The organism is Streptomyces sp. NPDC088124 (assembly GCF_040685895.1).
In the GTDB taxonomy this organism is placed as follows: Bacteria; Actinomycetota; Actinomycetes; order Streptomycetales; family Streptomycetaceae; genus Streptomyces.
On the sequence record NZ_JBFBJB010000034.1, the window covers coordinates 55,687 to 103,618 of the forward strand.

The following is a 47,932-nucleotide window of genomic DNA, read 5'->3' on the forward strand; positions in this document are numbered from 1 at the left end:
CCCTGCCGCTGAGCATGGTCCCGCTGGACGTCGCCGGTGTCTGAGCCGATCACCGTGGTCGTCGTGGACGACGAGCCAATCATCCGCGACGGCCTCGCCGCCATCCTGGGCAGCCAGGAAAGCATCGCCATCGTCGGCACCGCCCAGGACGGCGAGGAAGCCGTCGAGGTGTGCGGCCGGCTCAAGCCCGACGTCATCGTGCTGGACATCCGCATGCCGCGCCGCGACGGCCTGTGGGCGCTGGCCGAACTCGGCCGACGCGCCCTGCTCGGCCCCGGCCGCACCCAGGCGCTCATGCTGACCACCTTCGACCTCGACGAATACGTCGACCAGGCGCTCGCCTCCGGTGCCGCCGGCTTCCTGCTGAAGAACAGTTCCTACGAGGAGCTGACCGCCGCCGTGCGGGCCACCGCCGCCGGGCACAGCGCGCTGAGCCCCGCAGTCACCCAGCGGATCATCGCAAGCCACCTCGCCGCCGCCAGGCAGCAGCCCGACAACGGGGACCTGACCCGGCTCGCCGAACTCACACCGCGAGAGCGCGACGTTCTCCGCCTGGTCGGCGACGGGCTCAGCAACGCCGAGATCGCCGACCATCTCGTGGTCAGCCTGCACACGGTGAAGACCCACGTCAGCCGCATGCTGGCGAAAACCGGCTGCCACAGCCGCGCACAGGCCGCCGTGCTGGCCCGCCGCACCCTGAACTGACCGCCCGCCCAAGCCCCGGGGCCGACGCAGTCGGGATTCGCCGGGCAGTTGTTGATCTTGCTCGGGCAAAGGGGTCGTTTATGAGAATCTTTGAGGTGTGGGGTGGCTGCGGGCCGGACAGAGGCCGGGGTGACGCCGCCCACCCGGCCGCCCCATGCGGGGTTCCTCGTGGACGGCGGGTGGGTGCGCGGTAGCCGACCGTACGTCAGAAGGTGATGTCCACCAGAACTTTGCCGACCACGTGGCTCTCGACCGCCCGGTGCGCGTCGGCGGTGCGGTCGAGGGGAAAGCGGATCAGCGGCAGGCCGTGTTCGTGGCCGACCGACAGGGCGCCGTCGCGGAGTGCGGCGGCGACGTCCTGGGAGGCCGCGGCGCGTGCCTCCGGGCCGGCCGTGTAGAGCACCAGGAATTGAAAGCGTGTGTTCAGCACCATGTTCTGCAGCACGTTCAGTTCGACCGGCTTGCCACCGTCGTTGGCATAGGTAGCGATCGTGCCGCGGGTTCGCAGCACAGCCAGGTCCAGTGCGAGGTTCGCGCCCAGCGCAACCTCGGCGACGATGTCGACGCCGTCCGGGGCGATCTTGCGGATCTCGGCGGCCGGGTCGCCCTCGCGATAGTTGATCACATGGTGGGCCCCGGCAGCGGTGGCCAGCCGGGCCTTCTCCGGGCTGCTGACCGTGCTGATCACGGTGGCACCGGCCCATCGGGCGAGCTGGATCACCGCGTGCCCGACCGCTCCGGCCCCGCCCGCGGCGAGCACCACCCTGCCGTCGAGCACGCCGGGCCGCAGTCGGCGCGGACCGTCCTCGGCGACGCTGAGCGCGCGGTGCGCGGTCAGCGCGGGGACGCCGAGTGAGGCGCCGACGTCGAAGCCGGCCTCGTCGGGCAGCTGCACGGCCTGTTCGGCGGGCACGACGGTGAACTCGGCGGCGGTGCCGGTGGGCCGCCCGGCGGCGGCCATGAACAGCCAGACCCGCTGACCGACCCGGCTCTGGTCGACTCCCTCACCGACAGCGTCGACCGTGCCGGCGCCGTCGAGGTGCGGGGTGACCTCCGAGAAGTGCTTGGGGTGGCCGACGCCGGAGCGTGCCTGCCAGTCGGTCGGGTTGACCCCGGACACGGCGACCCGGACGCGAACCTCGCCGGGGCCGGGCGCCGGCAGGTCACGGTCGACGAACTGCAGAACGTCGGGGGCGCCGTTGTCGCGGTAGATGATGGCCTTCATGATCCGTCCTTGGAGCCTGGTAGCGCGGGGTTTCCCGGCGTGGCCTGGCGGTGCGTCAGGGTGTCCGGCGTGTGGTGCGGTCGCGAGCCCGGGTCGCGTTGGTTCCGGTCAGCCGATAGGGCCGTCGTTGGAGCGGGACTCGACGGCATCGAGGGTGGCGAGGGTCGCGGCGTCGAGGGTGATCTCGCTGACCGCGATGTTGGCCTCCAAGTGGGCGGAGTTGGCGGTGCCGGGGATGAGCAGCACGTTCGGGGCGTGGTGCAGCAGCCAGGCAAGGCCGACCTGGGAGGGCGTGGCGCCCAGGGACTCGGCCACGGCGTGCACCGCCGGCTCGTCCGTCGCTTTGGGCAGGCCGGGGAAGACCCCGCCGAGGGGGAAGAACGGCACCCAGGCGATGCCCTCGGCCACGCACAACCCCAGCATGTCCTCGTCGTCGCGGGAGACGAGACTGTACGCGTTCTGCACGCAGACGATGCCGGCCGGCAGGGCGCGGCGCAGGCCGTCGAGGGTGACGCTGCTCAGGCCGATCGCACCGATCTTGCCCTCGTCGCGCAGGGCAGTCATCACCGCGACCTGGTCGTCGAGGTCGACGACCTGATCGCCCTCGGGACGCAGCCCGGGGCCGGTGTCCAGACGGCGGAGGTTGACGACCGCGAGCCGGTCGACGCCGAGGCTGCGCAGGTTGTCCTCGACGCTGGCGCGCAGCTGCTCGGGCCGCTGCGCCAGACGCAACGGCACGCGCCCGCCCGGGTTGGGGTCAGCCCCCACCTTAGTGACCACCAGGACGTTGTCCTCGGGGCGCAGTGCCTCGCGGATCACGGCGTTGGCGAAACCGAAGCCATAGAACTCGGCGGTGTCCACGTGGTCGACGCCCAACTCGACCGCGCGGCGCAGCAGCGCGACGGCCTCGCCGCGGCGGTCGTGCAGCCGCTCAAGCTGCAAGGCACCGTAGCCGACGCGCAAAACGATGCGGCCGGCGAACGAAGCGGTCGCGGTGGTGGTCATGACGCCGTCTCCTCAGTCGGTGATTGCAAGGCGGTGTACAGCAGTTCGGCCTGGTAGAGCGCCATGACCCGGTGGGCGATCGGAGTGGCGCGCTCCCGGGCTCGGGTCGGCTCATGGTGCTCGACCTTGACGAGCCAGGCTGTGACGCAGTCGTGCAGCATCGCGCGCATCCGGTCGGTCATGTCGACGACGATGTCGCGGATGGCCGGGTTGGTGGTCGACTCTCCCCAGGTCTGCACGCCGACCCGAGCCTCGGCCGGGTCGATCGCGGCGATCAAGAGGGAGAGCAGTTCGTCGGGGCCGGGTGGGGCGTCGGCCGCGGCGTACTCGCCGAGGACATCGGCGCGCTTGGCGAGCACCTCGCGGGCGGCGACCCGGACCAGGTCGGCCTTGTTGCGGTAGTGCGCATAGATCGAGCCGGCCGAGAGGCCGGACTCGGCGGTGATGTCGGCGATCGAGGTCCGCTCCAGGCCGTTGCGGCTGAAGCAGCGGACGGCGGCCTCGGCGATCTGAGTACGCCGAAGTTCCTTGCGCGCGTCGGTGAGCCGAGGCACAACACCCCCCACAAAAAGAATTCCTATTCTGCTTATGAGGGACACTAGCAGAACCGCGGTTCTGTTTGCGATGCGTGAGTGTCATACGAGTAGGCCCGGTCATGACGACCGGGCCTCCTCGCGATGGGTTCGTCGGACGGACCGCAGCCGGTCGGTGCGCCGGTTCCGACGTCGAACTTTCCGGATCCCGTTCCGCGGCGGCGCCCCGCTCCGCCCCCTGCGTCGACTCAGCCCAGGGCAGCGCGTGGGCGAGCGCGTCGCCCAGCCCGGTCGGCTTGCCGTCCCGGGAGAGCATGCGGATCAGGTCGTGGCCGCGGACCTCGCCCAGGGTGAGCGACCCGGCCGCGCGGAGCATGTCGCCCCAGTGGGCGCGTATCCGGTCCAGGCGGATGGTGTGGTTCGAGACCGGCTGGAACTGGTGAGGGCCGGCTGGCGCGTCTCGGTGAACACCGTGGCCAGGCCGATGGCCGAACTCGGCCTGGTGGCACGGGTGGTACGGCGCCGGGCCGGGCTGACGCGGCCGGGCAAGCGGCCGGCGGCTCCGGACCGGCTGCGGCGCGACTTCGCCGCTCCCGCACCCGACACGATCCGGGCCGGGGACATGACGGGGATCGAGACCGGTGAGGGCAAGCTCTACCTCGCCACCGTCATCGACCTGTACTCGCGCAGACCGCTCGGCTTCGCGATGAGCGCCCACCACGATGCGGAACTGGTGGTGGCGGCACTGAACATGGCGGCAGCAACGCGCGGCGGGGACGTGTCCGGGGTGACCTTCCATTCGGACAGGGGCAGCGAATACACCTCGAAGCGGTTCGGTGACGTCTGCCGCCACTGCACCGGCACCCGGTTCGCCACCCGCAGCGAGGCCGGCTGAATCGTCTCCACGCTGCGAGGGGATTGACAGTTTCGCACGCAGATCAACGCCGTTGCCGACGCAGGACTCTCACCGACGCATCTGGACTTCCACTGCCTGGCCGTGCGGGAAAGAATTCCAGCGGCATGCGGCGGACGGTAGCCACGCCGCGGCAGCGACCAAGGATCTTCCCGCGAACCCTCGCACCAGGCCGATCCCGTGTGCCGGCCGACCATGATCGTTCTCACCGGGATTTCCTGCACCGCGACTACTCACACCCGGATCTGCGCCCGGTCGGCGACGCCGTCCGCGAGCTGATCACCAGCCGACCGCGCCAGAGGATCCGACGCCCCTCCGCGTTCAGGGCCCGGTCGCGGCGCGCGGTGCCGGAGATGCCGGGACGGCGTAAGCCTGGCCCGCCGGGGCGCGCCGCGGGAGCGATCAGGCGCGGCGGTGCACCAGGCGCCCCGCGCAGACCGTCGCGAGGCACCGCCCGTCCGTGTCGAACACGGCCAGATCCGCGCGCCCCGTCCCGGTGAGCACCGGGCGCCGGGCGGCGGGCGCGGCCGGCAGTACGGTCACGCCCACCCGCGCGGCGGCCGCGCGGAGCGCCGGGTCCTCCGTGACGTACGCGTCGAGCACCGCGACCGCGCCCAGCTTCAGCACGGCGTGGATCCGCTCGCGCGGGCTCGGGGCGTCGGGCAGGGGCCCTTCGTGGACGCGGCCGGGGCCGAGCACACCGGGCCAGGTCCGTACCCGCGCGCCGGGGAACCGTGACCGCAGCTCCTCGTAGCTCCCGACCGCGAGGATCCGGTCCCGGCCGACCACCACCGCGCCGCCCGGGAGCGGCGCGTCGGCGTCGTTCCCGTCGGCCTCGTCGTCCCAGGTGTACCGGAGCACGTCGGCCACGTGCAGGGTCTCCACTCAGCGCCTCACAGAACCCGGTCCGACGACGTCAGTTGGTGGCGATGAGCTTCAGCTCGGGATGGGCCGTGCCGCCCTCGATCGCCGTCGACGAGATGTGCGAGGCGACCCGCTCGTCGACCGGGTCGTTCGCCGGGTCGTCGTGCACCACCAGGTGCTCGTACGTCGTGGCGCGCTGCGCCGGGACGCGGCCCGCCTTGCGGATCAGGTCGATGATCTCCAGCCGGTTCGAGCGGTGCCGGGCACCGGCCGAGGAGACGACGTTCTCCTCCAGCATGATCGACCCGAGGTCGTCCGCACCGTAGTGCAGCGAGAGCTGGCCGACCTCCTTGCCGGTGGTCAGCCACGAACCCTGGATGTGGGCGACGTTGTCGAGGAAGATCCGGGCGATCGCGATCATCCGCAGGTACTCGAAGAGCGTGGCCTGCGTCCGGCCCTTCAGGTGGTTGTTCTCGGGCTGGTAGGTGTACGGGATGAACGCGCGGAAGCCGCCCGTCCGGTCCTGTACGTCGCGGATCATCCGCAGGTGCTCGATGCGCTCGGCGTTGGTCTCGCCCGTGCCCATGAGCATCGTGGACGTGGACTCGACGCCCAGACCGTGCGCCGCCTCCATGATCTCCAGCCAGCGCTCGCCGGACTCCTTGAGCGGCGCGATCGCCTTGCGGGGCCGCGCGGGCAGCAGTTCGGCGCCGGCGCCCGCGAAGGAGTCGAGACCTGCGGCGTGGATGCGCCGGATCGCCTCCTCGACGGAGACCTTGGAGATCCGGGCCATGTGCTCGACCTCGGAGGCACCGAGGGAGTGGATGACGAGCTGCGGGTACGCCTGCTTGATCGCCGCGAAGTGCTTCTCGTAGTACTCGACGCCGTAGTCCGGGTGGTGCCCGCCCTGGAACATGATCTGCGTACCGCCCAGCTCGACGGTCTCCGCGCAGCGGCGCAGGATGTCGTCGAGATCGCGGGTCCACCCCTTGGCGGTGTCCTTGGGCGCGGCATAGAAGGCGCAGAACTTGCACGCCGTCACACAGACGTTGGTGTAGTTGATGTTCCGCTCGATGATGTACGTCGCGATGTGCTCCGTACCCGCGTACCGGCGGCGGCGTACCGCGTCGGCGGCGGCGCCCAGCGCGTGCAGCGGCGCCGAGCGGTAGAGGTCGAGGGCCTCCTCGGGGGTGATGCGCCCACCCGCGGCGGCACGGGCCAGAACGGACGTCAGGTCGGCCTTCTCGGTCACCGGGGCGGGTCCTTCCCAAGGGGTTGTCACGACCGATTCAGCCTACGCCAGTCCCCCTCACTGCTTGGTGAGGGTCCCCGTCGGGGTGCCGGCGGCCTCTTCGGCGGACGCGTAGTCGAGGGTGGTGCCGGAGGCGCGGGTGAAGGTCAGCTCCGCCACGCCGCCCGTGGTGCACAGGTCCTTCGCGCTCCGCTTCGTGGGGTCCGTACGCTCCTCGACGCGCAGTTCGTCGTCGGTGGCGGAGATGAGCTTGCCGACACCGAAGCATTCCACCTTGGCGCCGAGGACCGTGATCCGGCTCGTCGTACGGACGATGTCCTCGCCCGCCGCGCCCTGGACTATCTCCGCGGTGAGCGTGCCGTGCGGCAGTCCGCTGCGCTCGGTGACCGGCCCGCTCCAGGTGCCGACGAAGGTCTTGGGGACCTCGGTGGCGGACCCGCCCTCGCTCCCCTGCTCCGGGCTTCCCTCCGAACTCCCGGGCGTGGTGCCGCTGTCGGAGGGGCTCCGGGGGTCCTTGGTGCCCTCGTTGACTATGTCGTCGCGCATCTGGTCGAAAATCAACGAGCCGAGACCCGAGGCGAGGAGGAGGCCCGTGAGGCCGAGGGCGCCCACCACGACCACGGCGAGGGCGCAGCCCAGTCTGCGGCGGGGGCGGCCGGGCGCGGCGTCGGCGGCGGGCGCGTGCGGGGCGCCCGCGGCCGGGCCGATGCCGCGGACCGGGGCGGTCTGTGTCCGGGCGCCGGCGGTGACCGGAAGGCTCGGCGCGCCGTTCAGGGCCGTCGGCTCGACGGGCGGGCCGAAGGTCCCGAGGGAGGGACCGGCGGGAGAGGCACCGGCCGGTCCGGTGGGCGAGAGGCCGCCGAGGGACGGGTTGCTGAAGGCCACCGGCCCGGTCGGGAGGGAGGCGGACGGCTGTCCGGCGCCCGCCGCCCCGGAGTGGCCGGACGCGGCGGGGCCGTGGACCGATGTCTCCAGGTCCAGCAGCCGCACCACCGACCGGCTGACCTCCTCGACCAGCGGCCCCGGCAGCCAGCCGCCCGCCACCAGCGCCTCCGCGCCGTCGGGGGCGAGGAGCCGGCCGATCTCCGCGGGGGTGGGCCGTCCGGCCGGGTCCTTGTCGAGGCAGCGCACGACGAGATCCCGCAGGTCGCCCCGCAGGTCGTCGAGTTCGGGCTCCTCGTGCACCACCTTGTAGAGCAGCGAGGCCGAGGAGTCGCCGGGGAAGGGGCTGGTGCCCGTCGCGGCGAAGGCGAGGACCGCGCCCAGCGAGAAGACATCGGCCGCGCCGGTGATCTTCCTGCCGAGGATCTGCTCGGGCGACATGTAGCCGGGCGAGCCGACCGAGACGCCCGTCGAGGTGAGCGAGGAGGTGCCGTCGGTGGCCCGCGCGATGCCGAAGTCGATCAGCCGGGGGCCGTCCAGCGCGAGCAGCACGTTCGACGGCTTGACGTCCCGGTGGACCAGGTCCAGGGCGTGGACGGCCGTCAGCGCCTCGGCGAGCCCGGCGCCCAGCGCCCGTACGGAGGACTCCGGCAGCGCTCCGTGGCCGGCGACGGCCTGGGTCAGCGAGGGGCCCGCGACATAGCCCGTGACCACCCAGGGAACGGCCGCCTCCGGGTCCGCGTCCAGCACGGGCGCCGACCAGCGCGGCCCGCCGGGACCGGTGCCGAACAGCCGCGCCGCCTTCACCTCACGGCGGAAGCGGGCCCGGAACTCGTCGTCCGTCGCGAAGTGCGGATGGACGGCCTTGACCGCCACCGTACGGCCGCCGGCCGAGCGCCCGAGAAAGACACGGCCCATCCCGCCGGCGCCCAGGCGCCCGAGCAACCGGTACGGGCCGATCTCCGACGGATCGCCTGTGTCGAGCGGCTGCATGCCCGTCCCCTCTGTCGAAGGCGCGCCCAGTCGAAGGCTCGCCCTTCGTGCTTTTAGGGGGTCAGCCTAGGAGGTCAGGAGTTCGACGTGGACATCGGCGGGGAATCCGGTCGTCGGCCCCGTCCGGCGGGCGAACTCCGAGACACCGGCGAGCTGTTCGGGGCCGAAGCGGAAGTCGAGCGTGGTGAAGTAACGCTCCAGCAGCTCCGCGTCGAAGGCCTCCCAGCGTGCGGCGTGCTTGGCGACCGTGGCCACCTCCGCCAGGGCGAGATCCCGGGACGCCAGGAAGGTCTCGTGGACCTCCCGCACGACCTTCGGCCGGCGCGCCAGGTAGTCCTTGCGCGCCGCCCAGACCGCGAAGACGAACGGCAGCCCGGTCCAGTCCTTCCACATCTGCCCGAGGTCATGGACCTGGAGGCCGAGCCGGGGCGCGTCGTGGAGCGAGGCGCGCAGGGCGGCGTCGCCGATGAGGACGGCCGCCTCGGCCTCCTGCATCATCAGGCCGAGGTCCGGCGGGCACGTGTAGTAGTCGGGCCGTACGCCGTACTGCTCGCTCAGCAGGAGCTCGGCCAGCCGCACCGACGTACGGGACGTGGAGCCGAGGGCGACGCGGGCGCCGTCGAGCTGGTCCAGCGGCACCTGGGAAACGATCACGCAGGACATGACGGGGCCGTCGCAGCCGACCGCGAGATCGGGGAAGGCGACGAGATCGTCGGTGTTGCGGAGGAATTCGACGAGCGTGATGGGGGCGATATCGAGCTCGCCGCGCACCAGCCGTTCACTGAGCTTCTCGGGAGTGTCCTTCGTCAGTTCCAGATCAAGAAGCGTTCCGGTCCTCGCGAGCCCCCAATAGAGGGGCAGGCAGTTCAGGAACTGGATATGGCCGACGCGCGGCCGGGTCCCGTGACCACCGGCGTCGCCCTTTGCTCCGGCGTCACCCTTTGCGCCGTCGCCGCTGTTTGCGCCGCCGTCGCCGTCCGTGTCACCACCGGCCCGGGCTGGCGCTCCCGCCGCCGCCGTCACCGCCGCGGTCGCTTCCCCCGCTGCTTCCGGCGCCGCTTCCGCCGCCGCTTCTGCCGCTGTCTTTTCCTCTGGACTGTCCACAGCGTGAGGCTAGCCCCGGGCCGTCGGGGGAACGGCTCCGGGGGGCGGGAGAGCCGGGCCTGTGTCGTCCCGCCGCGCGGTGCCGGCAGGGGGCCGGCGGGGTGTCGGCGGCCCCTGAATCGTCAGCGCGTCAGGCCCTTATACAAACGTCCGGGTGAAGTGATCTTTCCCTCTACCGCTGCGCACATGCTGCGTGCTAGGCTCGCCGCAAGTTGCAGTTTGGTTTCCCTTGCAGTACAGAGCCTGCGGAGCATGTGACCCGCAGGCTTTTGTAGTTTTCAGACTTCTTTGCAGGTTCTGGAGCAGGGCAACCCTTTGGCCCAAGGAGGGCTTATGGCTACCGGAACCGTCAAGTGGTTCAACGCTGAAAAGGGCTTCGGCTTCATCGCCCAGGACGGCGGCGGCCCGGATGTCTTCGTCCACTATTCCGCGATCAACGCAAGCGGCTTCCGCGCCCTTGAGGAGAACCAGGTAGTGACCTTCGACGTCACGCAGGGTCCGAAGGGCCCGCAGGCGGAGAACGTCACCCCGGCCTAGTTGCCAGGTCCGGCGATCGCGGACGTCTTACACGCAGTAGACGTCTTTACACGCAGTACCCAAGGAGCCCTGCTTCTCCCGCTCAGGCGGGGGAAGGTGGGGCTCCTGCCTTTTCCCGCGCCTACCCGGTCCGCGGCCTGGAATTCCCGAAGATTTAAATAGAACTCCTGTTCACTGACGGTGCCGCTCCTTACAGAACCTTTATGCGTACAGCTCGGCTATCTCCGCCGCGAAGTCCTCGGCGATCGCCGCGCGCCGCAGCTTCAGCGTGGGGGTGAGATGGCCGGCCTCCTCCGTGAAGTCCACGTCGAGGACCCGGAAACGGCGGATGGACTCGGCGCGCGAGACCAGCCGGTTCGCCTCGTCGATCGCCCGCTGGAGCGCGCCGCGCAGCTCCTTGTCGTGGACGAGGGCGGCGAGCGGAGCCCCCTGCTTCCCCCGCATCAGCCGCCAGTGGGCCAGGCCCTCCGGCTCCAGGGTGATCAGGGCGGCGGCGTACGGACGGTTGTCGCCGACCACCAGACACTGGCTGACCAGCGGATGGGCGCGCAGCCAGTCCTCCAGCGGCGCCGGGACGATGTTCTTGCCGCTGGACGTGATGATGACGTCCTTCTTGCGGCCGGTGATCGTCAGATAGCCGCCCTCGTCCAGCGCCCCCAGATCCCCGGTGGCGAACCACCCCTCCGCCGAGCCGGGTCCGGAGCCCGGGCCCGGCTCCGGGACCCGTACGGCCTCACCGCGCTCCGCGTCCCAGTAGCCCGCGAAGACCTGGCCGCCGCGCAGCAGCACCTCCCCGTCGTCCGCGATCCGTACGGACGTCCCCGGCATCGGCAGGCCGACGGTGCCCAGCCGGGGCCGGAGCGGCGGGGTGACGGTCGACGCCGCCGTGGTCTCCGTCAGGCCGTACCCCTCGAAGGTCATGACCCCGGCGCCCGAGTAGAACCCCGCCAGCCTGCGCCCCAGCGGGGAGCCGCCGCAGATCACGTACTTCACCCGCCCGCCCAGGGCCCCGCGGATCCGCCGGTAGACCAGCGGCTCGTAGAGCGTCCGGAGGGCCCGCAGCCCGAGGGACGGGCCGGGGCCCTCGCCGTGGCCGGCCGCCTCGACCGCGGCGCCGTACGCCTCGGCGATCCGCGCCGCGCGGTCGAAGGACGCGCCGCGTCCCATCCGCTCCGCCCGGGCACGGCCGGTGTTGTAGACCTTCTCCAGGACGTACGGGATGGCCAGCAGGAACGTCGGGCGGAACCCCGCGAGGTCCGCGAGCAGGTCCTCGGTCCTGATGGAGGGAGCGTGGCCGAGCCGTACCCGCGCGCGCAGACAGGCGACCGCGACCATCCGGCCGAAGACATGGGAGAGCGGCAGGAAGAGCAGGGTGGAGAGCGTCCCGGACGCGTCCGACGGAGTGTCCGACGGGGTGGAGGAGTCGTGCGGGTCGGATGAGTCGTGCGGGGCTCCGGCGTCGGAGGGGGCGGGCGGCGCGTAACGGGCCTGGCCCGGCGCCTTGAAGACCGGGTGCAGCAGCTCGATCGCGTTGTCCACCTCCGCGAAGAAGTTGCCGTGCGTGAGGACGCAGCCCTTCGGGCGCCCCGTGGTCCCCGAGGTGTAGCCGATGGTCGCGACGGAGTCGGGGCCGAGGGCCGCGCGCCGCGCGGTGACCTCGTCGTCCGGGACCTCCCGCCCCGCCGCGCACAGGGTGTCGACGGCGCCCCTCTCGACGGTCCACAGCCGGGTGAGTCCGGGCAGCCGGTCGCGCTCCTGGCCGATCATGCGCGCCTGGATGCCGTCCTCGACGACGCACGCCACGGCGCCCGAGTCCTGGAGGATCCAGCGCGCCTGGAAGGCCGAGGAGGTCGGGTAGATGGGTACGGTGATCAGCCCGGCGGCCCAGGCGGCGAAGTCGAGGAGCGTCCACTCGTAGGTCGTACGGGACATGATCGCGAGCCGGTCGCCGGGGCGCAGCCCCTCCGCGATCAGCCCCTTGGCGACGGCCAGCACCTCGCCGGCGAAGGCGGCGGCCGTGACGTCCTGCCACGCCGCGCCGCTGCCGGTCCTGCCCCCGCCGGTCCTGCCTCCGCCGGTCCTGCCGCGCGCCGTCGCCGGCTCCGCGTTCCGGGCGGTCGCGGGCCGCTTACGGCTCAGGACGACCGCGTCCGGCGCCTCACGGGCGTTGTCGAAGGGGATACCGGCCAGCGAGCCGCGCCGTACGGGCCGCGCGAGCGGCGGTACGGACACCTCTCTGACGACCCCGTCCTCCCAGGCTTTCACCGGCTCGGGCGACGGATCCGCCGGCGGCGCGGGAAGCGGTGCGGGCGGGGCGGGGCGCATCTCAGCGGGCACGAAGGGGGATCACCTCGACCAGCTCCTGACTCTTCAGTAACCTTACGGATAGTCACCTTACTTAACATTTAAACTATGACCGTCCAGGGAGTCAGGACAATGGCCGATCGCTATCTGCACCTCTCCGGCACAGCACCCGGCCGATTCCTCACCGAAAAACGCGGACTTCCGCTCAGCGCGCCGCCCCGGCTGCTGCCCGCCCTGGTCCGTGGCGTGGTCACCGCGCCGCTCAAGCGCCTGCCGCCGCGCGAGAACGCGTCCCTGCCCGGCACCCGGCTCATCCTCCCGGCCGCCCGGATCGACCCGGGGCGGCTCGCCTCGTACGCGCGGATCTGCGGCTTCCCCCGGGACGGCGCCGTGCCGCTCCCGTATCCGCATGTGCTCGGATTCCCGCTCGCCCTGCGGATCATGACGGAGCACCACTTCCCGCTACCGGTCCTCGGGCTGGTCCACACCTGGATCGAGGTCAGCGGCCGGCGGGCCCTGACGGCCGGCGACCGGCCCGCGCTCACGGTGTACGCGGAGCGGCTGGCGCCGCACCGGCGGGGCACGGAGGTGATCATGGTGACCGAGGCGCGGATCGGTGACGAGCCGGTCTGGATGTCACGCGGCGCCTATCTCGCCCGGCACGGCACCCATACCTCCCACCCCTTCCACGGCGCCCAGCCCTCCCATGGCGCCGCCCCGGCCGACGACGCCCCCGACGCCGCGGCACTGCTGGCCGCGACGGCACGGTGGCGGCTGCCGGCCCGGCTCGGGCGGCGTTACGGTGCCGTGTCGGGCGACCGCAACCCGATCCATCTGCACCCGCTGGCGGCGAAACCGTTCGGCTACCCGCGCGCCGTCGCGCACGGCATGTGGACGTTCGCCCGCTGTGTGGCGGAGGCGGGGACGGGCCGGGGCACGCCCCCGGCGGCCCGCGCGCGGGCCGAGTTCCGGGCGCCGGTGCCGCTGCCGGGCACCGTGACCTACATGTCGAGATCCTCACCCTCGGGTGTCGCCTTCGAACTGCGCGACGGCGCCGGGGCGCGCGTCCATGTCACCGGCGAGCTGTCGCCGGCCAGCGCTCGCCGTCCATGAGCCGGCCGAGGCCCATCCAGGAGAAGTTCATCAGCGTGGCCGCGGCCTCCTTGGCCGAGACGCCGGGCGTCTCGATGGCCCACCCGGCCAGCGACTCCGCGGCCCCCACCAGGGCCTGCGCCAGCCCGGCCAGTTCCCGGTCGGCCGGCGCGCCGCCTCCCGGGCCGGCCCCCCGGCCGGTGTCCGCCTCGCGTGCCGCCGCGCCGATGAGCTGCGTCACGAACGCCACCAGCTCGTCCCGCACCTTCGCCGCCTCCCTCGCGAACGGCTCCCCGTGCGTGCGTGCCTGACGGTGCAGTACGGACCAGCCGTCCGGGTGCTCCGTCGTGTGCGCGAAGAACGCCCCCAGCCCGGAGCGCAGTTGGAGGTCGGCCGACACCCCCGGCTGGACGCCCGCGGTGACCGCTTCGAGCAGCGCGGCGGCCTCGCGGCGGATACAGGCGATGAAGAGCTCCTCCTTGGAGTTCAGATACAGATAGACCAACGGCTTGGACACGCCGGCCACTTCGGCGATGTCGTCCATCGAGGCGGCACGGTACCCACGCCGCCCGAAGGTCCGTACGGCGGCGTCCATCATCATCCGCTCCCGCACCGCGCGCGGCATCCGCCTGCCGGACCGCCCGTTCCCGGCGCCCTCCGCGGCGCCCCTGTCCCCTGCCGCTCCCGTATCCCCTATGACCTCCGCGGTCCCCGCGGTCCCCACCGTCCCCACGGCTTCCGCGACTTCCGTAGCCCCCGCGGCCCCTGCCGCACCACCCGCAGCCACTCCTGACTCCCTCTTCCCGCCCCCACCAGTTCTGCTTGCCGGGCCCACCCTATGGCCCGTCAGGGGCCCGGCAGTCCGGAGCGGCTACTCGTTGTGCAGCACCCGGGCGATCGTGAGGCGGGCCGCCGACCGCGCCGGGACCAGCGCGCCGAGCACGGCGATCGTGACGCCCGCCAGGGCCAGTCCGGTCAACTGCGGTACGTGCCACACGTTCTTCATGGACTCCGGGAACGCGATGATCCCGACGTTGTCCACGACCAGCCGGTGCGCCACGATCCCGAGGGGGATGCCGAGCAGCCCGCCTGCCGCGCCCGGCCCGGCGACCGATGTCACCGTCATCAGTACCGTCTGGCGCGGCGTCATCCCGATCGATTTGAGCATGCCCAGGTCGCGCCGCCGTTCCCGGGTGCTGAGGAGGACGGTGTTGAAGACGCCGAGCGCCGCGACGACGGTCAGCAGCACGGTGAACACCGTCGAGAAGGTGATGACGGCCACGACGGGGCCGGCGCTCGCGGTGAGCGGCGACGGGCGGAGCGCCGGATCGATCGCCCGGACGGCCTTGAGGTACGACCGGGTGTCGGTACCGGGAGCCAGCTGGACCGTGTAGCCGACGACCGGGGTGTCCGGGGCCAGTTCGGCCATGGTGCGCCGGCTCGCCTCCATGGACCGGGCATTGCCGTCGATGAGTTTGCCGACCACGGTCACGGGCAGCTGTCTGCCGTTCAGGTCCAGGATGGTCCGGTCGCCGACCGCGAGCCCGTTCTGCTTCAGGAACGCCGGCCCGGCCGCGATCTCGCGCGGCCCGCCCGGCCAGTGCCCCTGGACGATCCGTTCGGCGAGGGGCCGGGTGTCCCCCCAGTAGAAGTCGAGGAACGGCGTGGCGGTGCTGCTGCCCGTGAGGCGCGCCTTGGTGAGCGCGCGGACGGTGATCCGGTCGGTGCCGGGCAGCGCGCGCAGCCGCGCCTCGATCCGGCGGTCGTCGAGCTTCTGCGCCGCCCCGCCTGCCCCGGGGTCCGCCATCTCCACCCCGACCCGGTCGGCGCCGTCGCCCCGGGCCCCGCCCGCGTACGCGACCATCGTGCTGGTCAGGCCGGTGGTCAGGGTCACGGTGGTGACCCCGAGGACGATCGCCGCCATGGTCAGCAGCGTCCGGCCCGGCCGGGCGAACGGCTGGCCGAGCCCCAGGCTCACCGGGCGCGGCAGCCGCGTACCGCCGAGCCACCGCTGCACCCGCAGACCGCGCCCGGTCCGTGGTGCGCTGCCCGCGCTGATCGCCTGCGCGGCGGGCAGCCGGTGAGCGCGCAGCGCGGGAACCAGCGCGGCGAGTACGACGAGCGCGGGCATGCCGAGCAGACAGCCGGCGGAGAGCCAGGGGCTGACGCCGATGGAAGCGGTGCCGATCTCGATGCCCCTGAAGGCCAGCCCCAGGATGGGCCGCGCCAGCACACTGCCGAGCACGGTGCCGAGGACGCAGCCGGCGACCGCGGGCACGGACACCATCGTCAGGTAGACGGCGACGACCTGGTTCGGCGTGAACCCGAGGGCTTTCAGCACGCCGATGTGCCGGTACCCGGAGACCACCGCTCCGCTGACCACGTTCCCGACGATCAGGAGCGAGACCAGCAGTCCGAGCACCCCGAAGAACGTCATGAACGGGAGGTACGCGTCGGCCTGCGCGGAGAAGGCCTGCTTGAGGGTGAGGTACGACTGCGTCCCGGTCAGCGCGCCGTCGGGCAGCCCAGCGGTCGCGGTGTCCAGAGCGGCCCGCAGCCCCGCCTCCGTCCCCGTCCGCGCATCCGGGAAGCGGTAGAGCATCTGGGCCGAGGCCGGGTGCAGCGCGGCCATCTGCCCGGGCGAGACCCAGCCACCGGCGGACCTGCTCATACTGCTGGCGAAGCCGACGACGGTGAGCGTCGGGGCCCCGGGACTCTTCAGCTCGGTCCCCAGCATGTCCGAGCCGGGCGTGCCCTGGACGGCCCAGTCGACGACGAGTTCCCCGGGCGCGGTGGCCCAGCGTCCGCTCAGCAGCCGGATCCGGTCCACGGGCCCCGCCGGGGCGGCCCGGCCCACCACGGTGAGGGGACCGGACGGCCGCCCCAGCCAGCCGTCCGGCACTTGGAGGGCGGTCTGCCCGAACGGCCCGGCGGCCGCGGCGACCCCGGGCCGCCCGGCGGTCCGCGCGAGCTGCTCGTCGGAGACCTTCGCGGCGTCGAAGCTCGCCACCGCGTGGGCTCCGCGCTGCTCGGCGAAGGCCCGGTCGAAGGGGGCGGAGGCGGCGTCGAGGACGGCCAGCGCCAGCAGCACGGTCACGGTGGAGCACAGGACGACGAGACCGATGACGAAGGTCTGGAGCCCGCGGCGCCGCACGGCGCCGCGCGAAGCCCGCCATACGGCGCTCATACGGTCGGCTCCAGCGCGCTCGTACGGGCCACCCGGCCGTCGGCCATCTCGACCAGGCGACTGGCACAGCGCGTGGCGAGCCGCGGGTCGTGGGTGACGATCAGCAGGGTCTGGCCGATCTGGTTGAGGTCGATCAGCAGGTCCATCACCTGCTCGCCGGAGCGGCTGTCGAGGGCGCCGGTCGGCTCGTCGGCCAGGAGCAGCGCCGGACGGTTCATCAGCGCCCTGGCCACGGAGACGCGCTGGCGCTCGCCGCCGCTGAGGGCGGCCGGATAGCTGTTCCTGCGGTCGGCGACGCCCAGTTCGTCGAGGAGTTCCAGCGCGCGCAGCCGGGCCTGCCGGGCCGGGGTGCCGGTCAGCTGGGCGGCCAGCGCCACGTTGTCGAGCGCCAGCAGGTCGTCGATGAGATTGAAGAACTGGAAGATCATCCCGATGTGCTGCCGCCGGAACAGCGCGAGCCCGGTCTCGTTCAGCTCCCCCAGGTCCTGGCCGTTGACCTCGACCGTGCCCGAGGTGGGGCGGTCGAGGCCGGCGACCAGGTTGAGCAGGGTGGATTTGCCGCAGCCGGAGGGCCCCATCACGGCGACCGCGTCCCCCGCCCGTATCTCCACCGACATCCCGTCCAGGGCCCTGGCCTCGCCGTACTCCTTGCGCACGCCGTCCAGGCGTACGACGATCCGCGGCGGGCTGCCGTCATCAGTTGTCATGGCACGAACCTAGAAGGGCCGTCCGTGCCCGGCGTCACGCGCGGGATGTATCCGTTCCGGGCCGTCATCCGGGCGATGTACGGAGCTGCGTCCGGAGAATGACGCGGAACGCGGCGGGCGCTGTGAAGCTGGGGGCGTCGGGACCGGCGGGGCGGAGGGCAGCGGTGGGGAGTTCAGCGGTGGTGGGATGGCTGACCGCGGCCCTGGTGGCGGCGTGCGCGGCCGCGGGGTGGCTGGCGGTGCTGCTGGCGCGCGCCCGGCGGGCGCACCGGGCGGCGGTGGAGGAGCGGGGCTGGCTGCTGGAGCGGGAACGGGAGAGCGCGGCGCGTACCGCGGTCGACGCGGAGCGGTCCCGGATCGCGGCGGAGCTGCACGACATCGTCAGCCACAACGTGAGCCTGATGGTCGTCCAGGCCGGGGCGGCCCGCGAGGTGCTGGCCACGCTGCCCGACGAGGCCGCGACCGCGATGGCCGCTGTCGAGACCGCCGGGCGGGACGCGATGACCGAACTGCGCCATCTGCTCGGCCTGCTGGCCCCCGCGCAGAACGGCGAGGACGCGCCGTACAGCACGTCTTACGCCGCGGGTCCGGGCGCCGTGGATCCGTACGGTACGGTCCTGGCGCCGCAGCCGAGCCTGCGCCGGCTCAGCCCGCTGATCGACCGGGTCTCCTTCGCCGGACTCTCCGTGGAGGTACGGATCTCCGGGGAGCCGCGTCCGCTGCCGGCCGGTGTCGACGCCACCGCCTTCCGGATCATCCAGGAGGCGCTGACCAACGCGCTCAAACACGGGGACGGGGTGAAGGCCGAGGTGACGGTGCGGTACGCGGAGCGCAGTCTGCGGGTCGAGGTGCTGAACAGCGGGCCGAGCACGCTCTCCGGCGGCGGCCCGGCCCCCGTCCCCGGTGACCGGCCGGGTCCGGCGGCGCGGCATGCGGCGCGGCCGGCCGACGGGACGGGCCGGGGGCTGATCGGGCTGCGGGAGCGGGTGGCCGTCTACGGCGGCGACCTGGACGCCCGGCGCCGGCTCGGCGGGGGCTACCGCGTCCGCGCCCGGATCCCGCTGGACCGGCCGTGACGGCGCCGGCCGCGACACCACCGGCCGGGCGCGGCCCCCGGGTGGTGATCGCCGACGACCAGGAGCTGGTCCGTACCGGCTTCTGTCTGATCCTGCGGGCGCGCGGCATCGATGTCGTCGGCGAGGCGGGCGACGGGGCCGAGGCGGTGGCGGCGGTGTCCGAGCTGCGGCCCGACGTCGTGCTGATGGACATCCGGATGCCCGTGATGGACGGTCTGGAGGCGGCCCGGCGGGTGCTCGCCCGGGCCCCGGAGTGCCGGGTGATCATGCTGACCACGTTCGACCTCGACCACTACGTGTACGCCGCCCTCGCCGCCGGTGCCAGCGGCTTCCTCCTCAAGGACGTCACCCCGGCGCATCTCGCCGCCGCCGTGCGTCTCGTCGACACGGGCGACGCGCTGCTCGCGCCGTCGATCACCCGCCGTCTGGTGGAGCGCTTCGCGTCCGGCGCCCCGGCGCCGGGCCCCCGGGAGCCCCGCCATGACCGCAGAGCGGCCCACGGCGGCCACGCCCCGGCCGTGCACCGTGATCTCGCCGCGCTGACGCCCCGCGAGCACGAGGTGCTGACACTGCTGGGGCGGGGGCTCTCCAACGCCGAACTGGCGCGGGCCCTGACGCTCAGCGAGGCGACGGTGAAGACCCATGTGGCCCGGATCTTCGCCAAGCTGGCCCTGCGGGACCGGGCCCAGGCGGTCGTCCTCGCCTACGAGACGGGACTTGTCGCCCCCGGCGACCATGACCCGCCCTCCTGGGCGGGCGCGTAGGACCTGTCGCTGCCGCCGCTACGACTGGGACTGGACGGCGGCGCCGTCCTCCTGCGACCGGTTGGCCTCCAGCCGGGCCTTCGCGGTGCCGACCTTGTCGACGATCTGCTCGGACATGGCGTCACGCTGCTTGCGCAGCAGCACGAAGCTGAGCGGCGCCGAGATGACGATCGCGAGCAGCAGCACCCAGATGAAGTTCGAGTCCCCGAGCCCCTTGGGCAGCACGCCGACCTGGACCAGTCCGGCGACGACGACGAAGCTTCCGACGAAGATGCCCAGGCGCATCGCGGTGTACCGGAGGGTGGCGCCTGTCTTCACAGCGGTCACGGCGGGCCTTCTCTCTCTTCCTGGATGTGCGGATGTGGGGATGTGGGGATGCTCGAATGTCCGAAAGGCGTACGAACAGTGAAGCACGCGCCGTTCAGTGCCGGTTCAGCGGGAGCAGCATCGTGATGTCGTCGCGGTCGTCGCCCGGGGCGACCCGGATCGCGTCCGGCACCCGGCCGACCTCCTTGTAGCCGCAGGCCGCGTAGAACGCGTCCGCGCCCGTGCCGCCCCGGCAGGTGAGCCGGATCGCCTCGATGCCGTCGACGGAGCGCGCCGCGTCGGCCGCGGCGGCCATCAGGTCGCGGCCGTACCCCCGGCCCTGGTACCGGGGGTGGACCATCACCGTGTAGAGCCAGAGCCAGTGGCGCATCAGCCGGTGGGTGTTGAGGGTGAGGAACGCCACCGCGGCGACGTCCCCCGCCTCGTCGTACCCGGCCAGCAACCGGGTGCGGCCCTCGTCCATCGACGCGAAGTGCCTGACCAGCTCGGGCCGGATGTCCTCGGTCGTCACCGGCGGGACGAACCCGACCGCGCCACCGGCGTTGGAGACGTCCGTCCACAGCGCGAGGACGCCGTCCCGCAGGGCGCGGTCCACCGCGGGATCCAGCTCGAACGCGAGCGCCATCGGAATCCCCGCCTCAGAGCCGCATCGCCTGCGGGGTCTCGCGGCGGTCCGGGTCCGGGCCCGGGTACTCGCGGATGATCTCGTACCGGGTATTGCGCTCGACGGGGCGGAAGCCGGCGTCGCGGATGAGGTCGAGCAGGTCCTCGCGGCCGAGCTTGTTGGGCGTGCCGTAGTTGTCCGCGTCGTGCGTGATCTTGTACTCGACGACCGAGCCGTCCATGTCGTCCGCGCCGTGCTGGAGCGCGAGCTGGGCGGTCTGCACGCCGTGCATCACCCAGAAGACCTTGACGTGCGGGACGTTGTCGAAGAGCAGCCGGGAGACCGCGAAGGTCTTCAGCGCCTCGGCCCCCGTCGCCATCGACGTGCGCGCCTGGAGGCGGTTGCGGATCTTGCCGTCCTTCATGTCCACGAAGTCGTGCTGGTAGCGCAGCGGGATGAAGACCTGGAAGCCGCCGGTCTCGTCCTGGAGCTCACGCAGCCGCAGCACGTGGTCCACCCGGTGCCGGGGCTCCTCGATGTGCCCGTACAGCATCGTGCACGGGGTCTTGAGCCCCTTCTCGTGCGCGAGGCGGTGGATGCGCGACCAGTCCTCCCAGTGGGTGTTGTGGTCGACGATGTGCTGCCTGACCTCCCAGTCGAAGATCTCGGCGCCGCCGCCGGTCAGCGACTCCAGGCCGGCCTCGATCAGTTCGTCGAGGATCTCGGAGGCGGAGAGCCCCGAGATCGTCTCGAAGTGGTGGATCTCGGTGGCGGTGAACGCCTTGAGGGAGACCTGCGGAAGGGCTTCCTTCAGCGCGCTGAGCGAGCGGGGGTAGTAGCGCCACGGGAGCGTCGGGTGAAGGCCGTTGACGATGTGCAGCTCGGTGAGGCTCTCGCCCTCCATCGCCTTGGCGAGGCGGACGGCCTCCTCGATGCGCATCGTGTACGCGTCCTTCTCGCCCGGCTTGCGCTGGAACGAGCAGTACGCGCACGACGCGGTGCATACGTTCGTCATGTTGAGGTGCCGGTTGACGTTGAAGTGGACCACGTCACCGTTCTTGCGGGTCCGTACCTCGTGGGCGAGTCCGCCGAGCCAGGCGAGGTCGTCCGACTCGTACAGGGCGATGCCGTCCTCGCGCGTCAGCCGCTCACCGGCCAGGACCTTGGCTTCCAGCTCGCGCTTGAGACCCACATCTTGGACAGATGCAGTCATCAGGCCGCCTCCCATACGTCTACCAATCGGGCCAGTCGAGCCTACGCCCCCGGACCGACAGAACCCGAGGCGCCCCTCGGTCAGCCCTGTTCGGCCGGCCCCCGGCCGGCCCTCGGTCAGCCCTGTTGGGCCGGTCCCCGGTCAGTCCTCGGGCAGTTCACCCACCCGGTTCTCCCACTTCGTGGAGAGGACGATGGTCGTACGGGTCCGGGAGACGCCCTTGGTGCCGCTCAGCCGCCGGATCGTCTTCTCCAGACCGTCGACGTCGCTCGCGCGGACCTTGAGCATGAACGAGTCGTCGCCCGCGATGAACCAGCAGTCCTCGATCTCCCCGAGGTCGCGCAGCCGGCGCGCCACGTCCTCGTGGTCGGCGGCGTCGGAGAGCGAGATCCCGATCAGCGCGGTGACCCCGAGGCCGAGCGAGGCGGAGGCGACCGTGGCGCGGTAGCCGGTGATGACGCCCGCCGCTTCGAGCCGGTTGATGCGGTCGGTGACGCTGGGCCCGGAGAGCCCGACGAGCCGGCCCAGTTCGGCGTAGGAGGCTCTGCCGTTCTCCCTGAGGGCCTGGATGAGCTGCCGATCCACGGCGTCCATAGGTATGAAACCTTCCATTGTTCAGCAATTCCGCAAAGTTATAGAGAGAATCTAAGGCATGAAGAGGTGAGGTCCTGCGAATTTAGCAAATGGTCCAGGAAATGATCAGCCCAGGCTCACCGCTCACGCGAGCCTCCCGGCCCCCCCGGCCCTCCCGAGCCCTCCCGAGCCCTCCGCGCCTCCCGAGCCCCCCGGGCCTCCCAGCTCCCCCTCCCAGCGGCGGTACAGCCCGTGCGCCACCCCCGCCGCGTCCAGCACCCGCCCCGCGACGAAGTCGACCAGGTCCTGGATGTGGGTCGCGCCCGCGTAGAACGCCGGGGAGGCGGGCAGCACCACGGCGCCCGCCCGGTCCAGCGCCACCAGGTGCTCCAGCGTCTGCCCGTTCAGCGGCGTCTCCCGTACGGTGACGACCAGCTTCCGGCGCTCCTTCAGCGTCACGCTCGCCGCGCGCTGGAGCAGGTCCTTCGAGAGCCCGAGCGCCACCCCGGCCACGCACGCCGTGGACGCGGGGACGATCAGCATCCCCTTCGACGCGTACGAGCCGGAGGACGGCCCGGCGGCCAGGTCCCCGGCGGCCCAGTAGCGGACATCCGAGAGGTCGGGCGCCGACCCGCCGGTGAAGGTGTCCGGCTTGCCGTCGGCGCCGCGCGCCAGCCAGGCGGCCAGGTCCTCCCGCCAGTGCGCGTCCCGGAAACCGGTGCCCGTCTCGTCGAGCAGGGTCAGCCGGGACGCCCTGCTGACGACGAGATCGACGCTCTCGCCGGCCGCCAGCAGCCCGCGCAGCACGGCGGCGGCGTACGGCGTCCCGGACGCGCCGGAGACCCCGACGACCCAGGGCCGCCTCGGCCGCTCCGTCGGGTGCGGGGTGCGGTGGTCTGCGTACGATCCGGGCTTCACGGCACCGAGCCTATCCGGCGGGCCCGGCCGGGAACCGAGGGCCGGGTCCCGGACGTTCTCCGCACAACGGAACACATGGATCACCGTGGACCTCAGGGGGGCCTGCGATGCCGTACTCGCCCGTCGACCCGACCACATCGACCCCGCGCACCCGCACCGACCGGGTGAAGGGCGCGGCCGCTCTCATGGCCGGCTGGGTCGCGCTGCTCTGGATCCTGGAGGCCTTCAACAGCGCGACGGGCTCGCTGAGTACGTACGGGCTGAGCCCGCGCGAGTTCGGCGAGCTGCGGGACATCATCCCGATGGCGTTCCTGCACCACGGCTTCGACCACCTCGCGTCCAACACCGTGCCGCTGCTGATCCTCGGCTTCCTCGCCGCGCTGAACGGGCTGCGCCGGTTCGCCGCCGTGGTGCTGACGATCATGGTCGTCGGCGGTCTCGGCGTCTGGATCACCGCCGCCGACCACTCCGTCACGGCGGGCGCCTCGGGCGTGGTCTTCGGCCTGCTCGGCTATCTGCTGGTGCGCGGCTTCGTGGACCGCAGCGCGGTGGACATGGTGACGGGGCTGCTGGTGCTGGCGGTCTACGGCTCGGCGCTCTGGGGCGTCCTGCCGACCAACCCGGCGGTGAGCTGGCAGGGCCATCTCTTCGGGCTGATAGGCGGCGTCATGGCCGCCTTCATGTTCCGCAGGAAGCCGCCCATGAACGAACTCATAGGCTGAGGCGGCCCAGAGCCGCCCCGGGGCCCGTCACAGGGTGAGGCCGCGCACCAGCAGATCCAGCAGCGCGCACACGAACAGGGCGATCCCGATGAACCCGTTCACGGAGAAGAACGCCCGGTTCAGGCGCGACAGGTCGTGCGGCTTCACGATCGTGTGCTCGTAGAGGAAGGCACCCACGACGATCACCAGCCCGGTCCAGAAGAACACCCCCGCGCCGGTGGCCAGCGCGTACCAGACCAGCAGCACCGTCGTCACCACATGGGACGCGCGCGCCCCGTACAGCGCCGCCGGGATGCCGAAGCGCGCCGGTACGGACAGCACCCCGTGCGCCCGGTCCGCCTGTACGTCCTGGCAGGCGAAGATCAGGTCGAAGCCGCCGATCCAGATCCCCACCGCCAGGCCCAGGATCACCGCCTCCCACGACCAGCTCCCGGTGACCGCGAGCCAGGCGCCGACCGGGCCCATGGCCTGGGCGACCCCGAGGATGGCGTGCGGGAAGTTGGTGAACCGCTTCCCGTACGGATAGACCACCATCGGGATCACGGCGATCGGCGCGAGCGCCAGACAGAGCGGATTGAGCGCCGCCGCCGCCCCGAGGAATATGACGACGGCGATCAGCGCGCCCGTCCACGCGGAGCGCACGGAGACGGCGCCCGTCACCAGCTCGCGCCCCGCTGTGCGCGGATTGCGCGCGTCGATCTCCCGGTCGATGATCCGGTTGCACGCCATCGCGAACGTACGGAGCCCGACCATCGCGACCGTGACCAGCAGCAGCCGGCCCCAGTGGACGTTCCCGTCGAGCTGGAACATCGCGGTCAGCGCGGCGATGTAGGCGAAGGGCAGTGCGAAGACCGAGTGCTCGATCATCACCAGCCGCAGGAACGCCTTCGTCCGGCCCGGCTGCGGTACTGCCGCCGCTGCGCTGGTCACAGCCCGTACTCCCTCCACCGGCGGTCGACTTTCGCCGCCGTCTCCGGGTCGGACTCGACCATCTCCGGCCAGCCGCCGTCCCGGGTGTACCCCTCCTCGGGGAGCTTGCGCGTCGCGTCGATCCCCGCCTTGCCGCCCCAGAACTGCTGGTACGACGCGTGGTCGAGATGGTCGACCGGGCCCTCCACGACGGTGAGGTCGCGCGCGTAGTCGGTGTTGCCCAGCGCCCGCCAGGACACCTCGTGCAGATCGTGCACATCGCAGTCCGCGTCGACGACCACGATCAGCTTGGTCAGCGACATCATGTGCGCGCCCCAGATCGCGTGCATCACCTTCTGGGCGTGCTTGGGGTACTTCTTGTCGATCGAAACGATCGCACAGTTGTGGAACCCTCCCGATTCGGGCAGGTGGTAGTCCACGATGTCCGGCACGATGATCTTCAACAGCGGCAGGAAGAACCGTTCCGTCGCGCGCCCCAGCGGCCCGTCCTCCGTCGGCGGCCGGCCGACCACGATCGACTGCAGCAGCGGCCGCTCCCGCATCGTCACACAGTCGATGGTGAGCGCGGGGAACTCCTCCTGCGGGGTGTAGAAGCCGGTGTGGTCCCCGAACGGGCCCTCCGGCAGCGTCTTCCCGGGCTCCAGCCATCCCTCCAGGACCACCTCGGCGTTGGCCGGGACCTGGAGCGGCACGGTCTTGCAGTCGACCATCTCGATCCGCTGCCCCTGCACGAACCCCGCGAACAGGTACTCGTCGATGTCGCCGGGCAGCGGCGCGGTCGAGGCGTACGTCACGGCCGGCGGGCAGCCGAACGCGATCGCGACCGGCAGCCGCTCCCCGCGCTTGGCCGCCACCTGGTAGTGGTTCCGGCTGTCCTTGTGGATCTGCCAGTGCATCCCGATGGTGCGCCGGTCATGGCGCTGGAGCCGGTAGAGCCCGAGATTGCGGACACCGGTCTCCGGGTGTTTGGTGTGCGTCAACCCGAGGTTGAAGAAGGCTCCGCCGTCCTGGGGCCAGGTGAACAGCGCGGGCAACTGGTCGAGATCGACGTCGTCACCCGTGAGGACGACATCCTGGACGGGCGCGTGCTTGATCTTCTTCGGCGGGACATGGGTCATCGCGCCGAGCTTCCCGAACGCCTCGCGCACCCCGACGAAGCCCTGCGGCAGTTCGGGCTTGAGCAGCCCGCCGATCTTGTCGCTGATGTCGCTGTACGAGGTGAGCCCGAGCGCCTTGAGCAGGCGGCGGTCCGTCCCGTACACGTTCATCGCCAGCGGCATGGACGAGCCGCGCACGTTCTCGAAGAGCAGCGCGGGCCCGCCGGCCTTGTTCACCCGGTCCACGATCTCCCCGACTTCCAGATGCGGGTCGACTTCGGTCTTGACGCGCTTGAGGTCGCCGTCGCGCTCCAGCGCCCGGAGGAGCGAGCGAAGATCGTCGTAAGCCATACGCTCCAGTATCTGCTACTCGGTACGCTGGACTTGTCACGGGGGCCGCGATCCGGTCTCGAACTCCACTTACCAGGGGGAGCTCCATGCTTCGGGGGCTGATGATTCTGGTGCCGCTGGCTCTCAGCATCTACGCGTTCATCGACTGCATCACCACCGAGGAGAAGGAGATCCGGTATCTCCCGAAGCCCATCTGGGCGATCCTGGTGCTGCTCTTCCCTCTGGTCGGGTCGGTGTCCTGGCTGATCGTGGGGCGCGAGCGGACGCCGAAGGCGCGGGGCGGCGGCTGGGTGGCGCCGGACGACAACCCGGACTTCCTGAACTCCCTCAAGGACAAGAAGCCCTCCGCCGACGACGAGGGCGCGGGCGCCGGCGACGGCGACGCCGCCCAGGGCAGGGCCGCCAAGGCGCCCGAGGACGACGGGTCCGCGCATCTTGAGCGGTGGGAGGCGGAGCTGCGCCGCCGCGAGAAGGAGATCGAGCGGCGCGAAAAGGGCGGCGGCAGCGCCGACGACACCCCGCCGAAGTCCTGATGGGCGCCCGGGGACCGGGCACCGCGCGGGCGCGGGAGTGGCTGGCGACCGCCGTCGCCGAGGCACGCGCCGGGCTGGCCGAGGGCGGCATCCCGATCGGCGCGGCGCTGTACGGCGCGGACGGGACCCTGCTCGGCCGGGGCCACAACCGCCGCGTACAGGACGGCGATCCGTCGCTGCACGCCGAGACGGCCGCGTTCCGCGCGGCGGGACGGCAGCGCTCGTACCGGGGCACGACGATGGTGACGACGCTCTCGCCGTGCTGGTACTGCAGTGGCCTGGTACGGCAGTTCGGGATCTCGCGCGTGGTGATCGGCGAGGCGGAGACCTTCCACGGCGGCCATGACTGGCTCGCGGAGCACGGCGTGGAGATCGTGCTGCTCGACGCGGCGGAGTGCGTGGCGCTGATGAGGGAGTTCATCGCGCGGAGCCCGGAGCTGTGGCACGAGGACATCGGCGACACCGGCGAGGCCTGAGCCCGCCGTACAAGGACTGAGACCGCCCGTACGAAGGCTGAGCCGCCGTACGAGCGCTGAGACCGCCGTACGGGGGCTGAGGCCGCCGTACGACAGGGAGGCGCCCCGCGCGGAAGTGATCCGCGCGGGGCGCCTCCCTGTGCCGGTTTCCGCGCGTCAGACGCCCGCGTACGAGTGCTTCCCGTTGACGAAGATGTTGACGCCGTAGTAGTTGAACAGCCAGCAGCCGAAGGCGATCAGCGCCAGGTAGGCGGCCTTGCGGCCCTTCCAGCCGGCCGTCGCGCGCGCGTGCAGATACGCGGCGAAGGCGACCCAGGTGATGAAGGACCAGACCTCCTTGGGGTCCCAGCCCCAGTAGCGGCCCCACGCGTCGCCCGCCCAGATCGCGCCCGCGATGATCGTGAAGGTCCAGAGCGGGAACACGGCGGCGTTCACGCGGTACGCGAACTTGTCGAGCGTCGGCGAGGCGGGCAGCCGCTCCATCACGGAGGTGGCGACGGCGCCCGGCTTCACCCCGGCGGCCAGCTTGGACTCGTACCGCTCCCGGAAGAGGTAGAGCAGCGTGGCGACCGCGCCGACGTAGAAGGCCGCGCCGCAGAAGATCGCGGTGGAGACGTGGATCCACAGCCAGTACGAGTGCAGGGCCGGCACCAGCTGGTCGCTGGCGGTGTAGAGGACGGTGACCGCGAGGCCGAGGTCGAGCAGGACCGTGGTGATCAGCGGGAGGCCGAGCCAGCGGACGTTCTTCTTCAGCAGGAGGAGGCCGAGGTACACCCCGACGACGACCGTGGTGAAGGTGATGTTGAACTCGTACATGTTGCCCCACGGCGCCCGCTGTACGGACAGCGCGCGGGTGACCACACCCGCCGCCTCGATCGCCCAGGCGAGGACGGTGAGAGAGACGGCGATCCGGCCGTACAGGTCGCCCTGTACGTCACCGCCCGCCGCGCCGGGGCCGTCCGGGAGGTCGCGGGCCCCGGTGGCGGAACGGGTGATGATCTTCGGCCGCTCCAGGACGGCGGTGGCCCCGCCGCGCTGCTCGGCCTTGATCCGGGCGCCGTTCGCCGCGCCGCCCTTGGCGTCACCGGTCAGTGCGGCTGCCGTACGGGCGACCTTGCTGCGGCTGCCGAACAGCCACTCGGCGATATGGGCGAAGAACGCCAGCATGTAGACGGCCATCGCCGAATAGATCAGGACGTTGCTGGTCTGCGCCAGGCTTTCGTTGGTTGCTGCGGCGGCGAGAGTCACTTCTCGGCCCCTTCGGCTTCGTCGGTCTCACGTGCGGCTGCAGGCGCGCTGGGCGCCTCTGAATGGAGGGTGTGGGCCAGGACGGCCAGTTCCTCGGGGAGCTTGGCGGACTCGCTGCGGCCGAGGCCCGCCATCTCGACAACGGTGACGCCGTCGGCGCCCCGCACAGCCCGGACCCAGACCCGGCGCCGCTGGATGAAGAGCGATCCGGCCAGCCCCGCGATGGCCCCGACCGCCCCGGCGAGCGCCCAGGCGTCACCGGGCTGGTGCGAGATCTGGAACGTCGCCCACTCCTTGACGTCCTTCTCGAAGGTGATCGATCCGGCGCCGTCCGGCAGGGTGAGCTTGTCGCCCGGCAGCAGGGTCTTCTTCAGCACGTCGCCCTTGGCGTCCTTGAACGCCTTCATCTTGCGGGTGTCGAGCTGGTACACGTTCTGCGGCATTCCGGCGTCGACACCGAGACTGCCGTGGTACGCGCCCACGTTGAGCACCGGGAAGTCGAGCGCGGGGAACCGCGAGAACATCTTGTTCGCGCCGCCCTCCCCGCCGCCGTAGGTGGGCACGAAGAACGCGGCGAAGCCGAGCTGTTCCTTCTTGCCGTTCTTGTCCCGGTAGCCGTCCATCACCTTGATGGCGCCCGTGGACGAGACATTGCTGTCGATCGGCAGCAGCGGCACCGCGCCGTTGAAGACCACCTCGCCACGGCCGTCCCTGACGGTGACGACGGGCGCGTACCCGTGACCGATCAGATAGACCTTGGAGCCGTCCACCTCAAGCGGCTTGTTGACCTTGATGACCGACTTGCGTTCCTCGCCCTCCGCGCCGTCGGTGTAGTGGATGTTCGCCTGGTACGTGCGGGGCGTGCCGAGTTGGGGGCCGTTGCGCTCGTACGTACCGACGAACTTGTCGAGCCGGAAGCTGAAGGGCGCGAGGTCGTTGGTGTCGAAGAGGGAGCCGGACCTGAAGTCGTCGTACTGGGTGAGGGTGTTGGCGAAGCCGTCGCCCTCGACGACGAGCTTGCCGCCCTCGGACTTGTAGAGCTGGCCGGCGGCGAAGGCGAGGAGCATCACGATCAGCGAGATATGGAAGACCAGGTTCCCGGCCTCGCGGAGGTACCCCTTCTCGGCGGCGACGGCGTCACCGACGGTGTGGGCGCGGAAGCGGCGCTTCTTCAGGATCGCGAGCGCGGCGGTACGGGCGTCCTCGGGCTCGGCGGTGGTGCGCCACGTGGTGTACGCGGGCAGCCGGGTGAGCCGCTTGGGGGCGCCCGGCGGTCGGCCCCGCAACTGGCCGACGAACTGCCAGGTGCGCGGGACGATGCAGCCGATGAGCGAGATGAACAGCAGGATGTAGATCGCGGAGAACCACACCGAGCTGTAGACGTCGAAGAGCTGGAGCTTGTCGTAGATCGGCGTGAGCGTCTCGTGGCGGTCCTTGAAGTCCTGGACCTTGAGCTCGTCGACGCTGGTCTGCGGGATCAGGGAGCCGGGGATGGCGCCGAGGGAGAGCAGGAAGAGGAGGATCAGCGCGACGCGCATGGAGGTGAGCTGCCGCCAGAACCAGCGGGCCCAGCCGATGATCCCGAGGGTGGGGCCGCCGACGACGCTCTCGTAACGCTCCTCGCGGGGGGCGGTGGAGAGCTGGGAGCCGGCGGCGCCGAGTTCGCGGGCGTCGGCGGGGGCGGCGCTGTCGCCTCCGGCCTCCGGGTCCGCCTTCGGGTCCGTTTCCGCGGCCGTGTCCGGGTCCGTGCTTGTGGCGGGGTCCACACCGGTGCCCTTGCCCGTTCCCTCGTCCGCCGCTGTGCCCTTTTTGTCCGTGTCGCTCATGGATTTCCCGCTCGTGGACGCCTTGCTCATGGAACTAGATCCCCACCGTGAAGCCGTTGGACCAGGTCTGTGTCGCCTGCACGATGCTGTCCCACGCACCGGTCACCAGCAGCAGACCGGTCGCGATCATCATGCCGCCGCCGATCCGCATCACCCAGGTGTAATGGCGCTTGATCCAGGCGAACGCGCCGAGCGCCTTGCGGAAGGCCACCGCGCCGAGCACGAACGGCACACCGAGCCCCAGGCAGTACGCGACGGTCAGTATGGCCCCGCGGCCGGCGCTCGCCTGGTCGAACGCCAGCGCGTTGACGGAGGAGAACGTCGGACCGAGGCAGGGCGTCCAGCCGATCCCGAAGAGCGCGCCGAGCAGCGGGGCGCCCGCGAGGCCGGTCACCGGACGCCGGTGGAAGCGGAATTCGCGCTGGGTGATCCAGGGCATCATGCCCATGAAGAACACACCCATGATGATCATGAGCACGCCGAGGATCTGGGAGAGGGGTCCGCGGTACTCCTGGAGCGTGCTGCCGAAGTAGCCGAAGAGCGCCCCGCCCGAGACGAAGACCGCGGTGAAACCGACGACGAAGAGGGAGGCGCCGGCGAGCATCCGCCCGCGCCGGGCGTCCGCCAGGTCGGTGCCGCTGACGCCGGTGACGTACGAGAGATAGCCGGGCACGAGCGGCAGCACACACGGGGAGAAGAACGAGACCAGCCCGGCCAGCAGCGCGATCGGCAGCGCGATCAGCAGCGCCCCGCTGGTGACCGTGTCGTTCCCGCCCGTCGCCTCCGCGAGGAACTGGACCTGGGCGAGGCGGTCGCCCTGGAGCTGAAACTGCACGGGATCACTTCTCCGCGATCAGCGGGTCGATCATCTTCCGCAGCTTCTCCTCGTTGAGCGCCATCAGCGAGCGCGCCGCGATCTTCCCCTCGCGGTCGAGCACGATCGTGGAGGGGATCGACTGCGGGTTCAGGCTGCCCTTGGGGAAGCCGCTGACGATGAGCTTGCCCGCCGGGTCGTACAGGCTCGGATAGCCGATGCCGTAGTCCTTCTCGAAGGCGAGCGCGGGGCCCTTGTTGGCATCCCGGGTGTTGATCCCGACGAAGGCCACGCCCTTCGACTCGGTCTCCTTGGCCACCTTCGCGAAGTGCGGGGCCTCGGCGCGGCAGGGCGGGCACCAGGAGCCCCAGACGTTCATCACGACGATCTTGCCCTTGAGATCGGCGATGTCGAGCTTCTCGCCTTCGAGGGTCTCGCCCTCGATCTTGTTGACGGGCCGGCGGTCCGCCGCCGCGACGGTGGAGATGCCGCCGGTGTTCGTCACGAAGTTGGTGTCACCGCCGCCGCCGGACTTGCCGCCGCTGCCGCAGGCCGAGAGCGTCATCGCCGATACGGCGACGACGAGGGGCAGGATGGCGCGGAGGCGACGGTCCGGACGGCGTCGTGGGGCGCGGCCTGAGTTCATGTGAAAAGTTTCGCATGGGCGATTCGGGGATCTTGGGCACCCCCCTGAGTGCCCGTAAAAGCCCGATGTAAAGACTTCTCCGGACGTTTCGGCGGTGCCCGAAATCCCGGTGGATCAGCCGTCGGTTCCGGCTCCGCCGACGCTGTCCCCGCCGGTGGCGGATCCGGCGGTGGCCGTCTTCATATAGGCGTTCCAGCCGCCGGTGGGCGCCTGTCCGACACCGAGGCCGCGGAGCCTGTCGAGGACGGCCGGGTCCTGGACATCGAGCCAGTCGGTGAACTGCCGGAAGGACACCAGCCGTACGTCCTTCCTGCCCGCCATTCCCTTCAGCGCCTCCTCCACGGCGTCCATGTAGATACCGCCGTTCCACTGCTCGAAGTGGTTCCCGATGAAGAACGGCGCGCGATTCGTCTCATACGCGCGGTTGAATCCGGCGAGATAGGCACCGGTGGCCTGCTTGCGCCATTCCGGATAGCGCGAGGGCATTCCGTTGGTCGAGTTCTTCGACTGGTTGGCGAGAATGTTGTAGTCCATGGAGAGCACTTCGAAGGAATGCCCGGGGAACGGCACGGCCTGCAGCGGGAAATTCCATATCCCCTGGAGCTTGTCCGGCCAGACCTGGGTACCGCCGGGGGAGCTCGCGTCGTACCTCCAGCCCAGCTTCTTGGCCGTCGGCAGCAGGTTCTCCTGGCCGAGCAGGCACGGCGTACGGGCGCCGATCAGTTCCTTGCGGTAGTCGAAGGGCAGCGGGTCGAGGTCGGTCCAGCCGGTGTTCGTACGCCATTCCGTGACGAAGGAGACGGCCTGGTCTATCTCGTTGCGCCACTGCTCGGAGGTCCAGTTCCCGACGGTGCCGGAGCCGCCGCAGAAGTGGCCGTTGAAGTGCGTGCCGATCTCATGGCCGTCCAGCCACGCCTGACGGATGTTCTTGATGGTGTCCTTGACGTGGGGGTCGGTGAGATAACCGATGTCGGAGGCGCCGACGGGGTTGTTCGGCGGGCGGTAGAGGGTCTTCTTCGACTCGGGCAGCATGTAGAGCCCCGAGAGGAAGAAGGTCATCGCGGCGCCGTGGTCCTTGGCGAGTTCGAGGAAGCGGGGGAAGAGGCCGTTGCCGACCTCGCCCGCCCCGTCCCAGGAGAAGACCACGAACTGCGGCGGAGTCTCGCCGGGCTCCAGCGAGACCGGCGCCTTCGGCTGGTGGGGCTGCTTCCCGGTGTCGGAGGTGGAACCGTCCCCGATGCGCCGGCCTTCCTTGGCCCCGGAGCCCCCGTCCGGCTTTCCGCTTCCGCCGTCGGACTTGTCCGTACCACTCCCGCTGGACGCGGTCTGGCCGGTGGAGCAGCCCGCGATACCCATCGCCGCCGCGGCTCCCACTCCAGCTCCCAGCAGACTCCTCCGACTGATGTGGCGCATTACAGATCCCATCCGCGCTCGTTCGTCCGTAAGTACGCCGCTCATACAAGTCTTACAAGCGGCAACTCGTAGGAGCTGCTACCGAACGCGGAGGTTCCTCAACACGTCACATCTTTACGCACGTAACAGCGACTGTGACAGAAACAGTCGCCTCAGGCGGGCGGTCGGCCGACCTCAGGCACCGAACGCCTTGGCGCCGCCCTTCACCGGCTTGGCACCGGCGAGCAGGTGCGCCGGTACGAGATCGCGGGCCGGCTCGGAATAGCCGACCGAGACGATCCTGTCGCCCTGATACGTGAAGCTCGTCAGCGAGGCGAGCGTGCACTGCCGCCGCCGCGGGTCGTGCCAGAGCCTGCGCCGCTCGACGAAGCTCCGCACGATCCAGATCGGCAGCTGGTGACTGACGCAGACGGCCTCGTGACCGCGGGCCGCGTCCCGCGCCGCGGTCAGCGCGCCCATCATCCGTACGACCTGGTCGACGTACGGCTCCCCCCAGGACGGCTGGAAGGGATTGGTGAGGTACTTCCAGTTGCCCGGTCGGCGCAGCGCGCCGTCGCCGACGCCGAACGTCTTGCCCTCGAAGACGTTCGCCGCCTCGATCAGCCGGCGGTCGGTGTCGAGGGTCAGCCCGTGCGTCTTGGCGATCGGGGCGGCGGTCTCCTGCGCGCGCTCCAGCGGGGAGGCGACGACATGGGTGATGTCCCGGTCCGCGAGGTGCTCGGCGACCCGGTCGGCCATCCGGCGCCCCAGCTCGGAGAGGTGGTAGCCGGGGCGTCTGCCGTACAGGACACCGTCCGGGTTGTGCACCTCGCCGTGCCGCATCAGATGGACGACGGTGATCTCCTCACCGTTCGCCGCGCTGTTCCCTGCACTCTGACTCATGCGGCACTCTCCGGCTGGGTGTCGGGGTCCGTGGCCTCGGCGGCGGCACGGGCGGCGGCGGGCAGCGCCGCGGCGATCCGCTCGACGGCCCGGTCGTCGTGGGCGGTGGAGACGAACCAGGACTCGAAGGACGACGGCGGCAGATAGACGCCGTCGGCGAGCATCGAGTGGAAGAAGGCGGTGAAGCGGAAGGACTCCTGCCGCTTGGCCCCCTCGTAGTCACGTACCTCGTCGGCCGTGAAGAAGACGGAGAACATGTTGCTCGCCGTCTGCAGCCGGTGGGCCACGCCCTCCTTGCTCAGCGCCTCCGTGACGAGCCCCTGGATCTGCGCGGAGACCGCGTCGACCTTCTCGTACGCGGCGTCGTCGAGCAGCCGGAGCTGCGCGAGGCCGGCGGCGGTGGCGACCGGGTTCCCGGAGAGCGTGCCCGCCTGGTAGACGGGCCCGGCGGGGGCGAGCCGCCCCATGACGTCGGCGCGGCCACCGAACGCGGCGGCGGGGAAGCCGCCGCCCATGACCTTGCCGAAGGTCATCAGGTCGGGCGCGACACCGTCGACGCCGTACCAGCCGGCCTTGGACGTACGGAACCCGGTCATCACCTCGTCGGAGATGTACAGCGCGCCGTCGGCGGCGCAGATCTCCTTGAGCCCGGCGTTGAACCCGTCCCTCGGCGGTACGACGCCCATGTTGCCCGGCGACGCCTCGGTGATCACGCAGGCGATCTCGCCGGGATGCGCGGCGAAGGCCCGGCGCACGGCGTCGAGATCGTTGTACGGCAGGACGATCGTGTCCCCGGCCTGCGCACCGGTCACCCCGGGGGTGTCCGGCAGCCCGAACGTCGCGACGCCGGAGCCCGCCGCGGCGAGGAGCGCGTCGACGTGCCCGTGGTAGCAGCCGGCGAACTTCACGACCTTCGCCCGCCCGGTGAAGCCGCGGGCGAGCCGGATGGCCGACATGGTCGCCTCGGTACCGGACGACACGAGCCGCACCTGCTCGACGGGCGCGATCCGGGCCACGATCTCCTCGGCGAGCGCGACCTCACCCTCACCGGGCGTACCGAAGGAGGTACCGCGCGCGACCGCGGCCTGTACGGCCGCGATCACTTCCGGATGGGAATGACCGAGAATCATCGGCCCCCAGGAGCAGACGAGGTCGACATATTCCCGACCGTCCGCATCGATGAGGTATGGACCATTACCGGACACCATGAACCGGGGCGTACCACCCACCGCCCGGAAGGCGCGGACGGGAGAGTTCACGCCTCCGGGCGTCACAAGAGCCGCACGGTCAAAGAGTGTCTGCGAAACTGGGGCGTCATATGGAAAGCTCACGCAATCCATGGTGTCAGAGGCTCGGACGTATCCGCGGACAGGTGTTTCACCGGACGTTCGTGGGGGAGGTCACTGTCACGATGATCGGGTTGCGCGGCCGGGGCTGCGAGTGGTCGGGTGGAGATATGCATCGCGGTGGCGGACTGGGCGAGGGGACGGACGACCTGGGACCCGAGCCTGCCCGGCGTGGAAAACACCGACGCGGCGAGCGCCCCGAGCGCGAGGCGCGCGAGGAGGCTCCGGAAATCAGGAGTGGTGGCCGGATGGGGGTGACCTACAAATACTTCGGCGCGCCCGACGGAGCCACGGCGGCCCGTGTCCCCACCTCCATGCGCCCGGAGGAACTGGGCGGCGACGAGCTGGGCATGGGCGGAATGTTCACGAAGATCAAGCCCGAGACGATAGCGGCGATGGTCCTGACGGGCATTCAGGGCATGCCCCTGCACAAGGTCCCGCCCCTCGAACTGGTCGTGCTCCACCCGGATTACGCGGTGGTGAAGCTCCCGATGACGGTGGTGGACCCGCTGCGCGGCATCGGCGAGGAATCGGTGGGCGCGGCGGCCTTCATCTGGTCGACGGTCCCGGACCGGGGCGGCCCGAAGGACGCGTACAACGTCTACCAACTGCTGCACGAATGGCAGGACTTCTCGGTCCGCCTGCACGAGGCGGGGCATCAGCCGTACTGCCTGGTGTGGCCCTGAGCTGGTATTTCTTGCGGATTAGGCGGGGCTTTCGGGCTCCGCCTTCTGCGTGCTGACGGAGGGGCCGTCAGGCGGCCAGGGCACATTGAGGGCACATGGGTTTCGGTGAGGGCGCTGATGTGCCCTGGGCCTCTCCGCCACTGTCAGGCTCCGCTTCTGTGAAGGCGTCGTCGATCGCCTTGCGGGTGCGGGTCTCGCTCGACGGCAACAGGTGCGTGTATGTCCGCAGGGTGAAGCCGGGGTCCGAGTGGCCCAGGAACTCGGAGAGCGCCTTGATGCTCTCCCCCGCGTCCAGGAGCACGGAGGCGTAGGCATGCCGGAGGGCGTGCATGCCGTCATCCGGGGCTGCCTGTAGGTAGCGCGCCCCGCGCTCGCGCGGAGGGATCACGCCTGCGGCGGCCAAGGCGCGCTTCCAGCCGCCCATGTTGAAGACGCTACGGTTGTAGGCCCGCCCCTTCTCGTCGACGAAGAGAAGGCGAAAGGTCCTCGGCTCGTCGTCCGGCTTGGCCCAGGGCAGGCTGACCTCGACCGGCGGGAACTCCTTCATGTGGGCCTTGAGTGCGGCGGCCAGTTGGGCAGGCAAGGGCACCGACCGGATCTTGTTGCCCTTGGGCAGGGCGAAGACGGCCGTCGGCACGGCCGATCAGGTGGGTGCCGCAGGCGAAGTCGCGGTTGGGCGTACGGATGACGATGTTCTCCAGCGGATGGCCGGGCTCCCGGAAGACCAGACTCGTGCCCTTGCCGGGCAGCAGCCTGGGGACGACACCGGTGATCGGGCCGAGGCCGTCGAGGAGTTCCTGGGTAGCCGCTCCGGCGGCCAGGACGATGTGGTCGGCGCGGACGGACGTGCCGTCGCGGAGAAGGGCACCCGTGGCGTGGTGGCCCTTGTGGCCGATCTCGCGGACGCGCGAGGTCAGGAGATGGATTCGCGGGTGAGCCGCGAGGGCTCGGTGGACCACGGGCAGCAGGGTGCTGGTGTCGACGTGCCCCTCCTGGGGCAGCCACAGCGCTTCGGCGGTGTCGTGGCCGGGGGCGGGCGCCAGGAAGGGGATATCGGCGGGTTCGATGGAGTGGCACGGCAGGTCGAGGCGCTCGGCCGCGGCACGGATCGCGCTCAGGTTCGTACGGTCGCCGGCCCTGGCTGTGGTGGCGATCACCGCCGTACCCCGATGGATCCACGGTCGGACGCCGGTGAGTTCGGCGATCCGATCGGTGAGAGCGGGCCAGGCTGCCGCCGAATCATGACGCAGGCGTAATTCGGCCTCGTCGAGGCTGCCGGCAGCGGTGTCCTGGTCGGCGGTGACCTCGCCGAGGACGCCGAGCATGGCCCCGGCGGCGCTGGACGCCGTACCCAGGACGGCGGCGGGCTCGTCGGCGCAGATCACGGTCTGTCCGTGGTCCGCGAGAGCGAGGGCGATGGCGGAGCCGATGATCCCGGCGCCAACGACGAGGACGTCGGCGCGTTGCGGCTGAGGCATGACGGACTTCCTTCGGATCAGAGGAGAGGGGAAGGGGTGAGCCGCGGGAGGAGCTGACCGGCGGTCCAGCGTTCACCGTCGGGCTGGGGTGGGACCCAGATGAGCCGGGAACCGGCCGCGTAGGCGGCGGCACGGCCTTCGGGCGTGCCCATGGGAACCAGCGCCAACTCGGCTTCGAGCGACCCGGGTTCGGTGATGAGGGAGATTCCTGCGGCGATGTGGCGCGCGCCGGGGGCCAGGAAGGCCAGTTTGATCAGTTCCGCCCCAAGCCCGGCAAGGAGTGCGAGCGGGCGCCGTAAGTCGTCGATGCCGTGTGGCGGCTCGGAGAGATGGATGGCGGGAAGCGGTGACAGACCGGCCGCGCGGATGAGCGCGGTGGTACGACGCGCCTCTCTCCTGTCTCGTACCTCGAACTGCACATGCGTGAGGGCCGTACCGCGTGGGCGAGCCAGGTGGCGGGCAACAGCCTCGGGCCTGTGGTGCCGGGTCATGGCGCTCGCTCGTATCCGCTGAGACCCGCGGGGCGTACACAACAGGTCACGGTCGGTGATGTGGTCGAGGTCGATCTCGAACCACCGCCAGGGAGTCTGGGCATGGCCGAGATGCGGAACTTCGAGGACGACTCGCTCGGGATCGATGGCCGAGGGCAGCATCAGATCTGCTGCCATGCGATCAGATCGTCCACGGCCACGATGATCTTGCTCAACGCGGATGCCGTCTGCGCCGGGAAGTACGGGTCCAGCAGAAGCTGATGTGGCAACGTCACGGTCGTGGCGGCGGCCTCGAACGCTCGCGAGGTGGGGACGACGCTGACCTGCGGCTCGTCGCGGTAGGCGGGGGTGGACTGCCACGGCGGGAACAACGTTCGGGCCGGAATCCCCTCCGCGGTCAACGCCGCAGCCACCGTGGACGCCCGCACCCCGCGCTCGGTCAGCGAGACCGGGAGCCGTAGGAGGACGGCGTAGTGGTCATGCCGGGTGGCCTTCGGATGCGGCTGGGTGAGCAACCCGCCGTGCCCCCGATCCACCAGGGCTTGGGCCAGTGCGTGCCACTGGCCGTCACGGGCGCGCCACATGTGCTCGTACGTCCGCGTGTGCGCGAGGACCAGCGCGGCGGTGAAGACGCTGATACGGGCGTTGGTGCCGAGGAGTTCGTGGTCGTACGCGCTGCTGCCGCGCGGGCGACCGCAGTTGGCGAGCCGTTCGGCCCGGCGAGCGGTCTGTTCGTCGCGTAACAGCAGGGCTCCGCCGTCGCCGCCGGGTAAGAGCTTGGCGGCCTGGAAGGACAGGACGGTGGCATCGGTCGCGGTACCGACGCGGGTGCCGTCCCAGGAGGCGGCGACTGCCTGGGCCGCGTCCTCGATGACCGCGAGGTGGTGACGGCGGGCGAGGGCGGTGATGGCTGTCAGGTCGGCGGGGTGTCCGGCCAGGTGGACGGGGATGATCGCACGGGTGCGGCTGGTGATCGCCGCCTCGGCGATCCCGGTGTCCAGGGTGAAGGTGGCCGGGTCGATGTCGACCGGGATCGGGAGTGCGCCACGCGCACTGACGGCGGCGGCCGAGGAGACGAACGTACAAGCCGGTACGAGGACTTCGTCGCCGTGTCCGATGCCAAGGGAGGCCAGGGCGAGTTCGAGCGCGGCGGTGCCGCTGGAGACGGCGATCACCCGGCGTCCGAACTCGGCTTCCAGCCAGACCTCCAGTTCCTCGGCGGTGCTGTCGCCGTTCTGCCACCACATGCCGGAGTCGTGCGCGGCGATCAGGGCCTTGCGGGTCGCGGTGTTCACGGACGGCCAGGGGGCGAAGGGGCGGGTGCGGGTCGGCGGGCCGCCGAGGAGGGCGAGGGGCATGGTCCGGTGCTCCTTCGGGGAGTCAAGGTGGTCAGCCGCGGGTGTCGAAAGGGGCGGGCTCGGCCGTGTCGAGGCTGGTCCGCATCGCGTGGAGGAGGGCGGTACTCGCGTACGCCGCCTCCAGTGGACCCGTGGCATCGTCGACAGTGAACGCGGCGAAGGCGGCATCGAGTTGGGTGGTGTACTCGACATGCGGGTCACGGGGCTGGTCGTGGAGCAGCACCTGCTCGCGACCGTCGGGGGCGGTGATCCACAACGCGGGGCCGGGTACGGTGCGCCGGTCCGGGCTCCAGCCGAGCACCGTGCGCCATGTCAGCGTCGCCCGCTCACCGACGATGTCGATACGGGACCGGTCCCGCCGGGCTCCGGGAGCGGCCCAGGACGCTTCCACGCGCAGGCGGCGCCCCGGGGTGAGGGTGGCCTGGGCCCGTACGCCGTGCCATTTCGGTGTCGGGACCACCTGCGCCACCGGCTCCTGACGCTGCCATCCGGCGCGGGGGTCTCCACTCGTGGCCGCTGCCGGATGCTGGTGTTCGGCCAGTGCCGTACCAGTGGTGCCGGTGGCTGCGTACCACTCCGGCAGCCACAGCGCGAGGTCCACCAGATGGGAGCCGAGGTCCCACAGCACCCCGGCCTCTGTGCCTCCCTGCGTGGCGGGCACCCCGGCCCGGCGGAGCCACCAGGCGTGTATCTCCTTTGCCGACCCAATGCGTTGAGCGAGCGCGCGGCGGATGAGTACGGCCTCCGGGCGGTGGCGCATCGTATAGAGGGGATAGACCCCACCACCGTGGTGGCGCGCCGCGGCCAGGACCATCGCCGCGTCGCCGGTGGTGAGCGCGAGCGGCTTCTCCACGATCACCCGCGCACCTGCCGCCAGCGCCCGCAGGGTGAGGGCGGCATGGTCGGCCGGGGGCGTGGCCACAAGGACGACGTCGGCTTCGGCGCGCTCCAGCGCCCCCGTGTGCACCTCGGCTCCGAAGTCCCGTGCTGCACGCGCCGCCCGGTCCGGGGCGGCGTCGGCCACGTACAGCGACCGCAGTCCGCCCCTGGCGCGGAGTCTGGCCAGGTACGGCAGGTGGACCTGTCGGGATATCCAGCCGCAGCCGACGACCAGCACACGCCACCGCGGGCTCACTCGCCGCGCTCCCCGTCCGCATGCTTCTCGTCCTCGCGCTCCCAGTCGGCGACGAGCCCGGACAGCATCCGGTGGAAGTCGGGGCAGGTCTTGATCACGCACTCCAGGTCGTCCAACTCGACCCCGGACGCGCGCAGTCCGAGCACGGAGAACGCCATCGCGATGCGGTGATCGCGCATCGTCTCCACCCGGCCGCCGGTGGGCTGCGCGGGGGTGATCTCGATCCAGTCGTCGCCCGTGGTCACCGGAACGCCGAGCGTCCGCAGATTGACCGCGCACGCCTCCAGGCGGTCACACTCCTTGACGCGGGTGTTGTGGATGTTCTCGATCCGTACGGGACCGGTGGCGTACGGCGCGATCGCGGCCAGCGTGGGCATGGTGTCGGACATGTGGTGCAGGTCGACGGTGATGCCGGCGAGCCGTTCCGGCCCGGTGACAGTGACCGCGTCCGCCTGGATGGAGACGTCGGCGCCCATGTCGGCCAGTACGTTCGCGAACCCGAGATCGCCCTGGGGTGAGTCGGCTCCCAGGCCGGGGACGGTGACCGTACGGCCGGTGAGCGCCGCCGCTGCCAGGAAGTAGCTGGCGGTCGAGGCATCCGGTTCGATGTCGAGCGTGCCGGGGCTGGTGTATCCGCTCGGCTCGATACGGAAGGTGTCACCGTCGCGCTCGACCGTGGCTCCGAAGGTACGCATCATGCGCAGCGTGATCTCGATGTACGGGGCGGACACCAGCCGGGTGACCTCGATGGTCAGCCCCTCGCGGGTCAACGGTCCCGCCAGAAGCAGCGCGGTCAGGTATTGGCTCGATACCCCTGCGTCCAAGGTGAGTTCGCCGCCGGCCAGGCCGTCCGAGTACAGGGTGTACGGGATTCGGTCTCCGTCGATCCGCGCCCCGAGTCGGCGCAGGGCGTCCAGCAGCGGAGTGATGGGGCGACGGCGCATCTGTTCCGAGGCGTCGAAGCGGTACGTCCCGTGCCGGCGGCGGCCAGGGCAGGCAGGAAACGCGCGCCGGTCGCTCCGTCCCGGGTGTGCACCTCTGCCTTCGGCGCGGGGCCGGCCGGGCGGCCAACGATCTCCCACCGGTCCGGATCGGCCGTGCTGACGGCGTAACCGAGCCGGTTCAGTGCTTCGGCACACGCTTCGGTGTCATCGGCCACCAGCGGTCGGCGCAGGACCGTCCGGCCTCGGGCGGCGGCGGCCAGGAAAAGAGCGCGGTTCGTGATCGACTTCGATCCGGGGACAGGTACAACGGTGGCAACCATACGGAAGATCTCCTGGTCAGTCGGTGTGGTGGAGGCTGAGCCGTCAGGTGCTCGGCGCACCTCCGTCCACCCTGGTCGGCAGCGCGGTGAGGCCGTCCAGCAGAACCGTCAACTCACCGAAATGAGTGATGGCGCGCCACGGGCGGTGCTGCTCCAGCGCCTCTGGACGACCGACTCCCCAGCCGCAGGAAACGGTACGGACTCCGGCGGCCCGCCCCGCTTCCATGTCGGTCACGGAGTCACCGACCAGCACCGCCGCTCCCGCCGGGACACCGAGTTGCCGGCACAGCCACCACACCCCCTCGGGCGAAGGCTTCGGCGCAGGCGGATCGGACGGGGTGACGAGGGCCTGCACCAGATCGCCGATCTTCAAGTGGTCGAGCGTGGCCAGGGTTCGGGGCCGGTCCTTGCCGGTGATCACACCGACCGGCACACTCCGGGCGCGCAGAACGCTGAGCAGGGTGAGCGCGCCGGGAAAAAGCCTGGCCTCGGTGACCATGGCGCTCGCCTCCACCCGGTACAGCTCGGCCACCATCTCGGGCAGCCCCAGGCGGCCGACGATCTCCTCCAGCGGCAGGCCGGACAGCGCCTGGAACTCGGCCATCGGCGGACCACCAGCCACGCCCGCCCGAGCACATGCCCGCGTCAAGGCCGCCGCGGTGATGTGCGCGGTCTCGGCCAGGGTGCCGTCCAGGTCGAACAGCACAGCTCCCACACGGTCGCTCGTTCCGCTCATCCCACCGGCTCCAGCACAGCGGCACCGAGCAGACTCGACAGCCCCGGCCGGGCGGGGACGAGGACTTCGACGCCGTACGCCGCCATCCGTACGCGCAACTGCGCGCGCAGCACCGGGCGAGCCAGCAGACCACCGGTCAGAACAACCGTCGGTACGGTCAGGAACCGGACCAGATCCCCGAGGAAGGTGACCAGACGCAGGCCGTCCGGCCAGCCGTCCAACCGGTTCCCGAGCCGGTCGTCGGGCGGGAGCGTACGGAGGGCGAGCTGGGCGCAGCCCGTACCGCCGCAGCCGCACGAACCCCCGGGCAGTACGGCGAAATGCCCCAAGGTGCGCGGCTCGGCCGCTACTGTCCGACGGACCTTCCCGTCGAGCACCAGCGCGCCACCGAGCCCGGTCCCGAGGACGGCCACGAGCGCGTCCGAGCGCCCTTGTGCGATCCCGCGCGTGGTCTCACCCGCGGCAGCGCTCTCGCCGTCGTCGCGGAGGACAACGGTGTGCGCGATCCGGCCGAGTGCGTCCCGCAGCCCGTACCCCACCCACTCCGGGCGATTCGGCCACGCGGTCACCCGACCGTCCTCGTCCAGTCCGCCGGGAAAGGCGACGCCGAGCCGAGCGGTTCCTCGGGGGAGCTGGCGCCTCAACCAGGCGGCGAGGACGGCAGGATCATCCGGTGTACGGATCACCGCCGCCACCGTCAGTTTGCGTCCGACGAAACGGCCCAGCAGGGACTTGGTCCCGCCGATGTCGACGGCCCAGGTGGGCCTTCCGGACCCGTAAACCGCCGCGTACGTCGCCAGAGGTACCGTCACGAGGCCCAAGCCCCCTCGGATTCCATGAGGTTAACGACCGTGCGACCGGGCAGGGGCGCTGTCCGCTGCCCGGAGAGCAGCCGCAGCACGCGCTCCTCGTCGTGATCCGGCGGACCGGCGCACATCTGACAGAGGTCGCGCCGGGTGGCGATCACGCTCGTGGCGTTCTCGCCGCTCCTGGTGGCGATGAACGGCACGGCGCTGGAATCCGACGTGCGGTGTCTCCACTGGTCGGCGGCTGCTTGCGACAGTTTCATAGGGGCTGTTCCTCATCGAGGTTCGTAAGGGCGCGTGAGGGGCCGGCCGACAGGCCGACTTGGGGCAGCACTCCGTGCGAGGGCAGCGCGGGGCGGCGCCGGTCCAGTGCGGCACGGAGCATTCCCGGGCCGACGAGGTGCGTCTCCTCCCAAGGCCGATGCCAGTACGCGCCGGGTGGCGCGAGGCGGCCGAGCGGAGGAAGGGTGAAAGTGCCGGAACCAAGGCAGTGTGCGAGCGGGTGGTCCCAGCGACGGCTCGTACCGGGCGGGACCAGGCCGAACAACAGATCCGGCCGGGCCGGATCGACAATGATCGGCCCGCAACCGCACGGCTGCTGTATCTCGTCCAGGTCGCGGACCACGGCCTCGCCGGCGGGGCCGGAAGCGAACACGATCACGTCGAACAGCCCCTGCCCCAGCCCGAGGGGAACGGTCATCTCCTCCGTGCCGGTCTCGGCCGCGAAGAGAGCGCGGACAAGACTCCTCAGCCCTGACCACTCGTGGTTCACCGGATAGGTCATGTGCTGCCTCCCGGCCCACCCGGCAACCGCACCTCGGCGCACGCGACGCGGAACCACACGTCCTTGCCCGAAGGCGTCGCCGTCACGCCGAACACGTCTGCCAGGGCTTCCAGCATCGCGAGCCCTCGTCCGTCCTCGCTCAGGGGACCGGTGGCCCTGATGACCGGAAGCCGTCGGTCGAGGTCGCTGACGACGACGTACACACCGTTGGCTCCGGCCCGTACGGCGATCCGCGCGTCCGGCGTGCGGGCGTGCCGCAACACATTCGTCAGCAGCTCGGACACGCCGAGCAGCGTGACCGCGCCGGCCTCTTCCCGGCCCCAGCGTTGAAGCTGCGCCCGGACGGCACGCCGTATGTCCCCGATGCCACGCTCCGTGACGGTGAGCGTCATCTCCCACTGGGCGCCGGGGGTGCGCGAGCGGCCGGAGGGTGACTGGCCCAACGCGTCCTGCAGCGCCGAGGAGGCGAGAAGTTCAGGCATCGGGAATTCCATTTCTGCAGCGGAAGGTTCACGGAACGCTGTGTACTGGGTACGAATGGTTCAACTTCACTGTGCGCCTCACGAAGCGCGTGCGGGCAGTAACCGATGGCAACTTCAGGAGAGTTGTCATGAGAAGGGCAGGAGAAGGCATGCCGCAGCCGCCGAAGAAACTCGATGGGGGCATGTCCCCCAGGGCCTGGTTCGGGGTCGAGCTGCGTTATTGGCGTACGGAAATCGCCGGCTGGTCAATCAAGGAACTGGCCACGAAAGCCCACGTCAGCCGCGAGGTCATCCGCCGCATCGAGGTCGGCGACTACAACTGCCGTATAGAGACAGCTCTCGCTGTGGACAAGGCATTGGGAACGAGCGGAGTTTTCGAAAGGGGATGGGGGCACGTCTTCGGCGATGACAACAAGAAGGCCCCTGATGACAACTCTTCCGGTCAACCACCCGCCCCCGTCCTGAATCCCTCCCACCGCGCACGCATGCTTACAGCAGACGCATCGCTCACGCATGGGGGCACCGAACCTGTGGACCGCCGTAGTTTCCTCGCCGTACCCGGACTGGCCGCGCTCGCAGTGCCGGGAACCGCCCGCCTGCTCCAACCGACCCAGCCGACACCGCTCCCGACCGAGATCCGGCCGCATGACGTCCGCGAGCTGATCGACACCGCGGCGTTCATCTCACGCCTGGACAACCGGTACGGCGGCGACGGCATCGTCAAGCAGACCGCGACCACCGCCATGCTCTGGGCCGAGGACCTGCTCCACGTGAAGTGCCCGGTGGAGCTACGCCCCGTGCTCTTCGCCGCGGTCTCCCGCCTCGGCATCGTCGTCGCCGCGAGCCACTTCGACGCCTACGCCCACGCGGACGCCCGCCAGACCTTCCGCTTCGCCGCCGCCTGCGCCGAGGAAGCCAACGAATGGCACCTGCGCGCCAAGTCGTACTCCTTCCTCGCCCGCCAGGCCGTCTGGATCGGCGAGCCCGACCAGGGCCTCACCTACGCCGAGCTGGGCCTCGCGCGCTCCGACCGCCTCACCGCCACCGAACGCGCCATGCTCCACTCAGCACGCGCCCGCGCCTTCGCCAAAATGGGCCAGGTCCAGCAGACCCTCGCCGCAATCGGCGCCGCCGACGACGCTTTCACCGAGGCCCGCCCCGACGAGGACCCGCCCTGGATGACGTACTACGACGAGGCCCAGCACCACGGCGACACCGGCCACGCCCTGTTCGACCTCGCTCTCGTGGGCCACGACCCTCGCCACGCCGCCCGCCGCCTCACCACCGCCGTCAAGGGCCACGACGACCTCTACGCCCGCTCCCGTGCCATCAGCCGCACCAAACTCGCCTCCCTCACCATGGCCACCGGCGACCCCGACCAGGCCGCAGCCATCGGCCACCGCGCGCTCTCCGAAGTCGGCAACCTCCACTCCCGTCGCGCCGCCGACGACGTACGGGAACTCGGCCTCCTCGCCGCCCAGCACCCCAGAAACCAGAACGCCACCGCCCTGCGCGAACGCGTCACCGCCACGGTCCCCGCATGACCAGCCACCACCACGAGACGTACGACGCGCTCCTGACCGCCTGCGCCACCGCCGGCCTGGACGCCACCGGCGCAGACCCCATACGCCTCGCCGAAAACGCCATCTGGCGCCTACCCGGCGGCCTGGTCGCCCGGATCGCCAAACCAGGCCAACGGCGTCAGTCCGCACGCGAACTGCACTTGGCCCGCTGGCTCACCACCACCGGCATACCGGTCGTACGCCCCTACCCCGGCCTGCACTCCCCCGTCATCGCCGACGACCGCCCCGTCACCTTCTGGGAGGAACTGCCACCCCACAAGAACGGCACAGTCCTGGACGTGGCGACCCTCCTCAAACAACTCCACGCCCTCCCCCTCCCTGACTTCCCCATCGGCCGCCTCGACCCCTTCGTCCGCATCAGCGAACGCATCGACGCCGCCACCACCCTCCCGGCCCCCGACCGCGCCTGGCTGCACGGCCTCTTGGCCGAACTGCAAGCTGCCTGGACCGAACTACCGATGGGCCGGCCGGAGTGCGTCGTCCACGGCGACGCTTGGACCGGCAACGTCGCCCGCCCGCTCAACGGCGACGATGCGATCCTCCTGGACCTGGAACGCTGCTCCCAGGGGCCGCCCGAATGGGACCTCGTCTCCACGGCGATCAAACTCACCACCACGGGCACCATTACCCCCGCCGAATACGACGAGTTCTGCACGTCGTACGGCACCGACGTACTCAAATGGCCCGGCTACGCCACGATGCGCCGGACGAGAGAACTCCGCATGACGACCTACGCCGCGCAGCACGCAGCCACTCACTCCGAGTGGCGATGGGAAGCCCGGCACCGAGTGGACTGCCTCCGGGGCCGGTCAGGGAAATCGCCGTGGACCTGGCAAGGAATCATTTAAGGGAAAGATGCGGCGGCATCAAAAAGGGCCGCTCACCCCCGAAGCCATACAGGCCGACACTCTATTGCAACGAACGCCCCGATCGAGAATAATTCGCGAGTTCTCGAGCTTTAATCATCCGCCACCCCTCCATCGTGGCAGCTCTTCGACATCGACCCCCGGGCCAAGAAGAGAGATACATCCAAAAAATGCAGCAATAGATACGATAAGAATTACCACAAAAACCCGACCCGTCCCCTTCGAAGTTCCACCTTTCAAGTCACACCTGACATACAACGAGAGAACGATACGCCTCACGCCTCATACCTCCCTTACTGAACCACCGGATCCGACCCAACCCCTTCGGAAGGGTACGCCCTGAATCAGGAAGAGACTAGCGGCATCCAGACAGGCCCATAATGGGCATCCAAACACATTTATTCGCTTATACTCAAGGCCCACTTTCACACACCTTGAAACCCGCCAGGATTAGAACCCCGGGACTCGACAAAATGACCAGATCGAACCACCTGACGCGACATTCCAGTCGGAACACAAAAGAGAACTCGCCCAATCGATCCGCTTTCACGAATTGGGCGAGTTTCAATAAAACTCTATAGAGGTGATTACAGCGTCACATGTCGAGCGTATCCTTCATTTCCATCCCAACAGGGAAGATAAATATACAACCGAAATTTCATGTCGCCCTGACGAACATGACCCCAGTCACTGCAGTATCCCAGGTCTCGCCGCTAGAACTCACATGTTGTAAACGTTCATTCGCCGACCAGGACACGCGCCAAGCGGTAACCATTATTCAGCGGTTGTCAAATCTTTCCGAGCTTCTGGGACCGCCTGCCCGGCCAGTCCGCGTTGTAAGCCTCCTTGGGCCCATGAGGGCGCACGACCGCGCGGTGAGGGGAGCCGGGACAGCCCCGTTGCGAACCCTCCTGGACTGATGAGGACGACGGCGGCGGCCTCTCGCCACAGAGGCGTGACTCCGTTGCGAACCCTCCTGGGCTGATGAGGACCTGTGCGGCTTGCTGCCGTTCGGCTTTCCGCTGGTGTTGCGAACCCTCCTGGGCTGATGAGGACACCACCGCCTCCGGCGCCGCCACATCCGTCCACGGCGTTGCGAACCCTCCTAGTACTCCAGTCTGACTTCGCGATCTTGAGTCGGGCCCGGCTGGGAACGGGTACGGCCACCGCGTGATCATCGGGGGTTGTGTGGACTCCTGAA

General features: G+C 70.6%; 46 protein-coding genes and 4 pseudogenes (1 of these 50 cut by a window edge). 13 read left to right on the forward strand and 37 right to left on the reverse strand.

Going from position 1 to position 47,932, the window contains the following annotated elements; all coding sequences use genetic code 11:
• Together AB0P17_RS26455 and AB0P17_RS26460 are read left to right on the forward strand one after the other, a co-directional pair.
• Window positions 1-44, forward strand: the 3' end of a protein-coding gene (locus tag AB0P17_RS26455; RefSeq protein ID WP_365814418.1) for a histidine kinase. The gene continues 1,210 nt to the left of window position 1, outside the view; 44 of the gene's 1,254 nt are visible here — the last part of the coding sequence; its start codon lies off the left edge, out of view; it ends in the stop codon at window positions 42-44.
• Window positions 37-705, forward strand: a complete 669-nt coding sequence (locus AB0P17_RS26460) for a response regulator transcription factor (RefSeq protein WP_365814419.1) — start codon at window positions 37-39, stop codon at window positions 703-705. Before AB0P17_RS26455 ends, AB0P17_RS26460 begins: the two co-directional genes overlap by 8 nt.
• Window positions 706-910: 205 nt before the next feature.
• Here AB0P17_RS26460 and AB0P17_RS26465 read toward each other — a convergent pair whose 3' ends face one another.
• The 4 genes and pseudogenes from AB0P17_RS26465 to AB0P17_RS26480 all read right to left on the reverse strand — a co-directional run.
• Window positions 911-1,930 carry an NADPH:quinone reductase gene (locus tag AB0P17_RS26465; protein ID WP_365814420.1) on the reverse strand — a complete coding sequence of 340 codons (1,020 nt, stop codon included), beginning with the start codon at window positions 1,928-1,930 and terminating at the stop codon, window positions 911-913.
• A gap of 108 nt (window positions 1,931-2,038) precedes the next feature.
• Complete coding sequence (locus AB0P17_RS26470; protein ID WP_365814421.1) at window positions 2,039-2,935, reverse strand: aldo/keto reductase; 897 nt, start codon at window positions 2,933-2,935, stop codon at window positions 2,039-2,041.
• Window positions 2,932-3,489, reverse strand: coding sequence for a TetR family transcriptional regulator (locus AB0P17_RS26475; RefSeq protein WP_365814422.1), 558 nt, complete (start codon window positions 3,487-3,489; stop codon window positions 2,932-2,934). Before AB0P17_RS26475 ends, AB0P17_RS26470 begins: the two co-directional genes overlap by 4 nt.
• 304 nt (window positions 3,490-3,793) lie before the next feature.
• Window positions 3,794-3,880, reverse strand: a pseudogene (locus AB0P17_RS26480) (hypothetical protein); the annotation flags it as partial.
• A gap of 72 nt (window positions 3,881-3,952) precedes the next feature.
• Between AB0P17_RS26480 and AB0P17_RS26485 the strand changes: the two are divergent.
• Window positions 3,953-4,363, forward strand: a complete 411-nt coding sequence (locus tag AB0P17_RS26485) for a DDE-type integrase/transposase/recombinase (RefSeq protein ID WP_365814462.1) — start codon at window positions 3,953-3,955, stop codon at window positions 4,361-4,363.
• A gap of 420 nt (window positions 4,364-4,783) precedes the next feature.
• On the opposite strand, the gene AB0P17_RS26490 is transcribed toward AB0P17_RS26485, so the two are convergent.
• From AB0P17_RS26490 to AB0P17_RS26505, 4 genes are all read right to left on the reverse strand, one after another.
• Window positions 4,784-5,266, reverse strand: coding sequence for a hypothetical protein (locus AB0P17_RS26490; RefSeq protein WP_365814423.1), 483 nt, complete (start codon window positions 5,264-5,266; stop codon window positions 4,784-4,786).
• Window positions 5,267-5,297: 31 nt separating this feature from the next.
• Window positions 5,298-6,497: a cyclic dehypoxanthinyl futalosine synthase gene (mqnC, locus tag AB0P17_RS26495; RefSeq protein ID WP_365814424.1), complete on the reverse strand. Its 1,200-nt coding sequence runs from the start codon at window positions 6,495-6,497 to the stop codon at window positions 5,298-5,300.
• Between the two features lie 57 nt (window positions 6,498-6,554).
• Complete coding sequence (locus tag AB0P17_RS26500) at window positions 6,555-8,372, reverse strand: serine/threonine-protein kinase (RefSeq protein ID WP_365814425.1); 1,818 nt, start codon at window positions 8,370-8,372, stop codon at window positions 6,555-6,557.
• Between the two features lie 66 nt (window positions 8,373-8,438).
• Window positions 8,439-9,251, reverse strand: coding sequence for a menaquinone biosynthesis protein (locus tag AB0P17_RS26505; protein ID WP_365814463.1), 813 nt, complete (start codon window positions 9,249-9,251; stop codon window positions 8,439-8,441).
• 558 nt (window positions 9,252-9,809) lie between these two features.
• On the opposite strand from AB0P17_RS26505, the gene AB0P17_RS26510 reads away from it, so the two are divergent.
• Window positions 9,810-10,013 (forward strand): cold-shock protein, encoded by a 204-nt coding sequence (locus AB0P17_RS26510; protein ID WP_365814426.1) that lies wholly within the window; start codon window positions 9,810-9,812, stop codon window positions 10,011-10,013.
• 201 nt (window positions 10,014-10,214) lie between these two features.
• Here the strand turns inward: AB0P17_RS26510 and AB0P17_RS26515 are convergent, their stop codons facing one another.
• Entirely contained in the window at window positions 10,215-12,338 is a 2,124-nt protein-coding gene (locus AB0P17_RS26515) for an AMP-dependent synthetase/ligase (RefSeq protein WP_365814464.1), read from the reverse strand.
• Between the two features lie 87 nt (window positions 12,339-12,425).
• Here AB0P17_RS26515 and AB0P17_RS26520 point away from each other — a divergent pair, with 87 nt between their 5' ends.
• On the forward strand, window positions 12,426-13,430 hold the full coding sequence (locus tag AB0P17_RS26520; protein WP_365814427.1) for a MaoC/PaaZ C-terminal domain-containing protein: 1,005 nt from the start codon (window positions 12,426-12,428) through the stop codon (window positions 13,428-13,430).
• Here the strand turns inward: AB0P17_RS26520 and AB0P17_RS26525 are convergent.
• The 3 genes from AB0P17_RS26525 to AB0P17_RS26535 all read right to left on the reverse strand — a co-directional run bounded on the left by AB0P17_RS26525 (window position 13,390) and on the right by AB0P17_RS26535 (window position 17,303).
• Window positions 13,390-14,034, reverse strand: coding sequence for a helix-turn-helix domain-containing protein (locus AB0P17_RS26525; RefSeq protein WP_365814465.1), 645 nt, complete (start codon window positions 14,032-14,034; stop codon window positions 13,390-13,392). The two genes, AB0P17_RS26520 and AB0P17_RS26525, sit on opposite strands and share 41 nt — an antisense overlap.
• A 246-nt stretch (window positions 14,035-14,280) precedes the next feature.
• A complete protein-coding gene (locus AB0P17_RS26530) occupies window positions 14,281-16,596 on the reverse strand; it encodes an FtsX-like permease family protein (RefSeq protein WP_365814428.1) in 2,316 nt (771 codons plus the stop codon).
• Window positions 16,593-17,303 (reverse strand): ABC transporter ATP-binding protein, encoded by a 711-nt coding sequence (locus AB0P17_RS26535; protein WP_365814429.1) that lies wholly within the window; start codon window positions 17,301-17,303, stop codon window positions 16,593-16,595. The genes AB0P17_RS26530 and AB0P17_RS26535 overlap by 4 nt, the downstream gene beginning before the upstream one ends.
• 179 nt (window positions 17,304-17,482) lie before the next feature.
• Between AB0P17_RS26535 and AB0P17_RS26540 the strand changes: the two genes are divergently transcribed.
• Entirely contained in the window at window positions 17,483-18,379 is an 897-nt protein-coding gene (locus tag AB0P17_RS26540; RefSeq protein ID WP_365814430.1) for a histidine kinase, read from the forward strand.
• On the forward strand, window positions 18,376-19,143 hold the full coding sequence (locus AB0P17_RS26545; protein WP_365814431.1) for a response regulator transcription factor: 768 nt from the start codon (window positions 18,376-18,378) through the stop codon (window positions 19,141-19,143). Before AB0P17_RS26540 ends, AB0P17_RS26545 begins: the two co-directional genes overlap by 4 nt.
• Window positions 19,144-19,161: 18 nt before the next feature.
• On the opposite strand, the gene AB0P17_RS26550 is transcribed toward AB0P17_RS26545, so the two are convergent.
• The 5 genes from AB0P17_RS26550 to AB0P17_RS26570 all read right to left on the reverse strand — a co-directional run bounded on the left by AB0P17_RS26550 (window position 19,162) and on the right by AB0P17_RS26570 (window position 22,778).
• Window positions 19,162-19,470 (reverse strand): DUF4229 domain-containing protein, encoded by a 309-nt coding sequence (locus AB0P17_RS26550; protein WP_365814432.1) that lies wholly within the window; start codon window positions 19,468-19,470, stop codon window positions 19,162-19,164.
• A gap of 94 nt (window positions 19,471-19,564) precedes the next feature.
• Entirely contained in the window at window positions 19,565-20,095 is a 531-nt protein-coding gene (locus tag AB0P17_RS26555) for a GNAT family N-acetyltransferase (RefSeq protein WP_365814433.1), read from the reverse strand.
• A gap of 13 nt (window positions 20,096-20,108) precedes the next feature.
• The gene (mqnE, locus tag AB0P17_RS26560; RefSeq protein ID WP_365814434.1) at window positions 20,109-21,302 is read right to left on the reverse strand and encodes an aminofutalosine synthase MqnE; all 1,194 of its coding nucleotides are present in this window, start codon (window positions 21,300-21,302) and stop codon (window positions 20,109-20,111) included.
• 126 nt (window positions 21,303-21,428) lie between these two features.
• Entirely contained in the window at window positions 21,429-21,881 is a 453-nt protein-coding gene (locus AB0P17_RS26565; protein WP_365814435.1) for an Lrp/AsnC family transcriptional regulator, read from the reverse strand.
• 123 nt (window positions 21,882-22,004) lie between these two features.
• Window positions 22,005-22,778 (reverse strand): UbiX family flavin prenyltransferase, encoded by a 774-nt coding sequence (locus AB0P17_RS26570; protein WP_365814436.1) that lies wholly within the window; start codon window positions 22,776-22,778, stop codon window positions 22,005-22,007.
• Between the two features lie 185 nt (window positions 22,779-22,963).
• Here AB0P17_RS26570 and AB0P17_RS26575 point away from each other — a divergent pair, with 185 nt between their 5' ends.
• Window positions 22,964-23,500: a rhomboid family intramembrane serine protease gene (locus AB0P17_RS26575; RefSeq protein WP_365814466.1), complete on the forward strand. Its 537-nt coding sequence runs from the start codon at window positions 22,964-22,966 to the stop codon at window positions 23,498-23,500.
• 27 nt (window positions 23,501-23,527) lie between these two features.
• On the opposite strand, the gene mqnP is transcribed toward AB0P17_RS26575, so the two are convergent.
• Both mqnP and AB0P17_RS26585 read right to left on the reverse strand, forming a co-directional pair.
• The gene (gene mqnP, locus AB0P17_RS26580; protein WP_365814437.1) at window positions 23,528-24,430 is read right to left on the reverse strand and encodes a menaquinone biosynthesis prenyltransferase MqnP; all 903 of its coding nucleotides are present in this window, start codon (window positions 24,428-24,430) and stop codon (window positions 23,528-23,530) included.
• Window positions 24,427-25,878 carry a menaquinone biosynthesis decarboxylase gene (locus tag AB0P17_RS26585; protein WP_365814438.1) on the reverse strand — a complete coding sequence of 484 codons (1,452 nt, stop codon included), beginning with the start codon at window positions 25,876-25,878 and terminating at the stop codon, window positions 24,427-24,429. Before AB0P17_RS26585 ends, mqnP begins: the two co-directional genes overlap by 4 nt.
• Window positions 25,879-25,964: 86 nt before the next feature.
• Between AB0P17_RS26585 and AB0P17_RS26590 the strand changes: the two genes are divergently transcribed.
• Both AB0P17_RS26590 and AB0P17_RS26595 read left to right on the forward strand, forming a co-directional pair.
• Entirely contained in the window at window positions 25,965-26,411 is a 447-nt protein-coding gene (locus AB0P17_RS26590) for a PLD nuclease N-terminal domain-containing protein (protein ID WP_365814439.1), read from the forward strand.
• Window positions 26,411-26,887: a nucleoside deaminase gene (locus tag AB0P17_RS26595; protein ID WP_365814440.1), complete on the forward strand. Its 477-nt coding sequence runs from the start codon at window positions 26,411-26,413 to the stop codon at window positions 26,885-26,887. Before AB0P17_RS26590 ends, AB0P17_RS26595 begins: the two co-directional genes overlap by 1 nt.
• Before the next feature lie 156 nt (window positions 26,888-27,043).
• Here the strand turns inward: AB0P17_RS26595 and ccsB are convergent, their stop codons facing one another.
• From ccsB to hemL, 7 genes are all read right to left on the reverse strand, one after another.
• The gene (gene ccsB, locus AB0P17_RS26600; RefSeq protein ID WP_365814467.1) at window positions 27,044-28,066 is read right to left on the reverse strand and encodes a c-type cytochrome biogenesis protein CcsB; all 1,023 of its coding nucleotides are present in this window, start codon (window positions 28,064-28,066) and stop codon (window positions 27,044-27,046) included.
• A gap of 65 nt (window positions 28,067-28,131) precedes the next feature.
• Entirely contained in the window at window positions 28,132-29,961 is a 1,830-nt protein-coding gene (locus AB0P17_RS26605; protein ID WP_365814441.1) for a cytochrome c biogenesis protein ResB, read from the reverse strand.
• A 34-nt stretch (window positions 29,962-29,995) separates the two neighbouring features.
• Window positions 29,996-30,706, reverse strand: coding sequence for a cytochrome c biogenesis protein CcdA (locus AB0P17_RS26610; RefSeq protein ID WP_365814468.1), 711 nt, complete (start codon window positions 30,704-30,706; stop codon window positions 29,996-29,998).
• 94 nt (window positions 30,707-30,800) lie between these two features.
• Window positions 30,801-31,421, reverse strand: a complete 621-nt coding sequence (locus tag AB0P17_RS26615; RefSeq protein WP_365814442.1) for a TlpA disulfide reductase family protein — start codon at window positions 31,419-31,421, stop codon at window positions 30,801-30,803.
• A 114-nt stretch (window positions 31,422-31,535) separates the two neighbouring features.
• A complete protein-coding gene (locus AB0P17_RS26620; RefSeq protein ID WP_365814443.1) occupies window positions 31,536-32,834 on the reverse strand; it encodes a hypothetical protein in 1,299 nt (432 codons plus the stop codon).
• 174 nt (window positions 32,835-33,008) lie between these two features.
• Complete coding sequence (locus AB0P17_RS26625; protein ID WP_365814444.1) at window positions 33,009-33,716, reverse strand: histidine phosphatase family protein; 708 nt, start codon at window positions 33,714-33,716, stop codon at window positions 33,009-33,011.
• Window positions 33,713-35,056 carry a glutamate-1-semialdehyde 2,1-aminomutase gene (hemL, locus tag AB0P17_RS26630; protein WP_365814445.1) on the reverse strand — a complete coding sequence of 448 codons (1,344 nt, stop codon included), beginning with the start codon at window positions 35,054-35,056 and terminating at the stop codon, window positions 33,713-33,715. Before hemL ends, AB0P17_RS26625 begins: the two co-directional genes overlap by 4 nt.
• A 116-nt stretch (window positions 35,057-35,172) precedes the next feature.
• On the opposite strand from hemL, the gene AB0P17_RS26635 reads away from it, so the two are divergent.
• Window positions 35,173-35,748, forward strand: a complete 576-nt coding sequence (locus AB0P17_RS26635) for a hypothetical protein (protein ID WP_365814446.1) — start codon at window positions 35,173-35,175, stop codon at window positions 35,746-35,748.
• Window positions 35,749-35,815: 67 nt separating this feature from the next.
• Here the strand turns inward: AB0P17_RS26635 and AB0P17_RS26640 are convergent.
• The 11 genes and pseudogenes from AB0P17_RS26640 to AB0P17_RS26690 all read right to left on the reverse strand — a co-directional run.
• Window positions 35,816-36,373 (reverse strand): annotated as a pseudogene (locus AB0P17_RS26640) (tyrosine-type recombinase/integrase); the annotation flags it as partial.
• A gap of 37 nt (window positions 36,374-36,410) precedes the next feature.
• A pseudogene (locus AB0P17_RS26645) lies at window positions 36,411-37,226 on the reverse strand (FAD-binding oxidoreductase); the annotation flags it as partial.
• Window positions 37,227-37,243: 17 nt separating this feature from the next.
• Window positions 37,244-37,894 carry a hypothetical protein gene (locus AB0P17_RS26650; protein WP_365814447.1) on the reverse strand — a complete coding sequence of 217 codons (651 nt, stop codon included), beginning with the start codon at window positions 37,892-37,894 and terminating at the stop codon, window positions 37,244-37,246.
• Entirely contained in the window at window positions 37,879-39,075 is a 1,197-nt protein-coding gene (locus AB0P17_RS26655) for a DegT/DnrJ/EryC1/StrS family aminotransferase (protein ID WP_365814448.1), read from the reverse strand. Before AB0P17_RS26655 ends, AB0P17_RS26650 begins: the two co-directional genes overlap by 16 nt.
• Before the next feature lie 31 nt (window positions 39,076-39,106).
• Window positions 39,107-40,210: a Gfo/Idh/MocA family oxidoreductase gene (locus tag AB0P17_RS26660; RefSeq protein ID WP_365814449.1), complete on the reverse strand. Its 1,104-nt coding sequence runs from the start codon at window positions 40,208-40,210 to the stop codon at window positions 39,107-39,109.
• Window positions 40,207-41,474: pseudogene (gene aroA / locus AB0P17_RS26665) on the reverse strand (3-phosphoshikimate 1-carboxyvinyltransferase). Before aroA ends, AB0P17_RS26660 begins: the two are co-directional and overlap by 4 nt.
• Before the next feature lie 43 nt (window positions 41,475-41,517).
• A complete protein-coding gene (locus AB0P17_RS26670; protein WP_365814450.1) occupies window positions 41,518-42,210 on the reverse strand; it encodes an HAD family hydrolase in 693 nt (230 codons plus the stop codon).
• Complete coding sequence (locus AB0P17_RS26675; protein WP_365814451.1) at window positions 42,207-43,022, reverse strand: ROK family transcriptional regulator; 816 nt, start codon at window positions 43,020-43,022, stop codon at window positions 42,207-42,209. Before AB0P17_RS26675 ends, AB0P17_RS26670 begins: the two co-directional genes overlap by 4 nt.
• Window positions 43,019-43,279, reverse strand: a complete 261-nt coding sequence (locus AB0P17_RS26680) for a hypothetical protein (protein ID WP_365814452.1) — start codon at window positions 43,277-43,279, stop codon at window positions 43,019-43,021. Before AB0P17_RS26680 ends, AB0P17_RS26675 begins: the two co-directional genes overlap by 4 nt.
• Complete coding sequence (locus AB0P17_RS26685; protein ID WP_365814453.1) at window positions 43,276-43,800, reverse strand: hypothetical protein; 525 nt, start codon at window positions 43,798-43,800, stop codon at window positions 43,276-43,278. The genes AB0P17_RS26680 and AB0P17_RS26685 overlap by 4 nt, the downstream gene beginning before the upstream one ends.
• Entirely contained in the window at window positions 43,797-44,282 is a 486-nt protein-coding gene (locus AB0P17_RS26690) for an ATP-binding protein (protein ID WP_365814454.1), read from the reverse strand. Before AB0P17_RS26690 ends, AB0P17_RS26685 begins: the two co-directional genes overlap by 4 nt.
• Before the next feature lie 149 nt (window positions 44,283-44,431).
• Here AB0P17_RS26690 and AB0P17_RS26695 point away from each other — a divergent pair, with 149 nt between their 5' ends.
• Together AB0P17_RS26695 and AB0P17_RS26700 are read left to right on the forward strand one after the other, a co-directional pair.
• Window positions 44,432-45,826, forward strand: coding sequence for a helix-turn-helix transcriptional regulator (locus tag AB0P17_RS26695; protein ID WP_365814455.1), 1,395 nt, complete (start codon window positions 44,432-44,434; stop codon window positions 45,824-45,826).
• Window positions 45,823-46,713 carry an aminoglycoside phosphotransferase family protein gene (locus tag AB0P17_RS26700; protein WP_365814456.1) on the forward strand — a complete coding sequence of 297 codons (891 nt, stop codon included), beginning with the start codon at window positions 45,823-45,825 and terminating at the stop codon, window positions 46,711-46,713. The genes AB0P17_RS26695 and AB0P17_RS26700 overlap by 4 nt, the downstream gene beginning before the upstream one ends.
• Window positions 46,714-47,932 lie beyond the last annotated feature (1,219 nt).

Excerpts from the sequence above, each read along its gene's own strand:
- AB0P17_RS26485 (WP_365814462.1), top strand. The coding sequence starts at position 3,953 with ATGGCCGAACTCGGCCTGGTGGCACGGGTGGTACGGCGCCGGGCCGGG.
- AB0P17_RS26595 (WP_365814440.1), top strand. The coding sequence starts at position 26,411 with ATGGGCGCCCGGGGACCGGGCACCGCGCGGGCGCGGGAGTGGCTGGCG.
- mqnE (WP_365814434.1), bottom strand. The coding sequence starts at position 21,302 with ATGGGAGGCGGCCTGATGACTGCATCTGTCCAAGATGTGGGTCTCAAG.
- AB0P17_RS26520 (WP_365814427.1), top strand. The coding sequence starts at position 12,426 with ATGACCGTCCAGGGAGTCAGGACAATGGCCGATCGCTATCTGCACCTC.
- AB0P17_RS26695 (WP_365814455.1), top strand. The coding sequence starts at position 44,432 with ATGCCGCAGCCGCCGAAGAAACTCGATGGGGGCATGTCCCCCAGGGCC.
- AB0P17_RS26465 (WP_365814420.1), bottom strand. The coding sequence starts at position 1,930 with ATGAAGGCCATCATCTACCGCGACAACGGCGCCCCCGACGTTCTGCAG.
- AB0P17_RS26700 (WP_365814456.1), top strand. The coding sequence starts at position 45,823 with ATGACCAGCCACCACCACGAGACGTACGACGCGCTCCTGACCGCCTGC.
- AB0P17_RS26555 (WP_365814433.1), bottom strand. The coding sequence starts at position 20,095 with ATGGCGCTCGCGTTCGAGCTGGATCCCGCGGTGGACCGCGCCCTGCGG.
- AB0P17_RS26585 (WP_365814438.1), bottom strand. The coding sequence starts at position 25,878 with ATGGCTTACGACGATCTTCGCTCGCTCCTCCGGGCGCTGGAGCGCGAC.
- AB0P17_RS26575 (WP_365814466.1), top strand. The coding sequence starts at position 22,964 with ATGGCCGGCTGGGTCGCGCTGCTCTGGATCCTGGAGGCCTTCAACAGC.
- AB0P17_RS26655 (WP_365814448.1), bottom strand. The coding sequence starts at position 39,075 with ATGCCCCTCGCCCTCCTCGGCGGCCCGCCGACCCGCACCCGCCCCTTC.
- AB0P17_RS26525 (WP_365814465.1), bottom strand. The coding sequence starts at position 14,034 with ATGCCGCGCGCGGTGCGGGAGCGGATGATGATGGACGCCGCCGTACGG.
- AB0P17_RS26685 (WP_365814453.1), bottom strand. The coding sequence starts at position 43,800 with ATGACCTATCCGGTGAACCACGAGTGGTCAGGGCTGAGGAGTCTTGTC.
- AB0P17_RS26500 (WP_365814425.1), bottom strand. The coding sequence starts at position 8,372 with ATGCAGCCGCTCGACACAGGCGATCCGTCGGAGATCGGCCCGTACCGG.
- AB0P17_RS26470 (WP_365814421.1), bottom strand. The coding sequence starts at position 2,935 with ATGACCACCACCGCGACCGCTTCGTTCGCCGGCCGCATCGTTTTGCGC.
- AB0P17_RS26590 (WP_365814439.1), top strand. The coding sequence starts at position 25,965 with ATGCTTCGGGGGCTGATGATTCTGGTGCCGCTGGCTCTCAGCATCTAC.
- AB0P17_RS26670 (WP_365814450.1), bottom strand. The coding sequence starts at position 42,210 with ATGAGCGGAACGAGCGACCGTGTGGGAGCTGTGCTGTTCGACCTGGAC.
- AB0P17_RS26565 (WP_365814435.1), bottom strand. The coding sequence starts at position 21,881 with ATGGACGCCGTGGATCGGCAGCTCATCCAGGCCCTCAGGGAGAACGGC.
- AB0P17_RS26650 (WP_365814447.1), bottom strand. The coding sequence starts at position 37,894 with ATGGCAGCAGATCTGATGCTGCCCTCGGCCATCGATCCCGAGCGAGTC.
- AB0P17_RS26535 (WP_365814429.1), bottom strand. The coding sequence starts at position 17,303 with ATGACAACTGATGACGGCAGCCCGCCGCGGATCGTCGTACGCCTGGAC.
- AB0P17_RS26690 (WP_365814454.1), bottom strand. The coding sequence starts at position 44,282 with ATGCCTGAACTTCTCGCCTCCTCGGCGCTGCAGGACGCGTTGGGCCAG.
- AB0P17_RS26635 (WP_365814446.1), top strand. The coding sequence starts at position 35,173 with ATGCATCGCGGTGGCGGACTGGGCGAGGGGACGGACGACCTGGGACCC.
- AB0P17_RS26680 (WP_365814452.1), bottom strand. The coding sequence starts at position 43,279 with ATGAAACTGTCGCAAGCAGCCGCCGACCAGTGGAGACACCGCACGTCG.
- AB0P17_RS26615 (WP_365814442.1), bottom strand. The coding sequence starts at position 31,421 with ATGAACTCAGGCCGCGCCCCACGACGCCGTCCGGACCGTCGCCTCCGC.
- AB0P17_RS26605 (WP_365814441.1), bottom strand. The coding sequence starts at position 29,961 with ATGAGCGACACGGACAAAAAGGGCACAGCGGCGGACGAGGGAACGGGC.
- ccsB (WP_365814467.1), bottom strand. The coding sequence starts at position 28,066 with ATGGCCGTCTACATGCTGGCGTTCTTCGCCCATATCGCCGAGTGGCTG.
- hemL (WP_365814445.1), bottom strand. The coding sequence starts at position 35,056 with ATGGATTGCGTGAGCTTTCCATATGACGCCCCAGTTTCGCAGACACTC.
- AB0P17_RS26620 (WP_365814443.1), bottom strand. The coding sequence starts at position 32,834 with ATGCGCCACATCAGTCGGAGGAGTCTGCTGGGAGCTGGAGTGGGAGCC.
- AB0P17_RS26625 (WP_365814444.1), bottom strand. The coding sequence starts at position 33,716 with ATGAGTCAGAGTGCAGGGAACAGCGCGGCGAACGGTGAGGAGATCACC.
- AB0P17_RS26515 (WP_365814464.1), bottom strand. The coding sequence starts at position 12,338 with ATGCGCCCCGCCCCGCCCGCACCGCTTCCCGCGCCGCCGGCGGATCCG.
- AB0P17_RS26510 (WP_365814426.1), top strand. The coding sequence starts at position 9,810 with ATGGCTACCGGAACCGTCAAGTGGTTCAACGCTGAAAAGGGCTTCGGC.
- AB0P17_RS26530 (WP_365814428.1), bottom strand. The coding sequence starts at position 16,596 with ATGAGCGCCGTATGGCGGGCTTCGCGCGGCGCCGTGCGGCGCCGCGGG.